Annotated in this window: 54 protein-coding genes (1 of these 54 only partly in view); 22 read left to right on the top strand and 32 right to left on the bottom strand. The window is 58.0% G+C overall.

What is annotated here, in order from left to right:
* Positions 1–897 carry the 3' portion of a parallel beta-helix domain-containing protein gene (locus GNX18_RS18660; RefSeq protein WP_205828006.1) on the top strand. 411 nt of this gene lie to the left of the window's left edge, so 897 of the gene's 1,308 nt are visible here — the last part of the coding sequence; the start codon falls outside the window, past its left edge; it ends in the stop codon at positions 895–897.
* Complete coding sequence (locus GNX18_RS18665; RefSeq protein WP_166220041.1) at positions 890–2,029, top strand: SO2930 family diheme c-type cytochrome; 1,140 nt, start codon at positions 890–892, stop codon at positions 2,027–2,029. The genes GNX18_RS18660 and GNX18_RS18665 overlap by 8 nt, the downstream gene beginning before the upstream one ends.
* 363 nt (positions 2,030–2,392) lie before the next feature.
* Here GNX18_RS18665 and GNX18_RS18670 read toward each other — a convergent pair whose 3' ends face one another.
* The 12 genes from GNX18_RS18670 to GNX18_RS18725 form a co-directional block, all read right to left on the bottom strand.
* On the bottom strand, positions 2,393–3,112 hold the full coding sequence (locus GNX18_RS18670) for a TetR/AcrR family transcriptional regulator (RefSeq protein ID WP_166220043.1): 720 nt from the start codon (positions 3,110–3,112) through the stop codon (positions 2,393–2,395).
* Positions 3,113–3,605: 493 nt separating this feature from the next.
* Positions 3,606–4,319 (bottom strand): electron transport complex subunit E, encoded by a 714-nt coding sequence (locus GNX18_RS18675; RefSeq protein ID WP_166220045.1) that lies wholly within the window; start codon positions 4,317–4,319, stop codon positions 3,606–3,608.
* The gene (gene rsxG / locus GNX18_RS18680) at positions 4,319–5,014 is read right to left on the bottom strand and encodes an electron transport complex subunit RsxG (RefSeq protein WP_166220047.1); all 696 of its coding nucleotides are present in this window, start codon (positions 5,012–5,014) and stop codon (positions 4,319–4,321) included. Before rsxG ends, GNX18_RS18675 begins: the two co-directional genes overlap by 1 nt.
* Complete coding sequence (gene rsxD, locus GNX18_RS18685; RefSeq protein WP_138236151.1) at positions 5,014–6,066, bottom strand: electron transport complex subunit RsxD; 1,053 nt, start codon at positions 6,064–6,066, stop codon at positions 5,014–5,016. Before rsxD ends, rsxG begins: the two co-directional genes overlap by 1 nt.
* Before the next feature lie 22 nt (positions 6,067–6,088).
* The gene (gene rsxC, locus GNX18_RS18690) at positions 6,089–8,251 is read right to left on the bottom strand and encodes an electron transport complex subunit RsxC (protein ID WP_166220049.1); all 2,163 of its coding nucleotides are present in this window, start codon (positions 8,249–8,251) and stop codon (positions 6,089–6,091) included.
* A complete protein-coding gene (gene rsxB / locus GNX18_RS18695) occupies positions 8,248–8,856 on the bottom strand; it encodes an electron transport complex subunit RsxB (protein WP_138236149.1) in 609 nt (202 codons plus the stop codon). Before rsxB ends, rsxC begins: the two co-directional genes overlap by 4 nt.
* Before the next feature lie 10 nt (positions 8,857–8,866).
* Positions 8,867–9,442, bottom strand: a complete 576-nt coding sequence (gene rsxA, locus GNX18_RS18700; RefSeq protein ID WP_105101852.1) for an electron transport complex subunit RsxA — start codon at positions 9,440–9,442, stop codon at positions 8,867–8,869.
* 244 nt (positions 9,443–9,686) lie between these two features.
* The gene (locus GNX18_RS18705) at positions 9,687–9,992 is read right to left on the bottom strand and encodes a hypothetical protein (protein WP_166220051.1); all 306 of its coding nucleotides are present in this window, start codon (positions 9,990–9,992) and stop codon (positions 9,687–9,689) included.
* Between the two features lie 706 nt (positions 9,993–10,698).
* Positions 10,699–11,352 carry a hypothetical protein gene (locus GNX18_RS18710; RefSeq protein ID WP_166220052.1) on the bottom strand — a complete coding sequence of 218 codons (654 nt, stop codon included), beginning with the start codon at positions 11,350–11,352 and terminating at the stop codon, positions 10,699–10,701.
* A 479-nt stretch (positions 11,353–11,831) separates the two neighbouring features.
* Positions 11,832–12,719 (bottom strand): hypothetical protein, encoded by an 888-nt coding sequence (locus tag GNX18_RS18715; protein WP_166220054.1) that lies wholly within the window; start codon positions 12,717–12,719, stop codon positions 11,832–11,834.
* A 434-nt stretch (positions 12,720–13,153) separates the two neighbouring features.
* Complete coding sequence (locus GNX18_RS18720) at positions 13,154–13,906, bottom strand: hypothetical protein (RefSeq protein ID WP_166220056.1); 753 nt, start codon at positions 13,904–13,906, stop codon at positions 13,154–13,156.
* Between the two features lie 131 nt (positions 13,907–14,037).
* Positions 14,038–15,267 carry a hypothetical protein gene (locus tag GNX18_RS18725; protein WP_166220058.1) on the bottom strand — a complete coding sequence of 410 codons (1,230 nt, stop codon included), beginning with the start codon at positions 15,265–15,267 and terminating at the stop codon, positions 14,038–14,040.
* A 183-nt stretch (positions 15,268–15,450) separates the two neighbouring features.
* On the opposite strand from GNX18_RS18725, the gene GNX18_RS18730 reads away from it, so the two are divergent.
* Positions 15,451–15,921 (top strand): GNAT family N-acetyltransferase, encoded by a 471-nt coding sequence (locus GNX18_RS18730; RefSeq protein ID WP_166220060.1) that lies wholly within the window; start codon positions 15,451–15,453, stop codon positions 15,919–15,921.
* A 103-nt stretch (positions 15,922–16,024) separates the two neighbouring features.
* On the opposite strand, the gene GNX18_RS18735 is transcribed toward GNX18_RS18730, so the two are convergent.
* Positions 16,025–16,723, bottom strand: coding sequence for a glutathione S-transferase family protein (locus GNX18_RS18735; protein WP_166220062.1), 699 nt, complete (start codon positions 16,721–16,723; stop codon positions 16,025–16,027).
* A 114-nt stretch (positions 16,724–16,837) separates the two neighbouring features.
* On the opposite strand from GNX18_RS18735, the gene GNX18_RS18740 reads away from it, so the two are divergent.
* Both GNX18_RS18740 and yghU read left to right on the top strand, forming a co-directional pair.
* On the top strand, positions 16,838–17,743 hold the full coding sequence (locus tag GNX18_RS18740) for a LysR substrate-binding domain-containing protein (RefSeq protein WP_205828007.1): 906 nt from the start codon (positions 16,838–16,840) through the stop codon (positions 17,741–17,743).
* A gap of 334 nt (positions 17,744–18,077) precedes the next feature.
* Positions 18,078–18,947, top strand: a complete 870-nt coding sequence (gene yghU / locus GNX18_RS18745; protein ID WP_166220064.1) for a glutathione-dependent disulfide-bond oxidoreductase — start codon at positions 18,078–18,080, stop codon at positions 18,945–18,947.
* Between the two features lie 206 nt (positions 18,948–19,153).
* Here the strand turns inward: yghU and GNX18_RS18750 are convergent, their stop codons facing one another.
* The 4 genes from GNX18_RS18750 to GNX18_RS18765 all read right to left on the bottom strand — a co-directional run bounded on the left by GNX18_RS18750 (position 19,154) and on the right by GNX18_RS18765 (position 23,252).
* Complete coding sequence (locus GNX18_RS18750; protein WP_166220066.1) at positions 19,154–20,041, bottom strand: NAD-dependent protein deacetylase; 888 nt, start codon at positions 20,039–20,041, stop codon at positions 19,154–19,156.
* A 110-nt stretch (positions 20,042–20,151) separates the two neighbouring features.
* Positions 20,152–20,601: a cyanase gene (gene cynS / locus GNX18_RS18755; RefSeq protein WP_138236141.1), complete on the bottom strand. Its 450-nt coding sequence runs from the start codon at positions 20,599–20,601 to the stop codon at positions 20,152–20,154.
* Between the two features lie 29 nt (positions 20,602–20,630).
* Positions 20,631–22,361, bottom strand: coding sequence for a bifunctional protein-serine/threonine kinase/phosphatase (locus GNX18_RS18760; protein WP_166220068.1), 1,731 nt, complete (start codon positions 22,359–22,361; stop codon positions 20,631–20,633).
* Between the two features lie 42 nt (positions 22,362–22,403).
* A complete protein-coding gene (locus GNX18_RS18765; RefSeq protein ID WP_138236139.1) occupies positions 22,404–23,252 on the bottom strand; it encodes a formate/nitrite transporter family protein in 849 nt (282 codons plus the stop codon).
* 1 nt (position 23,253) lies between these two features.
* Here GNX18_RS18765 and GNX18_RS18770 point away from each other — a divergent pair, with 1 nt between their 5' ends.
* Positions 23,254–23,730, top strand: a complete 477-nt coding sequence (locus tag GNX18_RS18770; protein WP_166220070.1) for a hypothetical protein — start codon at positions 23,254–23,256, stop codon at positions 23,728–23,730.
* Between the two features lie 54 nt (positions 23,731–23,784).
* Positions 23,785–25,170, top strand: coding sequence for a nitrate- and nitrite sensing domain-containing protein (locus GNX18_RS18775; protein WP_166220072.1), 1,386 nt, complete (start codon positions 23,785–23,787; stop codon positions 25,168–25,170).
* Between the two features lie 2 nt (positions 25,171–25,172).
* Here GNX18_RS18775 and GNX18_RS18780 read toward each other — a convergent pair whose 3' ends face one another.
* From GNX18_RS18780 to metG, 5 genes are all read right to left on the bottom strand, one after another.
* Positions 25,173–25,430 carry a hypothetical protein gene (locus GNX18_RS18780; protein WP_166220074.1) on the bottom strand — a complete coding sequence of 86 codons (258 nt, stop codon included), beginning with the start codon at positions 25,428–25,430 and terminating at the stop codon, positions 25,173–25,175.
* Entirely contained in the window at positions 25,399–25,902 is a 504-nt protein-coding gene (locus tag GNX18_RS18785) for a hypothetical protein (RefSeq protein ID WP_166220076.1), read from the bottom strand. The genes GNX18_RS18780 and GNX18_RS18785 overlap by 32 nt, the downstream gene beginning before the upstream one ends.
* Before the next feature lie 99 nt (positions 25,903–26,001).
* Complete coding sequence (locus tag GNX18_RS18790; protein WP_138236134.1) at positions 26,002–26,298, bottom strand: YqjD family protein; 297 nt, start codon at positions 26,296–26,298, stop codon at positions 26,002–26,004.
* Positions 26,299–26,526: 228 nt separating this feature from the next.
* Positions 26,527–27,459 carry a D-2-hydroxyacid dehydrogenase gene (locus GNX18_RS18795; protein ID WP_205828008.1) on the bottom strand — a complete coding sequence of 311 codons (933 nt, stop codon included), beginning with the start codon at positions 27,457–27,459 and terminating at the stop codon, positions 26,527–26,529.
* Positions 27,460–27,705: 246 nt separating this feature from the next.
* A complete protein-coding gene (gene metG / locus GNX18_RS18800) occupies positions 27,706–29,766 on the bottom strand; it encodes a methionine--tRNA ligase (protein ID WP_166220084.1) in 2,061 nt (686 codons plus the stop codon).
* Positions 29,767–30,028: 262 nt separating this feature from the next.
* Between metG and apbC the strand changes: the two genes are divergently transcribed.
* The 3 genes from apbC to GNX18_RS18815 all read left to right on the top strand — a co-directional run bounded on the left by apbC (position 30,029) and on the right by GNX18_RS18815 (position 32,430).
* Positions 30,029–31,228, top strand: a complete 1,200-nt coding sequence (apbC, locus tag GNX18_RS18805) for an iron-sulfur cluster carrier protein ApbC (RefSeq protein ID WP_305792225.1) — start codon at positions 30,029–30,031, stop codon at positions 31,226–31,228.
* A gap of 135 nt (positions 31,229–31,363) precedes the next feature.
* A complete protein-coding gene (locus tag GNX18_RS18810; RefSeq protein ID WP_166220086.1) occupies positions 31,364–31,753 on the top strand; it encodes a hypothetical protein in 390 nt (129 codons plus the stop codon).
* Between the two features lie 338 nt (positions 31,754–32,091).
* Complete coding sequence (locus GNX18_RS18815) at positions 32,092–32,430, top strand: hypothetical protein (protein WP_166220088.1); 339 nt, start codon at positions 32,092–32,094, stop codon at positions 32,428–32,430.
* Positions 32,431–32,470: 40 nt separating this feature from the next.
* Here GNX18_RS18815 and GNX18_RS18820 read toward each other — a convergent pair whose 3' ends face one another.
* Entirely contained in the window at positions 32,471–33,469 is a 999-nt protein-coding gene (locus tag GNX18_RS18820) for a rhodanese-related sulfurtransferase (RefSeq protein WP_166220090.1), read from the bottom strand.
* A complete protein-coding gene (locus GNX18_RS18825) occupies positions 33,466–33,642 on the bottom strand; it encodes a hypothetical protein (RefSeq protein ID WP_166220092.1) in 177 nt (58 codons plus the stop codon). Before GNX18_RS18825 ends, GNX18_RS18820 begins: the two co-directional genes overlap by 4 nt.
* 44 nt (positions 33,643–33,686) lie before the next feature.
* Here GNX18_RS18825 and GNX18_RS18830 point away from each other — a divergent pair, with 44 nt between their 5' ends.
* Both GNX18_RS18830 and GNX18_RS18835 read left to right on the top strand, forming a co-directional pair.
* Positions 33,687–33,953 carry a hypothetical protein gene (locus tag GNX18_RS18830; protein WP_138236128.1) on the top strand — a complete coding sequence of 89 codons (267 nt, stop codon included), beginning with the start codon at positions 33,687–33,689 and terminating at the stop codon, positions 33,951–33,953.
* A 250-nt stretch (positions 33,954–34,203) separates the two neighbouring features.
* The gene (locus tag GNX18_RS18835) at positions 34,204–34,872 is read left to right on the top strand and encodes a hypothetical protein (RefSeq protein WP_166220094.1); all 669 of its coding nucleotides are present in this window, start codon (positions 34,204–34,206) and stop codon (positions 34,870–34,872) included.
* A 189-nt stretch (positions 34,873–35,061) separates the two neighbouring features.
* Here GNX18_RS18835 and GNX18_RS18840 read toward each other — a convergent pair whose 3' ends face one another.
* The 3 genes from GNX18_RS18840 to GNX18_RS18850 form a co-directional block, all read right to left on the bottom strand.
* Positions 35,062–35,487 carry a 3D domain-containing protein gene (locus tag GNX18_RS18840; protein ID WP_138236202.1) on the bottom strand — a complete coding sequence of 142 codons (426 nt, stop codon included), beginning with the start codon at positions 35,485–35,487 and terminating at the stop codon, positions 35,062–35,064.
* Positions 35,488–36,136: 649 nt separating this feature from the next.
* On the bottom strand, positions 36,137–36,862 hold the full coding sequence (locus GNX18_RS18845; protein ID WP_166220095.1) for a tetratricopeptide repeat protein: 726 nt from the start codon (positions 36,860–36,862) through the stop codon (positions 36,137–36,139).
* 41 nt (positions 36,863–36,903) lie between these two features.
* Complete coding sequence (locus GNX18_RS18850) at positions 36,904–39,981, bottom strand: FAD-binding and (Fe-S)-binding domain-containing protein (RefSeq protein ID WP_138236125.1); 3,078 nt, start codon at positions 39,979–39,981, stop codon at positions 36,904–36,906.
* Positions 39,982–40,217: 236 nt separating this feature from the next.
* On the opposite strand from GNX18_RS18850, the gene GNX18_RS18855 reads away from it, so the two are divergent.
* From GNX18_RS18855 to GNX18_RS18880, 6 genes are all read left to right on the top strand, one after another.
* The gene (locus GNX18_RS18855; RefSeq protein ID WP_166220097.1) at positions 40,218–41,237 is read left to right on the top strand and encodes a DUF523 and DUF1722 domain-containing protein; all 1,020 of its coding nucleotides are present in this window, start codon (positions 40,218–40,220) and stop codon (positions 41,235–41,237) included.
* A 5-nt stretch (positions 41,238–41,242) separates the two neighbouring features.
* Complete coding sequence (locus tag GNX18_RS18860) at positions 41,243–42,745, top strand: deoxyribodipyrimidine photo-lyase (protein WP_166220099.1); 1,503 nt, start codon at positions 41,243–41,245, stop codon at positions 42,743–42,745.
* 89 nt (positions 42,746–42,834) lie between these two features.
* Entirely contained in the window at positions 42,835–43,350 is a 516-nt protein-coding gene (locus GNX18_RS18865) for a DUF2878 domain-containing protein (protein ID WP_166220101.1), read from the top strand.
* Positions 43,351–43,505: 155 nt separating this feature from the next.
* Positions 43,506–45,608, top strand: a complete 2,103-nt coding sequence (locus tag GNX18_RS18870) for an autotransporter outer membrane beta-barrel domain-containing protein (protein ID WP_166220103.1) — start codon at positions 43,506–43,508, stop codon at positions 45,606–45,608.
* 122 nt (positions 45,609–45,730) lie between these two features.
* The gene (locus GNX18_RS18875; protein ID WP_240914102.1) at positions 45,731–46,990 is read left to right on the top strand and encodes a pyridoxal phosphate-dependent aminotransferase; all 1,260 of its coding nucleotides are present in this window, start codon (positions 45,731–45,733) and stop codon (positions 46,988–46,990) included.
* Between the two features lie 102 nt (positions 46,991–47,092).
* A complete protein-coding gene (locus GNX18_RS18880; RefSeq protein ID WP_138236119.1) occupies positions 47,093–47,569 on the top strand; it encodes an Lrp/AsnC family transcriptional regulator in 477 nt (158 codons plus the stop codon).
* A gap of 2 nt (positions 47,570–47,571) precedes the next feature.
* Here GNX18_RS18880 and GNX18_RS18885 read toward each other — a convergent pair whose 3' ends face one another.
* Positions 47,572–48,381 carry a HupE/UreJ family protein gene (locus GNX18_RS18885; protein WP_166220105.1) on the bottom strand — a complete coding sequence of 270 codons (810 nt, stop codon included), beginning with the start codon at positions 48,379–48,381 and terminating at the stop codon, positions 47,572–47,574.
* 231 nt (positions 48,382–48,612) lie between these two features.
* Here GNX18_RS18885 and GNX18_RS18890 point away from each other — a divergent pair, with 231 nt between their 5' ends.
* Complete coding sequence (locus tag GNX18_RS18890) at positions 48,613–48,924, top strand: cytochrome c5 family protein (protein ID WP_166220107.1); 312 nt, start codon at positions 48,613–48,615, stop codon at positions 48,922–48,924.
* Positions 48,925–49,121: 197 nt separating this feature from the next.
* Here the strand turns inward: GNX18_RS18890 and GNX18_RS18895 are convergent, their stop codons facing one another.
* The 4 genes from GNX18_RS18895 to GNX18_RS18910 all read right to left on the bottom strand — a co-directional run bounded on the left by GNX18_RS18895 (position 49,122) and on the right by GNX18_RS18910 (position 53,502).
* A complete protein-coding gene (locus GNX18_RS18895; RefSeq protein WP_166220109.1) occupies positions 49,122–50,159 on the bottom strand; it encodes a helix-turn-helix transcriptional regulator in 1,038 nt (345 codons plus the stop codon).
* 34 nt (positions 50,160–50,193) lie between these two features.
* Positions 50,194–50,754, bottom strand: coding sequence for a lytic transglycosylase domain-containing protein (locus GNX18_RS18900; RefSeq protein ID WP_166220111.1), 561 nt, complete (start codon positions 50,752–50,754; stop codon positions 50,194–50,196).
* A gap of 419 nt (positions 50,755–51,173) precedes the next feature.
* The gene (locus GNX18_RS18905; protein ID WP_166220113.1) at positions 51,174–52,904 is read right to left on the bottom strand and encodes a proline--tRNA ligase; all 1,731 of its coding nucleotides are present in this window, start codon (positions 52,902–52,904) and stop codon (positions 51,174–51,176) included.
* Positions 52,905–53,061: 157 nt separating this feature from the next.
* On the bottom strand, positions 53,062–53,502 hold the full coding sequence (locus GNX18_RS18910; RefSeq protein WP_138236113.1) for an HU family DNA-binding protein: 441 nt from the start codon (positions 53,500–53,502) through the stop codon (positions 53,062–53,064).
* A 295-nt stretch (positions 53,503–53,797) separates the two neighbouring features.
* On the opposite strand from GNX18_RS18910, the gene GNX18_RS18915 reads away from it, so the two are divergent.
* From GNX18_RS18915 to GNX18_RS18925, 3 genes are all read left to right on the top strand, one after another.
* Positions 53,798–54,079 carry an FmdB family zinc ribbon protein gene (locus GNX18_RS18915; RefSeq protein WP_138236112.1) on the top strand — a complete coding sequence of 94 codons (282 nt, stop codon included), beginning with the start codon at positions 53,798–53,800 and terminating at the stop codon, positions 54,077–54,079.
* A 32-nt stretch (positions 54,080–54,111) separates the two neighbouring features.
* Positions 54,112–55,890 carry an aspartate--tRNA ligase gene (gene aspS / locus GNX18_RS18920; RefSeq protein ID WP_138236111.1) on the top strand — a complete coding sequence of 593 codons (1,779 nt, stop codon included), beginning with the start codon at positions 54,112–54,114 and terminating at the stop codon, positions 55,888–55,890.
* 102 nt (positions 55,891–55,992) lie between these two features.
* A complete protein-coding gene (locus tag GNX18_RS18925; RefSeq protein WP_138236110.1) occupies positions 55,993–56,736 on the top strand; it encodes a YebC/PmpR family DNA-binding transcriptional regulator in 744 nt (247 codons plus the stop codon).
* Positions 56,737–56,746 lie beyond the last annotated feature (10 nt).

Consider the following 56,746-nt stretch of genomic DNA (forward strand, 5'->3'; position numbering starts at 1 on the left):
GAGTGGACCAACGGCCCAGCGACCGAGAATGGCGCCTATGGCATCTACCCAGTACAGACAGAAAACACCCTGCTGGAAGGCAATGTCGCCATCGGCGCATCGGACGCCGGGATCTATGTGGGGCAGTCCCGCAATGTGATCGTGCGCAACAATCGCGCCGAGTTCAACGTGGCGGGTATCGAGATCGAAAATACCATCGGCGCCGACGTATACGACAATATCGCCACCAACAACACCGGCGGTATCCTGGTCTTCAACATGCCGAACCTGCCACAGCCGGGCCACAGCACTCGGGTGTACAACAACAAGATTTACAAAAACAACACCGACAACTTCGGTCATGAGGGCACACCGGTGGCCGCGGTGCCTGCGGGTTCCGGGGTGGTCATCAATTCCAATGACTATGTGGAAATCTTCAACAATGAAATTTCCGATAACGACACCGCCAACGTAATTATCAGCAGCTACTTCGCTGCCGGCTACTACAGCGACAAGTCCACTCAGCAGGACTTCGATCCCTATCCCGAAGGTATCTATATCTACAACAATGCCTTCAGCGGCGGCGGTACCTCTCCCGATCACATGGAATTGAAGGCGCTGAAAATTGCCAAGTTTGGTCTCACCGGCAGTCTGCCTGATGTGATGTGGGACGGTGCCATTGACAGTAAGAAAATGGTCGATGGAAAACTGCCTGACGAACTAAAACTGTGTATCGAAAATGAAGGCGTCGGCATTATTAATGTCGATATCCTGAACGACTACAAGAACATCACCACCGATATCACCGCGCACCAATGCCGTTTGAAAAAGCTGCCGCAGATCGTGCTCGACTTCGACAGCAAGCAGGAAAAACCTCAGGAAGAGCAACACGCTGTCACTGAGGTTACCGATGCGTAAACTGCTGTTTCCCGGATGGCTGGGGGGCGCATTGCTGGCCCTGACACTCGCGGGGTGCGATGCCCCCCGCGAGGCAGTCACCATACATGAGCACAATGCCGTTCCGGACAATCTGAGCGACTGGCACGTGGTCGAGGCCATCGACGGCAAGCTGGTACTCAACGAGCGGGTCACACCGTACGATCTCAACACCGCGTTGTTCACTGATTACGCGCACAAACTGCGGACAGTGTGGATGCCAGAGGGCGCCAGTGCAGTTTACGGAGAAGACGACTTTGACTATCCCGTAGGCACCGTCATCAGTAAAACGTTTTACTATCCACTGGCCACAGATGGTAGCGTGCTGAACACAGACGACTATTCCGCGGACTTTGCTGGCAGCGGGTTGAACCTTAACAAGGTAAAACTGATCGAAACCCGCCTGTTGGTAAAGCGCGTGGACGGTTGGCAGGCTCTGCCCTATGTATGGAACGAAGCCCAGACAGATGCAGTACTGGAAATTGCCGGAGACGCCAAGCGTTTGCAGCTGGTGAGTGCGGATGGCAGCAGTGAACGTTTTACCTATGTAGTACCAGACGCGAATCAGTGTGCCGGATGCCACGCGGACAACCACACGCAAAAGGCCATCAGGCCAATTGGCCCCCGGGCGCGGCATCTGAACAAGGACTATGCGTATCAGGAAGGCACTGAAAACCAGCTGCTGTACTGGCAGCAGATGGGATATCTGAGTGGGCTTCCGGAGCTGGCCGCGGTGCCGCGCAATGTGGATTACAAAGATGTAGCCGCCTCACTGGATGAGCGTGCGCGCTCGTATCTCGATATCAACTGCGGGCACTGCCACAACCCCAGCGGTGCAGCAGATACCTCTGGTTTGATGTTATACGGCGCCGAGCATGACATGCGTCGGCTGGGTGTGTGTAAACCGCCAGTCGCCGCAGGTACGGGGTCCGGGGACCGGCTGTTTGCAATTGTGCCAGGCAGCCCCGAGGCGTCGATACTCAACTTCCGGGTTGAATCCACGGATCCCGGAGCCATGATGCCGGAGCTGGGACGCAGTCTGGCGCATAAAGAAGGTGCGGAATTACTCAAGCAATGGATAGCGTCCATGCCAGGCAGTTGTAAAGCCGGTTAACGGCAACGTCTTTCCGGCTTTGGCGGCGGTCTTTGACCGCCGCGATTTCCCCGATCGAGGTTTCGCCAGCACTGTTATGTTGGATTCCGGACACTGCAAATCAAGAAGACGTCCGGTTTCGATTGAGTTTCTTCGTTCGTAATCTTCCAACAGCGCGACATAGGTTCGATAGCGTGCGTGGATCTTGCGCACATAATCGTAGGGTTCCTGGCCGCGCGCATAGCCAGGATCTGGCCCTCGGGTTGAACGTGCTCTCCAGGAACATCTGCGCTAACAGCAGACGCCAGTCGAAGTCATACTCTTCCGCATATTTTTAAAGGGAATGAGGTGGATGCGAATATGAGATGCGGACGTGAAGAGTGCTTAGGCTGTTTTACTTTCCAGGCGGATCGGCACAGACGCCTCTTCGCCGATGGGGATCAGGCCCCTGATCATCATGACAATGGCGCGCTCAAGCAGCGGTGATTCGATGGAGATGGCGCCGCTTAAAACCTGAAACTCAAGATTGAGAATAGTGCCGTGGACAATTTGCGCAGCGGCTACCGGATCGGCCAGCTGCAGCAGTTCGAAGAACTCTACAATCATGCCTTCCGTTGCCTGGTAGGCCATGCGCACGGCGCGGATGAGCTCGTCATTGCGCAACGCTTCATTCTTGAAGGCCAGCTCGATAATACGATGATCGCGATTGGCCGCTTGCGCGCGAATATGTGATAACACAAAACGTGTCAGCTGCTGCACCAGCTGGCGGCGGCCATTTACAGACGCCAGTTGATCAGGAGAAAGCTGACGGGCGGCGGCAAAACTTTCTTCCTGCAGGCTCCGGGTCTGGTCAATATTCAGTTCCACAAAATAGGTGAATGCATCGCTGATCAGGTCGTCCAGATCCTTGAAATAATAGGTAGTTGCGGCCAGAGGAACCGCCGCCTCTTTGGCGACCGCGCGATGGCGTATTCCACGGATCCCCTCTTTAACAATCAGGCGGAGGGTGGCTTCGAGGATGGCTTTGCGGCGTTGGCGACTATCGGCACGCTGTGCTTTGCGACCTTGATAGACCAGTTCAGGCTTTCCACTGTCCAAAGTCATGGTGACGGTAATTCCTTTTCGATGGTGAGCAATGTGCTATCGGGAATCAGGTAATACGGTATCCGGATGAAAATAGCATGATAAATATGATGTGGGCGGTGTTGCCTGCTCACAGTATTCCGCTCTCTAAACATATTGGTTTTATTTTTATCGGGCCACTCCAGCGTATGCCTCTGAGGCATGCCATGGATAAATTTGACCGGCAAGACAAACTGGAACGATCGCACTATTTTAGCGATGTACTGCGGCTAAGCTACCGATGAATTCAGGATTGTGAGGCGCATCCCATTACATCCTATTACACGGGGTTTTATGTGAAGGATGCTTCGAAAATATCAGAATGGGGATGTGTGTAAACGGAGGTTGGTCTGGTATGGATGGGTGAATTGGTCATGACAATACCGGCCAGCTGCCGGTATTGCCTGGCAGAAATGACATCAGGCTGCGACGTCTTTGGGGGAAACCCTGGGGAAGAAAGTTTTCCCCTGTGGCGTTACTGGATTTTGCCGGTCGTTCTCACACGTTTGCTTCCAGTCACTACGCTGGCCTGTGCTTTACGGCGTTTTTCCGCATTTGCGTCGATGGCATTTTTGGCTGCAATCAACAGTCCCGCCACCAAAAATGCACCGGGCGGCAGTACAGCCACCAGAAACCCGGAGTAATCCTGCCCCAAAACCGGCAGGGTCCAGTTGGCGGCCATTGGGCCAAGCAGGAGATCCATATCGCTGAACAGGGTGCCGCGGCCGATAATTTCCCGCACGGCGCCAATCACAATCAATACCGCACTGAAGCCGACACCCATCATTAATCCATCCAGCAGCGAGGGCAGTATCGGGTTCTTGCTGGCAAAGGCATCGGCGCGTCCGAGAATCGCGCAGTTGGTCACGATCAGCGGAATGAATATACCCAGCACCAGATACAGCTCGTAGGTGAATGCCTTCATCAATAATTCGGCGCAGGTCACGAAGGTAGCGATGATCATCACGGACGCTGGCAGGCGCACGGTTTCCGGCATCTGGTGGCGCACCAGAGACACTGCAAGGTTGGAGCAGGCCAGCACCGCGGTGGTGGCGAGGCCGAGGCCGATGGCGTTGACCACCGAGCCGGTCACGGCCAGCAGCGGACACAGGCCGAGCAGCTGGACCAGAGCCGGGTTATTTTTCCACAGACCGTTGTGGGTGATTTCGCTGTAGCTTGGGGTGGCCATCAGTTTTTCTCCCCGTTCCGTTGCCCTTCATTCAAGTGGGGCTGTTCCACTTCCACCGCGCGTCCGGAAACCGGCGCAGTGAAAATTTCCTGTTGATGCTCGGCGACAAAATCCAGCACTTTGCGCACCTGCTTCACCACGGCCCGCGGAGTGATGGTGGCGCCGGTGAACTGGTCGAAGGCACCGCCATCTTTCTGCACCTTCCACTGGTCTCGTTCAGGGTCCGCCAGGGACTTGCCGTTAAACGACAGAATCCAGTCGCTCTTTTTAACTTCCACCTTGTCGCCGAGACCGGGGGTTTCCGCATGGTTGGTGACGCGCACGCCGGCAATGCTGCCGTCGCGGTTGACGCCCACCAGCATCTGGATCGGCCCGGAGTAGCCATCTGGCGCCACGGTGGGAATGATCACAGCGTCGATGACGCCACTACTTTCCCGCGCCAGATTGATATTCCCGCCCTGTTTCAGTCCGAGCATGGCCCAGTACTGCTTGGGAATGGGGTAGGTGTCCACCAGCAGATCGTTGCTGTGGCGCTCGATGGGGATGATCTCCAGCAACGCCCTGGCGGAGGCCTCGCGGATGGCGCGCTCAATGGGCTCGCGGGTGGTGATCTGGGTAATGGCGAGGGTGCCCGCGGTAACCAGCGCGAACAGCGCCAGCACCGCGGCATTTTTACCGATGGAGCGCTTCAGCATCACTGTTCCTCCAGATCGGTGGCCTTGCGCGCGGCCTTGTGGCCGTATGTGCGCGGCAGGGTGTAATTGTCGATAAACGGTGCGGCGAAGTTCATCAGCAGTACCGCGAAGGCCACCGCATCCGGATAGGCGCCCCAGGCGCGGATTACGAACACCAGCAGGCCGACACCGGCACCGAAAATGAGCCGCCCCTTGTTGCTGGTACAGCCGCTCACTGGGTCGGTGACGATAAAGAAAGCGCCGAGCATGGTGGCACCGGAGAACAGGTGCAGTAGGGGTGAGCCCTCACTCAGGGAGCTGCCGCCGTCGTAGAAAGCCACGGAAAGTACTGCCAGAGTGGCGAGCATGGCTACCGGTGCGTGCCAGGTGATCAGGCGGCGGAACAGCAGGAACAGGCCACCCAGCAGGAAGCCGACATTGGCCATCTCCCAGCCGAGACCCGCCAGAGTACCTTTGTTGAACACCGGCTCCATCTCATACAACTGGGACAGGATCGTGGACTGGTTGTGGCGCACGATTTCCAGCGGCGTGGCGCGGGTAAAACCATCCACGTTCATATTGCCGAAGATCAGCGCAAAGGTTTCATCCAGCCCCGGCACGCCCTGGATCAGTTCCGCCGGCCCGGCCCAGCGGGTCATCTCCACCGGGAAGCTGATCAGCAACACCACATAGCCCACCATGGCGGGATTGAACGGGTTGTAGCCCATGCCGCCATAGAGTTGTTTTGCAAGCAGTATCGCGCTCGCACTGCCAATGACCGGAATCCACCAGGGACAGTAGGGGGGCAGGGCGATACCCAGTAGCAGGGCAGTTACCAGCGCGCTGTAGTCCTTGAGATAAAACCCTACCGGGCGATTGCGCAGTTTCATTACCGCCGCCTCACAGGCGAGCGCAGTAACGGTACACAGCGCGATATTGATCAACACACCGGGACCAAAGTAGATCACAAGCGCCAGCACACCGGGAATGGTGGCCGCGGCCACCTGCAGCATTACCTTGGCAGTGCTCTGGCCGGAGTGGGCGTGTGGGGACGTGACTCGCATCAGGGACATAATTTTCTCTCTTTCCCTCGCCTCAGTCCTGCTCGCCGGCCTGATGCTGTTTGTCCGCCAGCTTTTCCTGCAGTTTGCTGAGCGCATTTTCAAACGCGGCGGTATTGGGGTCATCTTCGCTGCGGGCTTTTTCCAGCCGCGCTGCGGCCTTGTCCACCCGCGCTTTTAGCGCTTCGATTTCCGATGCGAGTTTTTGCTCCGGGCTCATGCTGGCGCGAGCGGCGGCTGCGGCCTTGGCCTTTTCGATGGCGACGCTTGCGGCAGAAGAAGAGGCGCCGGCCACAGTGAGTTTGTCCTCGGTGGTGGAGGGGGTTGGCGGTTCCTGGGCCCCGCCCGGTGCCGGCTCGGCAGAGGCCTGTTTTTCAGCCTCGGCCAGCTTGTCGCGGGCTTCCTTCAGTTTCAGTTCTGCAGTTTTCAGCTGGGCTTCCAGCTGTGGACGCTGGGCATCGTCGGCCTCGGCCAGTTTCTGCTGCATCCGCTCCACCCGGTGTTCGGCACTGGTCAGGGTGCGCTGGGCGCGGGCCAGCACCTGTTCCGGTGCGGCCTGTTTGGCTTTTACCCGCGCGAGCGCGGCAGCCACCACATCGGCCTCCTGTCTGGCGGCCTGGGCGTCCGGCGTGTCGGTATTCTGCTCGCGCAGTTTGCGCGCCTCGTCTGCCGCCCTCTTGCGCTCAAGGCGCTTGGCCTCTTTCTCCTGCTCCGCCTTTTCCATGCGCAGCTTGCGGTATTCGAAGCGCTCGCGGGCGCGATCGGCCTTTTCCTTTTCTGCGCGCGCTTCGCGGATATCGCCCTTGGCCGCGCGGTAGTACTGCACCAGCGGAATACTGGATGGACACACGTAGGAGCAGGCGCCACACTCGATACAGTCGAACAGATTGTAGGCCTGCAGCTTCTCCCTATCTTCCGCGCGCGCATACCAGTACAGCTGCTGTGGCAGCAGGCTCGCCGGGCATACCTCCGCGCACAGGCCACAGCGTATACAGGCTTGTGCCGGTGGCGGTGGTGGCAGCTCGTTATTGGTGGGCGCGAGAATACAGTTGGTGGTCTTCACCACCGGTGCACTCTCGTCTTCGATGGTGTAACCCATCATCGGCCCGCCAATCACGATGCGCTGGAGCTTTTTGCGATCGAGCCCATGGCATTCGAGAACGTGACGAATGGGGGTGCCGAGCGGCACTTCGATGTTGCGCTGGCGGCTGAGGGACTCTCCCACCACCGTGGTCACCCGGCTGATCAGAGGCTCTCCTAGGTGAATCGCGCGGTACACCGCCCGGGCCGTGCCCACGTTCTGGCACACGATACCGATATTGGCCGGCAGACCCTCGTTGGGCACTTCGCGGCCGGTGAGAATCTCGATCAGCTGCTTTTCGCCACCGGAGGGGTACTTGGTAGGGAAGACCACTACGTGAAAGCGGGTGCCCTCGGCCGCCTGTTTCATGGCCTTGATGGCTTCCGGCTTGTTGTCCTCAATGCCGATCAGCACCCGCTCCGGCTGATCCAGCAGGTGAGCGAGTATTTCCACACCGCCGATGATTTCCTCCGCGCGCTCGCGCATCAGCATGTCGTCGGCAGTGATGTAGGGTTCGCACTCGGTGCCGTTGATGATCAGAGTGTCGATTACCGCACCGCCGCGGGGACTCAGCTTTACCGCTGTGGGGAAGCCGGCGCCGCCCATACCGGCAATACCGCAGTCGCGGATCTTCTCCAGCAGCTCATCATTGTCGCGCTCGGCGTAGTTTTCCAGCGGAGTGAGCGCACACCACTCGTCACGGCCATCGGTGCGGATCTGGATGCAGTCCGCCAGCATACCGGAGGGGTGGGGCACCGCCATCGGCTCAATAGCGACCACCTTGCCGGAGGAGGGCGCATGCACGGGGCAGCTCACCGGACCATCGGCCTCGGCGATCTTCTGGCCCTTCAATACCAGGTCACCCAGTTTCACCAGCGGGATGGCGGTGGCGCCAATGTGCTGGTTCAGCGGTACGATCAGATCCGCCGCCAGCGGAATACTGCCGATGGGCTCGCCGGTGGACTGGTGCTTGTTCTCCGGTGGGTGGATGCCGCCATGGAAGTCATTGATCTTCAGCTCGCGGGACAGGTCCCGGGCCTTTTCACTGGCAATCAGGTGCGCCTCGCGGGCGGCGCGGCGCTCGCTCGCACTCATTCTCTCTTCGGTCTGGCTCATGCTGCACTCCGGTCATTGGTGTGCAGTTCCGGGCGGTCACTGGCGATCAACTGGACTCCGTCTCTGGGTTTGTTCGGGTGCCAGCGTTGCAGTGTCACTTCCAACGGCACCATGTCTATACAGTCCACCGGGCAGGGTTCCACGCACAGGTCGCAGCCGGTGCATTCGTCCACGATCACCGTGTGCATCTGTTTGGCGGCACCGACAATAGCGTCCACCGGGCAGGCCTGGATGCACTTGGTACAGCCGATGCATTCCGCCTCGCGGATAAACGCCACTTTCTTGATGTCTTCCACCCCGTGCTCCGCGTCCAGCGGAATCGGCTCCACATCCAGCAGATTGGCCAGCTCATTGATGGTGGCTTGGCCGCCGGGCGGGCACTTGTTGATCGCCTCGCCATTGGCAATGGCTTCGGCGTAGGGGCGGCAGCCCGGGTGGCCGCACTGGCCGCACTGGGTTTGGGGGAGCAGGGCGTCGATCTGATCCACAATCGGGTCGCCTTCCACCTTGAAGCGCACCGCGGCAAAGCCCAGCAGGGCGCCGAACACCAGGGCCATGCCGCCGAGAATCAGCAGCGGCGTGGACACATCAGACAGCCAATCCATCGTCGCCTCCTTATACCAATCCGCTGAAGCCCATAAATGCCAGGGACATCAGCCCCGCCGTCATCATACCAATGGCCGCGCCCTTAAATGGCTTCGGCACATCCGCCACCGCGAGGCGCTCGCGCATCGCGGAGAACAGGATCAGCACCAGCGAAAAACCCACCGCCGCACCGAAGCCATAGAGGGTGGATTGCACAAAATTGTTCGCCTTCATGGTGTTTTGTAGTGCCACACCCAGCACTGCGCAGTTGGTGGTAATAAGAGGAAGGAAGACCCCCAGCACCCGGTACAGCAGCGGGCTGGTCTTTTCGATAAACATGCGTGCGAACTGCACCACCACCGCAATCACCAGGATGAAGGAAATGGTGCGCAGGTACTCCATCCCGAAGGGCTCGAGCAGATAGGTATTCACCAGATAGGAGCAGATGGCCGCCAGCGTCAGCACAAACGTGGTTGCACCGGCCATACCGATGGCCGTTTCCAGCTTGTTCGAAACCCCCATGAACGGGCACAGGCCGAGGAACTGCACCAGCACATAGTTGTTCACCAGGATGGTGGAAAGCAGGATGACAGTGAATTCGGTCATAGACGTTCCGTTCGGGCCGCGGCGTCGGCACTGGGTGTGAATTGACGTAGTACAAAATTTGCGCGCCCGATAGTGCAAGACTAGCAAACCGCCCCGTCGGGGCGCTTGTCCGCGACCGGCGGCGCAATACTTGAAATCGGGGCGGTATTATGGGGGAGCACCAGAGGGGCTTCAACAATGGAGGCCGGAGCCCGCCCAAATGGCATGGGCTCCATGGGAAACGACGAGAAATATTAGACGCCGCTCAATGAGTGGGTAACGCGTAGCGGCGCTTGTCGTACTCAAGGATGGTGATGCCATCCTTGTCCACGTCCGCGGGCCACTTGAGTGGCGAGCACTCGGGGCTGACGCTCAGATTTGGGCAGATTTTCCTGATCTCACCGAGTTCGGCTTCGAGCTCGGGGGAGGGGGTTAGTGTGACGCTGCGGATGATGTTGTCGATCAGGTCCTGCATGGGCTTGGGGCTAATTTTCTGGTCTTTTTCATCCTGTGAACCGGAACATTCCTGCCAATAATCGAATCTGAGACATACCAGTCGATCACGAGACACGGGAATAAATGCCAAATGATAGCGACATATCGGAGTAGCCATTTCCATATCAAACTGCACTGCTGGAACAGGAAGGTTGGGAATAGGAGACCAATTCAGTGGGGCCTTGTATTCCGGAATTTTTCTGCCTTCGTCATATAAAGCGTGCCCCTCGCTCGCCGTTAAGTAGCCAAATACCCCTGACTCAAATGCTCGGGGATGAAGGAAGTCGAGTTTGGGATTAGATATCGTGGTTTTCACCGCTACCGCTGAGAATGTCAACTGTCCCATTAGGCCGCTAAACCAAGGACCGTTAAATGCCCACTTGCGATTTGCAATGGATGAGTACTCCCAGCTCTGGCTAGGCATAATGTTGCGATTGAAGCTTCGACCCTCAAGATCATATATATCGCTGCCAATTTTTCTCTGTCCGGTGCTATCTCCACGTATGCGATTGTGTTTTGGTAATCTCAGCTCCAAAGTGCATAGAGGGAAGCGAATTTTTGATGGCTGGGCTCGTTTAAACGAGGGGCCAAAAGGTATGCAAGGACTGTTAATTTCCCGCAGCTGCAGGGATGAGTATTTGATAGCGTCGAACATCAGAATTTACTTTTCAGTCTGTCATGATGAGTGGGGCAGTAGGGCTCTGAATTCTGGCTGTCAGCGACCAGGCGCAACTCGAGTTCGAGTCTCGCCCTTCGCAGACTTTATGACATGAGAGAAATCATTAATAACCAGGCGTTGCGTAACGGCGCTTGTCGTACTCAAGGATAGTGATGCCATCCTTGTCCACATCCGCAGGCCATTTAAGTGGTGCGCACTCTGGGCTGACGCTCAGAACCGGGCAGATTTTTCTGATTTCCGTAAGTTCGGCTTCCAGCTCCGGGGAGGGGGTGAGTTGGATGCTGCGGATGATATTGTCGATCAGGTCCTGCATAGGTTTGGGATTGATTTTTTGGTCCTGTACTTCTTGTGATCCAGTGCATGCTTGCCAATAATCAAATCTGAGATGAATCAGCCGGTCACGGGATACAGGAAAGAATGCCAGTCGATGCCGACATCCCGGGGGTGCCATCAGCATATCAAACTGTACTGCCGGAACCGGAAGAAAGTTCAATGGAGTCCAATTTAGAGGAGCTCTATAACCGGGAATCATTTTTCCTTCGTCGTATAATGAATGCCCCTCACTGGCGGTCAAATACCCCAGAACGGCAATCTCGAAGGCCTTTGGGTGCAGGAAGTTGAGCGTTTGGCTTGGCTGCTTGGTATGAATGCCTTCTATGGAAAATGCTACCTGTCCCTTATAACCGGAGAACCATGGACCATTGAATGCCCATTTACGATTGGTGATCAGTTCTTGCTCCCAGCTTTGGCTAGGCATGATATTCCGGTTGTAGTTGCGGCCGTCAAGTTTGTAGACATCACTAAGGATTTGAGTCTGCTCGGTTTTGTCTCCACGCCTCGGGGAGTGTCTAGGAATTTTTAGTTCAAGAGTGCAAAGAGGTAAGTGAATTCTTGATAGGCGAGCACGTTCAAATACTGGCCCACTGGGAGTGCAAGGCCCGTCCAGGTCACGAAGTCGTAGCGATGAGTATTTAATTACGTCGAGCATCAGAATTTACTTTTCGATTTGCCACGGTGTTTAGGTTGCATGTGATTTCTAGTGTCACTATCCAAAAGTCGAAATCGCTTACCCATCAGTTCCAGTTCTGACTGCCGATATAATTGAGCATGTCCGTACAGGAGAACCTCCAGTCTAATTGAAGACTGGGTGCGGAGACATGATTTTGGCTATCAGTGACCAGACGCAACTGGAATTCGAGTCACGCCCTTCGCAGATCCATAAAATAGGAAAAATCGTTAATAATTTGGCGTTGCGTAGCGGCGCTTGTCGTACTCAAGGATGGTTATGCCGTCCTTATCCACATCCGCTGGCCACTCGAGTGGCGCGCACTCAGGGCTGATGGCCAGATCTGGGCTGGCCTTGCGGATCTCTTCGAGTTCGGCATTGAGTTCGGGGTAGGGGGTTAGTCGGATGCTGCGAATGATGTTGTTGATCAGGTCTTGCATGGGCTTAGGACTGATTTTTCGATCTTTTTCTGCTTGTGAGCCAGCGCAGGTTTGACGATAAGAAAAATGAATATGGATCAGTTTGTCACTGGATACAGGAAAAAACACTTTTCGATAGCGGGAACCTGAGGTAACTGTTTCTTGTACATCTAGTTGCACGGCCGGTACTGGTAGAAAAGACAGTGGGGTCCAGTTTATTGGGGATTGGTAGTAAGCCTTGCTTCTTGCTTCGTCATAGAGCTCGTGCCCCCAAGCCGCGGTCAGATAACCCAGAACACCACACTCAAACCCGCTTGGGTATAAAAAATTGAGTTTTTCGTTTGGCTTTGTGAGATTCAACCCTTCGATGTAGAAGTTGACATTTCCCATTAGGCCGCTAAACCATGGACCATAAAACGCCCATTTCCGGTTGCCGATAGGTGCCTGTTCCCAGGTTTGGCTGGGCATGGAAACATTACTGTGAGCACATCCGATAAGCGGTTCTACGTCTTTAACGATTTTTAGTTCTTCGATACTTTCATTCCGCATAGGGGCGTGTTTAGGCAGATGTATCTCAAGCGATCCTTGGGGAAAACGAATGATGACAGGCCGTGATTTTCCAATTGCGGGACCACGGGGAACGCAAGTACCGTTATGCTCTCTCAATCTTACGGAGGAATATTTAATAAGGTTGAGCATCAGAATTTACTTTTCAACTTGTCGTGGTGTTTTGAAAACCAGGCTTTTATTACTTGAAACCAAGAAGACCATGGTCTTCGGCCCCAATCGCAATAAGAAACACGGTGGCAGAAACCGGTGCACAGAGATAAAGCCCGTAGTAGCCCCCAGTATTTCCATAAAGGCACCGATGCCCTGCAGGTCTTGAGTGTGTTCAGCTACATGCGCTGATGCTTTAATAAGCGTGTAACCCCGTGCCACCACTCTAAAATTGTAGTCGGTTGCCAATTAGTTCCAGCTGCTCTCAATTGCCGATGTAACTGGGCATGTCCATTCGGGAGGGTTTTAGGTTGAGTTTCAGGTCGGGCTCAGGTTCAGAAGTCTGGCTATCAGGGATCAGACGCAACTGGAGTTCGAGTTGCGTCTTTCACAGATTCATGAAATGGGAGAAGTCGTTAATAATTTGGCGTTGCGTAGCGGCGCTTGTCGTACTCAAGGATGGTGATGCCATCCTTGTCCACGTCCGCTGGCCACTTGAGTTGCGAGCACTCGGGGTTGACGCTCAGATTTGGGCAGATTTTCCTGATCTCACCGAGTTCGGCTTCGAGCTCGGGGGAGGGGATTAGTCTGACGCTGCGGATGATGTTGTCGATCAGGTCCTGCATAGGCTTGGGACTAATTTTCTGGTCTTTTTCATCCTGTGAACCGGAACATTCCTGCCAATAATCGAATCTGAGACATACCAGTCGATCGCGAGACACGGGGATAAATGCCAAATGATAGCGACATATCGGAGTAGCCATCTCCATATCAAACTGCACCGCTGGTACGGGAAGGTTGGGAATAGGAGACCAATTCAGTGGGGCCTTATATTCCGGAATTTTTCTGCCTTCGTCATATAAAGCGTGCCCCTCACTTGCCGTTAAGTAGCCAAGTACTCCTGACTCAAATGCTCGGGGGTGAAGGAAGTTGAGTTTGGGATTAGATATCGTGGTTTTTACCGCTACCGCTGAGAATGTTAACTGCCCCATGAGGCCGCTAAACCAAGGACCGTTAAATGCCCACTTGCGATTTGCAATGGATGAGTACTCCCAACTCTGGCTAGGCATAATGTTGCGATTGAAGCTTCGACCCTCAAGGTCATATATATCGCTGCCAATTTTTCTCTGTTCGGTGCTATCTCCACGTATGCGATTGTGTTTTGGCAATCTCAGCTCCAAAGTGCATAGAGGAAGGCGAATTTTTGATGGCTGGGCTCGTTTAAACGAGGGGCCAAAGGGTGTGCAAGGGCTGTTAATTTCTCGCAGCCGCAGGGATGAGTATTTGATAGCGTCGAGCATCAGAATTTACTTTTCAGTTTGTCATGGTGTTTAGGTAGCCATGCTTTGACCATAGCGTTTCCCATTTTTCCTAGCCCAATAGCTGTAGCTGCTGCGGTACCCAGTGCTGTTAGAAATGCGGCTGCGGAAGCCGGCGCGCTTAGGGATAGGCCCGCAGTGGCGGCCAGTGTTCCCATAAACGCACCGGCGCCCTGCAGGCTTTTACCGTGTTCAATTACATCTGCGGATGCCTTCAGAAGAGTGTAACTCCCATCGTTACCACCCTCAAATCGCAAACGATTGCCAATCAGTTCTAACTGGTCCCGGTTGCCGATGTAATTGAGCATGTCTGTGCTGGAGAACTTTCGGTCGAATTTCAGGCCTGCCGCACTAGCAGCTTTATACGCCTCGTTGGGTGATGTGGTGGGATTGACCAGAAATACATAGTGTTCCTTAAGTTGAACTTTCTGGTCACTAAGTATCCTCATCGCTTGAGTGAGTATACCCGAGCCACCAAATTCGGATATCCACCGAACACCCTTGATATTGCGAGCGTCGTACATGGTTTTGGCTAGCAGTATAGCGGATTCATGCAATTTCTCGTTCTTCAGTGGTCGAATTGCGTTCTTATAATTGCGGAGGCCCCCCAATTTTCTTTCGCCCGGCGTATAGTGGAGATCAAAGCCATGCCTATCGATAGTAATCCCTCCACCAGAAATTGGCGAAGAGGTGATTCTGTTGGATGCAGTTTGCGCGGCAGTTCTTGGGTTTTTGTAGCCACTGTCGCAAATAGAGACCACACGATCTTCCTTGTTCTCTACTTGTGCTTTTCGCTTTGGAGTACTAACTGTCCAACCTTGATCCCGCTTGGTTGCCGCATAGAGGCTTGGCTTTTCTTCTCTATCAATCAACTCCCCATAATTCAAATCCGCCTCAAAATGCAAAATCCGGAATCCATCCCGCTCCAGCTTCTCTGCGGTCACTTTGCAGCCGGGCAGTATCATCACAAACTCTTCGGTGCCCCCTCTGTTCATGGCGCTGGGTTTGATAAAGATATTGTTCTGGTGCAGGCGGCCCGAGGCCAATTGGTTGATGGCGTTGACGGTGATCTGGGCCCAGTGGTTGCCGCGGCGGGCGAGTTTCACCAGCTCGTGGTAGATGGGTTCGGCCTGTGGGGTGATGGTGACGGGTTTACCGGAGTGAGTACCGGCAATACGCAGTTCACGTTTGGCGGGAGTGTTCGAAAACATCTGCTGTAATCCTTGCTTTTGAGTCCTTGCTGAAATCCAATTTCGAGCCTGTGCGGGAGTCTATCGAAATGAGCGTGCGCTATCCACAGAACGAGTTCACTTTTGCCGGGAAAATATACTTGGCGATAAACATAAAATTGGTACGATAGCCCCAAATATTTGGTTTTCAGGATCTGAATACATATGTCTGATGGAAATCTGAACATCGTTCTGGATGATTTGACCGGCTCTGAAATTGCGGCGTTTCTGCAGGCTCATATCGATGATATGCGCGCGACTTCTCCGCCCGAGAGCAAGCACGCACTGGACCTGAATGGGCTGCGCCAGCCGGAGATCACCTTCTGGTCTGTGTATTGTGACGATGTCCTTGTCGGCTGCGGTGCATTGAAGCAACTTTCGGAAACACACGGCGAAATCAAATCCATGCGCACTGGCGCGGATGCGCGGGGTAGGGGCGTGGGTGGTGCTGTGCTGCAGCACATCATTGAGGAAGCGAGAAAACGGGGCTATACACGCCTGAGTCTGGAAACCGGTTCGATGGAGTTTTTCAAGCCTGCACACCGTCTGTATCGGCGCTTTGGTTTTGAACCCTGCGCGCCATTTGCCGGCTATAAAGAAGACCCGAACAGCCTGTTTCTGATGCTTTCATTGTAGGAACGACACTCTCCAACCGCTGTCGAAGAGGTGCTCGCACAGTGATTTCATATTGCGAAGCGCGCTTGACCTGTAGAAGGTCAGGCGCGCTTTATTTCACGGTTTATTTAAGTCGTGCCAACACGTCGCTCAATCCGATTTCCCCCTGAAATCCACCGTTGCTTGCGCCCACCTCCTGCCGTTCAATCGCATGTGCGAAGATTACTGCCTGATCCGCTTCCAGTTTGTTATAGAGCCGCTGAAGCCCGGGATAATCGCGGCGGTCGACAACCTTGTGGTACTCGTTCCAGCGTGCAATGCCGATAAAGTAAGCGTCGGCGAGGGTCCGTTGCTTTCCGAGCAGCCACTCCTTGTTACCGAGCATGGCCTCCAGGGCAATATGGGCACGCTCCACTGCGCCGCGGCCGTAGTGGGTGAGTGCTTCCTTTTTCGCGCCTTCGGCGCTGTGTTCCAGTGCGTGCCACAGCGGTGCAAAAGCACCAAAAAAAGTGGTGTTGAGGAAGGCGAGCATCTGGTTCAGTTGATCGAATTCGCGAGTGCCTTGGGCGAATCCGAGTTTTTGCTCGATGCCTTGTGCACCTATGTGGCTGAGGATTGCGATACTCTCGCTGATGACGTCGCCGGTATTGGTAAGCAGCGATGGGGTTTCCGCGACGGGGTTAATGCGCCGAAACTCCTCCGTGGTGACCATTTCGGGCATCTCCACCCGGCACAGCTGGTAGGGTTTGCCGAGCCATTCGAGGGCGACGATGGAACCGAAGGAGCAGCCGGAAGGTACACCGTAGCAAAGGATGGGGTTCATAGTGTTCTCCAGGGGGTTGTGTTTTGAGTTGGGCCCGTTGAGTGGGTGACATCACTGTACGCACATGGACTTTGCGCGAGTAGACTGCAAAAATTGGATTTAAAGTCTACAAGTGTGTACTTTCTTTTTATGCTGAACCTCAACGACTTGTTTCTGTTTGTGCGGGCGGTAGAACACGGGGGCTTCGCCGCAGCGTCCCGCAGTTTGGGTATCCCCAAATCGACACTAAGCAAAAGGGTCGCGGAACTGGAATCGGCGCTGGATGCGCGTTTGATCCATCGCACTTCGCGCAGTTTTACGCTTACAGAGCTAGGGCAGGATTTTTACCGGCACGCCCGCGCGGCCATGATCGAAACTGAATCGGCCGAGGAGGCGGTGCGCAGCCGCGCGGCTGTACCCAGTGGCACTGTGCGCATGACCACTTCGGTGCCGGTTGCCCAGGCATATCTCGCCGAACATCTGCCGCGGTTGGCTGAGACCTTCCCGCGCTTACATCTGCAAGTGGATGTGTCGGATCGCTTTGTGGATGTGGTTCAGGAGGGCTATGACCTGGCGCTGCGCTGCCACTTTGCCCCCCTGCCTGATTCCGGGTTGGTACAGCGCCAGGTGATGGTAGAGCCGATTGTTCTGGTGGCGGCTCCCGAATACCTGGCGCGAGCCGGCAGGTTGTCGACGCCCGGGGATCTGGAGGGGCACTTTGGATTGCTCACTGGCCCACAGAATGTCCGCTGGGTATTAACCAGCGGTGACGGACAGCAGGTGGAGGTTACACCGCAGGCAAGGATGACAGCCAATGAATCAATGGTGCTGGCAAGATCCGCCTCGGCGGGGCTGGGTATCACCTGTCTGCCGGAAATGCTGTGCCGTGCCGAGCTGGAGTCGGGGCAGCTGGTTCGGGTACTGCCGGATTGGAATGCGGGTAGGGTGACCACCACAATTGTTATGCCCCACAGGCGCGGTTTGCTGCCGGGGGTGCGTGCCACAGTGGATTTTTTGGTGGAGGCGTTGCGGCAGAGGTGACATCGTAGTTATTCGTTGGGCAGATTTATCCGCCTGGCGGTTGCAGGTATTTGCGACACAGTCGGCCCCGGTGTATCGGTATTCCCGCTATCCATGGCAGACTCATGCCGGCTCCTGCAATATGTGTTTTGGGCATTTCTTCGGATTGCGACGGTGGTCCGAACACCGCTTATTCTTTGCGCGCTCTCAGATGCCCCTTAAGATGTTAATTTGCGCGGGGCAATGGGCATCACTACCCATTGCAGCTCTTCGGAACTGTTGCCGCGGCAGAGCCCACAATTTTACGCTGCAGTTGAATGTTCACATCAATCAATGCCACAAGGTGGAGTTTTTTATGACGGATAACCGCTACACACCGCCCAGGGTCTGGAGATGGGATAGCGAGAGCGGGGGAGAGTTCGCCAAGATCAACCGCCCCATCGCCGGCCCCACCCATGAAAAAGAACTGCCCGTGGGCCGGCACCCGATACAGCTCTATTCCCTGGCCACACCCAACGGTGTGAAAGCCACCATCATGCTGGAAGAGTTGCTGGCGCTGGGATACGACGGCGCCGAGTACGACGCCCATCTGATCCGCATTACGGAAGGCGATCAGTTCAGCAGCGGCTTCGTCGATATCAATCCCAACTCCAAAATTCCCGCGCTGGTTGACCACAGTACTACCCCGCCAATCCGCGTGTTCGAATCCGGTTCTATCCTGCTGTACCTGGCGGAAAAATTCGGGGCCTTCCTCCCGCACACTCCGGAGCAGCGCACCGAAACCCTCAATTGGCTCTTCTGGCAAATGGGTGCGGCTCCGTTCCTCGGGGGCGGCTTCGGTCACTTCTACGCCTACGCCCCGGAAAAATACGAATACCCCATTAACCGCTATGCCATGGAAGTCAAACGTCAGTTCGACGTCCTCGACCGCCAGCTCGCGGAGCATCAATTTGTGGCAGGGAAGGAATACACCATCGCCGACATGGCCATCTGGCCCTGGTATGGCGCGGTGGCAAAAAACCAGGCTTACGACGCGGCGGAATTTCTTGAGGCGCACACCTACAAGAACGTCAATCGCTGGGTAGAGGAGATTGCCGCAAGACCGGCGGTACAGCGCGGAAGAATGGTCAATCGCACCTGGGGTGAACCTTCTGAGCAATTGCACGAACGGCACGATGCCAGTGATTTTGAATTGCGTACGCAGGATAAAATCGGAAATGAGTAAACCATTTAATGGTTGTTAAAGACCGATGATTAGAAATGAAGGGTGAGTGCAGGCTGGTGCATTTCGAAACCGGCGGTGCCGTGGATGGCGCCGCCGGAGCGTGCAGGGAAGTGTTGAAGGGGGGAGAGCCCGATTTCGAAATGCTCCACCTGTGCGCGGCCGCTCCGCAACAAACTAACGAAGTTGGCGAAGGTCAAAATTAGTAATTAAAGCAATTGCAGAGTGCGTTCCAACGTCGCCCCAATCCCCGCGCTCAATTTCAAATCCACTAAATCATCCGCCCGCGTTGTGCCAAAATTCAGCGTGGCCATCGGCTTGCCCCACTCCTTCGCATAGCGACAAAACCGAAACCCCGAATACACCATCAACGAAGACCCCACCACTAGCAGCCCATCGCTCTCCCGCAGCGCATCCGTTGCCAACTGCACCCGATCCTTCGGCACATTGTCTCCAAAAAACACCACATCCGGTTTCAATATCCCACTGCAATCCGGGCAATCCGCCACCCGAAAACCGCTGAAATCCACCTCTAGATCCGCGTCTCCATCAGGGGCGGTCTCCGCGGTATATTGACGGAATTCCGGGTTTAGTTCGTAGTTGCGATCGTGCACCGCCTGGCGCATTGCCCGGTAATCGCAACCCATGCAGCGGATCTCGTCCGCGCGCCCGTGCAAATCAATCACCCGCTCGCTTCCCGCCCGTTGATGCAGCCGGTCCACATTCTGCGTAATCAACAGATGGATATGCCCGCGCCGCTCCAGCTCGGCGAGATGAGCATGCGCCGGGTTTGGTGCGGAATTGCGAATCACCGGCCACCCGATCAGCGCACGCCCCCAATAGCGCTGGCGGGTGGCTGCACTCGCCATGAATTCCCGGTGATCCACCGGTGGCTTGCGTTTCCACTGCCCGTTGCGGTCGCGATAATCGGGAATACCGGAATCTGTGCTCACACCGGCGCCGGTCAATACCGTCAGGCGCGGGTGACGTCGAATAAAATGCACCAGTCGCTCCGCCGCCACTTGTGCAGGCAACTCGGATTCGACAACAGCGTTTTCATCGACGCTTGATAGTGAGGAAAGCGTACTCAGATTCATGGTTTCGGCCGACTCGGCAAGGGTATCAGTGCCGGTAGTGTAGCGAGTCTGGCAGCATGGGGCAGCACCGGTGCCGGCGGCGAGATGGCCGCCGGCGCTGGAGATGGCGGTCAGTAGGTCTTGTAGGGCAGGAATTTGCCGGACATCACCATATTTACCCGGTCGCCTTTGGGGTCTTCCTCCCGCTGGATATCCATGGAGAAGTCGATGGCGCTCATGATGCCATCGCCGAATTCCTCGTGAATCAGTTCCTTGATGGTGGTGCCGTACACGCTCACCAGTTCATACAGGCGATAGATCAACGGATCCGTGGGCACCGCGGTGGGCAGAGAGCCTTTGTAGGGAACGATTTGCAGCCAGGCAATCGCCTCGTCACTCAGGTCAAACAGTTCGCCGACAATTTCGGCCTGTTGTTTGGTAAAGGTCATCTGCCCCAGACAGGCAGCGGTGGTCCACTCTTTGGACAGGCCGATGGCATCGGCCACCTGAGACCATTTCAGATCCTTCTGCACCTTGGCGACGAGGATCATGTCGGTGACTTGCTGGCGGTTGCTGATCATGGTGTTTCTCCTTGGACGATGGAATGGTGTCAGCTTGCACTGGAAATCAGGCTCAACAGGTAAAAAATGATGAGCAGTAATAGACCGCTTACCGATTGCCAGAAACGCACCGGGTAGCGCTCCATCAGCGGCGGACGGGAAGCGCTCTGGTATTCCGGGTTGGGGTGGCGCAGTTCAAAGACGAATTCCGATAGAGCCTCGTGGCGGCGCAGCGGATTCGGTTGCAGGGCTTTTTTCAGTGTGGCGTCTATCCATGCGGGAATGGCGCGGGACTCGCTCAATACACTGCGGTAGCGCAGCTTGTGTTGCGCGGCCACGGTGTGGCAGCGGGCAACCTGGGTGCCGTAGGGAAATTCCCCACACAGCAGGTGATAGGTGAGCACCGCAAGAGAAAACAGATCGGAGCGCGGCGTGCCGGTATCGCCGAGGAAATATTCCGGCGCACTGTACAGGGCTGTGCCGAGAATCAGCTGGCCGTTTTCTTCCGCGACCTCGGCAACGCCGGCCACTTTCGCGGAGCCCAGATCGATCAGGGTGACGGTGCCAGCGCGGCTGATCATGATATTTTCCGGGCGCAGATCCTGGTGCAGGATTTCCGCCCGATGCAGCGCCTGCAGGCCCCGTGCGATCTGCTCCACAATGCCGCGCACGGTTTCCAGCCCGGGATCGGGGTTGTCGGTCATCCACTGTCGCAGTGTCTGTCCTTCTACCAGTTCCATGGCGGTGTAGAGATACTGACGCGGCCGATGGGTGGCCGCGGCACGCACCACATGCGCGCTGTTTACCCGTCGCGCCAGCCACTCCTCCATCAACAGTCGTTCCAGATAACCGGGATTATCTGAGAGGTCTATGGATGGGGTTTTCAATACCACGCGGGTACCGCTGGCTTCGTCCGTGGCAAGATACACGTGGCTGCGGCTGCTCGCGTGAATCTCGCGCTCAATCACATAGCCGTCGAATACGTCACCGCCTTTGAGAATTGGCGGCAGGGGTAGCGCGCCTGCCTGCTCGACCAGTTCTGGTGCTGTCTCCGGCAAACCGTTGATACGCACCAGTTGCACCGTGAGATTGTCGTTACTGCCGTTCGCCAGAGCCGCGGCCACCAGGGTTTTGGCGGCCTTTTCGAGGCAACCCCGGTGTTGTTCCAGGTGCTCGATCAGTGTCTGCTGCGACAGGGATTCATGTACCCCGTCGGTACTCAGAATAAACAGGTCGTTGGTCTCAAGGGTTACCCGACGGTAGTCGATTTCCAGCTGGGACTGCGCGCCCAAGGCGCGACTCAGATAACTGCGCTGCTCCCCGAGCCACAGCCGGTGGTCGTGGGTGAGTTGTTCCAGTGAGCCGCGGCGCAGCCGGTAGATGCGTGAGTCACCGAGGTGGAACAGATGCGCTTCCTTATTTTTCAGGATCATCGCGCTGAACGTGCAGACATAACCCTTGTCTTTCTCGAAGCGGTAGGGGCTTTGTCGGGTTTGCCCGTAAAGCCAGGCGTTGGTGGCCTTGAGCACTTGTTCCGCGGCGTTCTTTACACTCCAACCGTCGGAGGTGCAGTAGTAATCGTCGAGAAAGCTGGTTACCGCGGTTTCACTGGCAATGGCGCTGACCGGGCTTGAGCTGATGCCGTCGGCAATCGCAAAGGCGGCGCCCTTCACGCGAAGTTGTGGCTCCGCCGGCAGGCGTGCGCCACAGCAGTCCTGGTTTTCTGCTTTGAGGCCCGCGCTGCTGTGCTGGCCGACATCCAGTGAAAGTGTGCTATTCATAGAAAAAATCAGCCCCGCAAGGTGCGGGGCTTGGGTAGGTTATCAGGCAAGTGCTTCTTTGCCGGGTTTGCTGCTTTCGGCAGTCAGCTGACGCTTCGGCGCAGTTTTGTAGTGGGTGCTATAAAGCGTGAGGCCGGTGAAGGCGAGGCCACCCACCAGGTTGCCCAGCGCGGTGGGAATTTCGTTCCAGACCAGGTAATCCATCACCGAGAAGTCACCGCCCATCATGATGGCGAATGGGAACAGGAACATGTTCACTACGGAGTGCTCGAAGGCCATAAAGAAGAACAACATGATCGGCATCCACATGGCCAGCACCTTGCCGCTGACATGGGTCGAAATCATCGCGCCAACGACGCCCATGGACACCATCCAGTTACACAACATGCCGCGCAGGAAAATCGTGAACCAGCCGGCGGCGCCGTACTCGGCGTAACCCAGGGTACGAGCTTCACCAACGGACGCGAGCTTTTCGCCCACAGCGCCGGCCTCGGTGTTGAATCCCATAGTGAAAACGAATGCCATCATAGTGGCGACGGTCAGTGCGCCGGCAAAGTTGCCGACAAATACCAGCCCCCAATTGCGCAATACACCCTGCACGGTAACGCCCGGGCGTTTGTCCAGCAGCGCCAGCGGCGTGAGCACGAACACACCGGTCAGCAGGTCAAATCCCATCAGGTAGAGCATGCAGAAACCCACGGGAAACAGGATGGAGCCGATCAGGTGTGAACCGGTGGCCACGGCTACGGTCACCGCAAATACCGCAGCCAATGCCAGAATGGCGCCGGCCATGTAGGCGCGCACCAGGGTGTCGCGGGTGGACATGTAAATCTTGGATTCCCCCGCGTCGACCATTTTGGTCACGAATTCCGTTGGGATGAGATAAGCCATAGTGATCACCTTTTTGTGTTCGAGATCGGGTGTTCTGCTGTGCTGGACCGACGACTGTGCACCTTGCTGCTTTCAACGCGCGCTGGACGGCACCCAAGCACAAAAAAAGGCGGCCACACAGACCGGCTTCTGCCGGAAAGTGATGGACGCCTTTATCCAGAGTGCTCTGATTGTATTGGGCAGGTTGCCGGTGTGGCTCGCGTCAGCTCCTGTGGAGATGGCGCGAAACCTGTACATGCGTTTGTACTTGCAAAGTCAAAGCAATCTCGATGCCAACTTTTTAATTCCGCTGCGGGCCGGTGCTATGGAAAGGGGGTATCAGTGGGTGGGTATGGAAAATTGTTTACCCTCGCGCCAGATACAGGCGTGCTGCGAAATATACGCACCCGGAAAGTTCCATTTTGGTGCAAGCCTGTTGTTGCGCTCCAGTCTGGTGCTTTTGGCGTCGAGTGGAGAAATTTCCGGTGATGCGGCGTGAGTGGAATATTTATTGCTGGAATGGAATTGTGACCTTGCATAGGGGAGCGCAGCCATGCCCACAGACATGTCCTTAACGAGCGACGACGCGGAAAAATTTCTGTTGGCCGCCAAGCGCGCAGAAATCCAGGCGCTGGAGCGACTGGTCGGCAGCTGCGAATTGGTGACCACGGTCTCTGACCTGGTACATCAGCTGCAGCGGGAGCGGGGTATCAGCAATATCTACCTGGTTTCCGCCGGGTTCCGTTTCTCCGGGCAGCGCCAGCAACAAGTCCGGAACTGCGCGGCTAGCGAGGCAGCGTTTCGGCGTTTGCTGCACCATCGCTACCTGCAGTCTACCCGCAGCGACAGTCCGCAGAATATGCGTCTGCTGAACAGCATCGCCTACTCCTTACACGGACTGGATGAACTCGCCAATCTGCGCCGCCATGTCGACGCCTTTGAGGTAAGCGCGCTTGAGTCTACCGATGCCTTCTGCCGGTTGATCGCGGGGTTGTTGTCGGTGGTGTTCGAGGCCGCCGATGTGGCGGACGACCCGGAGGTAACACGTCTCCTCGTGGCGCTGTTCAACTTTATGCAGGCCAAGGAATTTTCCGGACAGGAACGCGCGTGGGGGGCGATTGGCTTTGCCGGGAGCCGCTTCGACGAAAAGCTGCACGGGCGTCTCGCACAACTACAGGATTGCCAGCGCCGCAGTCTGGAACTGTTTGCGGAATTTGCCGGCGAGACGGAGCTTGCGCGTTGGCGAGCCGTTGAAGACTGCCAGGAATCCCGGGATTTACAGCGTTTACGGGGGGTGATTGCCGGGCTGAAAGACGACGAACCCATTGCCGCGGAAATCAGCGAGGTATGGTATGAGCTGGCGACCGCGCGTATCGACGCGATGCACCGGCTTGAAGATGCGATGGCGGCGCGCCTGCTGCAGGTGAGCCGCCAGCGGGTGGCGGAGTCGCAGTCCGAACTGGGGCACCACTATGCACAACTGCAGCGAATGAAATCCACCGGCTGGACGCGCCCACCGGCGCTCGCGGTGCTGTTTGACCCGGAGGTCCCGGGTCTTTACGGCAGTACACCGGACACTATGGTGACGCCGCTGCCAGGTCAGCATCTGGCGCACTCTCTGTACGACCTGATCCGTTCCCAGGTGGCGCACATCCACCGGGTAAGTGAAGAGCTGGAGCAGACCCGCCGCGCACTTACCGAGCGAAAGCGGGTGGAGAGAGCCAAGGGGATTCTGATGCGGCGCCTGCGGCTGACCGAAGAGGATGCGTACCGCACCATGCAGACCCGAGCGATGGAGATGAACCTGAAACTAGCCGACGTTGCGGAGAAAATCCTGCAGATCGGCAGTGGCGAGCGCAGTGCAAGTGACGGGGTTAGCGATAGCGCGAGTTCCACGTCAGAAAAGCAGACTGTGGAAGCCGGCAAAGCGGGCGCATGAAATCAATTGGATCCTTTGCTGAAGGCCTGGTACGTGAGGTACCAGTTCATCAGTGTTGCCGGCGTGGGGCTATTCAGGAATTTCTGCAGAATAAACCCTCCGGCGAAGGCCGCCCCCATTGCCAGTGGCAGGGGAATTTTTTCCGCCTGGGTGGCCACCAGCGCTTTCTGCTGCCGAATCAGCGCAAGGGCGCAGTGGCGCTGCCGCGTCATTTCCCGCCCATGGCGCTCAATCTCTCTGTTTAAAGAGCGCAGTGACATCGTCGATCGCCTCCTTTGCCTGTTTGCGTGTTTCATCGAAGCCCAACAGCTTGCGCAGTCGGCTGGCAGACAACAGGAGGACCGCGACTGTCAGCAGCTGCGCCAACAAAAAAATGCCGAAGCCGATATACACGGACTGGAAGAAGTAGTACCCGAGCAGGCCCAGCCCGGCGCACAGACTCACTACCAGTGCAATGGCCAGAAAAAACGCCAGTAGTAACAGGGCGACAATGCGTTTGCCGGCCGTCACAGTGCGCTGAAACTCCAGGTGGGCGAGGCGGGTAAGATTTTCCGTCCAGGCGGTAGCCAGTGTGAGGGTGGCTTCTGCCCGATCCATCAGTGCAGCCATATCGGCGCGCAACGAGTCTTCTGTTGGCGGGGGGGCAGCATTGTCAATGTCTGCATATTCCTCGGCATACTGGGGGTGGGATTTTTCCGGAGTGGCCATCAACAGCACCCCATCAAGTGTCATTCTGGCTGTTTAAACAGGCAGACCCGGCCCTAAGGCCCTAAGCCACGACCGCGTCCATAAAACCGTTCTGCGGGGCATATCAGACTGCCCCGCGGTTCTTCACTTGAAGATTTTTGCGATGAGCCATCCCGCAGCAAAGGCGCACCCGACGCTGACAAGAGGGTGGGCCTTAATAGACGATTCCGCGCGCTCGGCCACATCGTGTGCTCTCTGCTTACCCTTTTCCATGGATTCGCGGGTTCGGGTCTTCATATGACCCGCAGTTTCGCGGGCACGGGTTTTCATATGCTCAGCAGTATCCTGAGCGGCTTCGCCGGCCAGGTGGTAGGCCTGCTGCAACTTTTCCCGGCCTGAATGGAGACCGGTACCACCGTTGGGAGATTTTGCGCTTGCCATAATATTGGTCCTCGGGGATTCAAGGTGAAATAGAAGGATAGGGTCGAGGGCCAGGGAAACTGAACATTTTTACGCGTTTGCACAGATTGGTATCAGCTGCATCGCGGATAGAATTTTCTGGAATTTAGCAGGCTTTGGAAAAACGGCATGTTAAACCGGGCGGGGACAGACCGCCCGCAACCCTGGTTGAACAGGCCGTGGATGACCTTTCGGTAAGCTGTTAGAACGTCAGGTATCCAGCCATTGGCGAACATTGTTGACCACGCCGTCGAGAAGGCGCTGGCGGCTCTCGCGGCTGATCCATGCGTTGTGGGGGGTGATAATGAGATTGGGAATATCCTGCGCGAGCAGCGGGTGATCCGCCGGCGGTGGCTCCACCGCAAGCACATCCAGGGCCGCGCCGGCAATGACTCCGCGCTTCAGAGCGTCCGCAAGGGCGGTTTCATCCACCAGGCCGCCGCGGGCGGTATTAATCAGAAAGGCGGACTGTTTCATCGCCGAGAGAAACTCGCGGTTCACCATTTTGCTGTTCTGCGCGGTGAGCGGGCAGTGCAGGCTGATGACATCGGAGTCAGAGACCAGCTTTTCCAGCGCTACCCTTCCTGGTTTTTCTTCACCGGTCGATGATTGCGCGATCAGGATGTTCATCCCCAGCGCCTCCCCAAGCCCCGCCACCTTCCGGCCGAGATCGCCGTAGCCGATGATGCCGAGATTTTTTCCCGCCAGTTCCATCACCGGGTAATCCAGGCGGCAGAAAATTGGCGACTGGCTCCACTTTCCTTTTTTTACATCCTCTGCGTATTGGTACCAGCGGGTGGCGAGTGCCAGTAGCAGGGCAATGGTGTGCTGGGCGAGGGAAGTGCCGGTGTAGCCCGCAACATTCTTGACCGGGATATTTTTTTCGGCTGCGGCAGCGAGATCGATATTGTTGGTGCCCGTGGCACAGACGCAGATGAGTTTGAGGCTGGGGGCGTTTTCGATCAGCGCGCGGTCGAGCACCACTTTGTTGGTGATGACCACATCGGCGTTCTGGATGCGCTCGGCGGTTTGATCAGGCGTTGTGGATTCGAACAAGTCCCAGTGGTCGAGAACCTTTTCCAGTGCGGAAGTATCCAGCTCTTCCAGTTTCATGGTGAGGGTATCGAGAAAAACACCGCGCATGGATATGTCCTTTTTTCAGGCCACAGAAATTTCCGATAAGGCCCTCAGGGGCTGTTTTCTGCGGAACGATTGCCGATGAGGTTGTGGAGCAGAAAATGGCCCCTGAGGGCCGCCTGGGGGGTGCTACTTAGCGAGTATCGTGGCGGCGCCGCCACCGGTAATCGATGACTTGTAGGAGCCTGCCTGCAGGCGAATGACTCGTGCCATGAACCATTCGCCTGCAGGCAGGCTCCTACAACGCGTGGTTTACATCACCCGCATGCCCGGCTGGGCGCCATTGTGGGGTTCAAGAATCCACAGATCCTTGCCACCGGGGCCGGCGGCCAGCACCATGCCTTCGCTCACACCGAAGCGCATTTTGCGCGGCGCCAGGTTGGCCACCATCACCGTGTGCTTGCCGATCAGGTCTTCCGGTTTGTAAGCGCTCTTGATGCCGGAGAACACCTGGCGGGTCTCGCCGCCGAGATCCAGGGTCAGCTTCAGCAGCTTGCCGGCGCCTTCCACATGCTCGGCGTTGGCGATCAGCGCAATGCGCAGGTCGATCTTGGCGAAATCATCGAACTGGATTTCCGGGGCGATGGGATCGTCCGCCAGCGGGCCGCTTTTATTTTCGCTGGCGGCGCCTGCCGGCTTCGCTTCTGCCTGCAATTGCGCCAGTGACTCTTTCGCTGCTTCCTGCATTGCTTCCACCTGTGCCTTTTCCACCCGCTGCATCAGCGGCTTGAACTCGTTGATGCCGTGGCCTGCGAGCGGGGTGGTAGCGGTGTTCCAGTCGAGTTGTACACCGAGGAACTCTTCGGCTTTTTTCGCGGTTTCCGGCAGCACCGGCGCCAGCCAGGTGATCAGCGCGCGGAACATGTTCACGCCCTGGGAGCACACCGCCAGTACTTCCGCTTCCTTGCCTTCCTGCTTCGCCAGCGACCAGGGCGCCTTGTCGGCGATCCAGGCGTTGGCGGCGTCGGCCAAGGCCATGATCTCGCGCACGGCGCGGCTGTATTCGCGGGTTTCAAAAAACTCAGTGATGCGCGGGGCCGCTTCCACAAACTGGTTCCACAGCGCTTCGTCGGCAATCTCTGCAGCCAGAGCGCCCCCCGATTTGCTCACGAACTTGGCGGTGCGCGAGGCGATGTTCACCACCTTGCCCACCAGATCCGAATTCACCTTGGCGATAAAGTCCTCGAGGTTGAGGTCGAGGTCGTCCACGCCGGCTGTGAGCTTGGCGGCGAAGTAATAGCGCAGGTACTCGGGGTTCAGGTGGTCGAGATAGTTGCGCGCGTTGATGAAGGTGCCGCGGGACTTGGACATCTTCTTGCCGTTCACGGTGAGGAAACCGTGCACGCACACCTTGGTGGGGGTGCGGAACTGCGCGGAGTGCAGCATGGCCGGCCAGAACAGCGCATGGAAGTTGACGATGTCCTTGCCGATGAAATGGTACACCTCGGCGCTGCTGTCTTTTTTCCAGAAATCGAGCCAGTCAAGGCCTTCCCGGTCGCAGTAGTTTTTCAGGCTGGCCATGTAGCCGATGGGCGCGTCCAGCCACACGTAGAAATACTTGCCCGGCGCGTCGGGAATTTCGAAGCCGAAATAGGGGGCATCGCGGGAGATATCCCACTCCTGCAGGCCCTCGTCCAGCCACTCCGCCAGCTTGTTGGCCATCTCGCTCTGCAGGTGGCCGGCGCGGGTCCACTCGCGCAGGAACTCGTTGAACGCCGGCAGGGTGAAGAAGAAGTGCTCGGACTCCTTTTCCACCGGGGTGGCGCCGGAGATGGCAGACACCGGGTTGATCAGCTCGGTGGGGCTGTAAGTGGCACCACAGGCTTCGCAGTTGTCGCCGTACTGGTCTTCGGTCTTGCATTTTGGGCAGGTGCCCTTGATGTAGCGGTCCGCCAGGAACAGTTCTTTTTCCGGGTCGTAGGCCTGGGTGATGGTGCGCGAGGCGATGTGGCCGTTTTCTCTGAGGCGCTTGTAGATCATCGCCGACAGTTCGCGGTTCTCTTCCGAGTGGGTCGAGTGGTAGTTGTCCACGCTGATCAGGAAGCCGCCGAAGTCGCGCTCGTGCTCCGCCTGCATATTGGCGATGTGCTGCTCGGGCGTCAGGCCCAGCTGTTCCGCCTTCAGCATAATGGCGGTGCCGTGGGCGTCGTCGGCGCACATATACAGGCACTGGTTGCCGCGGGCGCGCTGGAAGCGGGCCCAGATATCCGTCTGGATGTACTCGAGTATGTGACCCAGGTGCAGGGAGCCATTGGCGTAGGGCAGGGCACTGGTGACGAGGATGTTTCTGGGCTGATGGTCGGTGTGAGACATCTTGGCTTCCAAAGGCTGCGAGGCTGTTTGTAATGGTCGTCAGTGATAATGGTGGGCGGAATGGATTCGCCCGGCGGCTGCGAACAACAGGAACAGGAATCGCGCCGCCGAAAAAGAGCGCGGAATATAGCAGAAACGGGCCCTGCACGGCACCCGCACGGCTGTGGACTACCCTTGGGGTGGCTTCCGGCGTTGACCTTGTATTCACAGCGGGGCCTGTCCAAAATGCCGGCCCGAACACAGCGCCAGTGAGGAAAACAGCGTGACCGATCATCACCACCATTGCGACGGCCATCACCGCGATTGCGGGCATGAGCACGACCATGACCACGAAGACATCCCCGCAGAGGTGCAGGAGCAGCTCGAACGAGTGGCGGAAGTCATCGGTGCGCTGCAAGACCCGGCCACCGACCTGCCGCTGGATGCACTGGATGCGGACATCGAAGTGGGGATCGAAGACGGCACCGTCTATACAAGTGTGATTCTCGGCTACCCCTGCGACAGCCAGCAGGATGACTGGGCCCGGCGCGTGCGCGCTGCCTGCGCACCGCTGCTGGCCGACGGCCCCCTTGCGGGAGCCGAACTCAAGTTTGATCTGTTTTTCGATGTGCCGCGCACAGAATCCGGCGATGTGCCTGAGTCACTGCGGGCGGTGAAGAACATCATTGCGGTGGCATCCGGCAAGGGCGGCGTGGGCAAGTCCACTACCGCCGTGAACCTGGCACTGGCGCTGGCTGCCGAAGGTGCCTCCGTGGGGCTGCTGGACGCGGATATCTACGGTCCCAGCCTGCCCACCATGCTCGGCACCGAGGGTGTGCGCCCGCAAGTGAAGGGCGGCAAGTTCTTCGTGCCGGTGGCGGCGCAGGGGCTCAAGACCATGTCCCTCGGTTACCTGCTCACGGAAGACACCCCCGCAGTATGGCGCGGCCCGATGGCGAGCGGTGCCCTGAATCAGATGCTCACCCAGACCCTGTGGGCGGAGGACGATGAAGAAGCGTTGGACTACCTGGTGGTGGATATGCCTCCGGGGACCGGCGATATCCAGCTCACCCTGGCGCAGAAGGTGACACTCGCGGGGGCGGTGATCGTTACCACGCCGCAGGACCTGGCGCTGGTGGATGCCATCAAGGGTGTGGAAATGTTTCGCAAGGTATCGGTACCGGTATTGGGCATCGTTGAGAATATGGCGTTGCACACCTGTTCCGCCTGCGGACATCAGGAGCCGATCTTTGGGGCCGGTGGCGGTGAAAAAATCGCGGCCGACTACGATACCCGGTTGCTGGGTCGTTTGCCCCTGGCGATGTCTATACGTCAGCAGACCGATAGCGGCGAGCCAACAGTGGCGGCGGAGCCCGCCGGAGAGGTGGCAGGACTCTACCGGGAAATTGCCCGCAAGGCGGCCGCGCAGGTGTGGATGGCTCAGGGCGATGGCGGTGTATTGCCGGAGATAGAGCAAGGCTGAATGTTTGCGCAGCCGACAACTGGACGCTGATTGCCGGTTGCGGTGATCCGGATGGGGCAGCAGGGCGTACAAGAAGTCATTCAGTCAGGGCAATGGCGCCCTGGCCGGTTTTCTGGGCAGTTCAGGAGATGGATGTTGAGTTTCCATATTCGACTTAATCCCACCAACCGTATCGTTAATGTCGTTTTTTTTGAACGTGTGGAGCTCGTGGAGAAGCTGGCAGCGGCGAGGCAGGTGGCGGAAAAATTCGGCCACCTCAACCCGTTGTTACTGCTGGTCGATGTCCGCCGTGCAGACATCGTTCTCTCAGCCTCTGAGCGCCGTCAGTTCGGTCGCTTTGCGGCGCATCTGCAGGGACTTAGCCACGGCCGCGCCGCGGTCCTGCATTCGGTTGATCACAACGCCAATGTCATCATCAACAGCACCGCGCAGGCGGAGGGCATGGAAGTGGTTGAGTTCGTCACTGAGCACGCCGCGGTTGAGTGGTTGACCGGCAGTGCGGAAGGCGGGCGCAACCGCGCCTGAACCTCGCCACCTCGCGGACCCACTCCAAAAACACTTTCCGGCGGACTCGCGCTCAAATTGCTGTGCGCGAATCTGCCGGGAATGTCGCGCAAGGCTCCATTGTGAGTGATTTCTCATTTTTTGTCTGTTTTGAGAAAAAAATTCCAGAATTGAAATTTTCAGTAGTCTTTTGCGTCACTCGTTGACGGAAGCTTCTAAACTGCTCCGACTTCGCGGAATCGCCGATCTGCCGGGCGGCGGGTGCGGGATACGCCACAGGAATTGTCAGTGAGCGGATTGGAGTAGTAGCAGTAATGAGTTTTCGGATCCGATACGACAGTCAGCGTCGAGTGGTCTGTATGCTTTTATACGGCGAAGCGACCTTCGAAAATCGTCTGGAAGCGTTACACCAGCTGGTGGCGAAATATGGCCACCTGAAACCCCTGCGGGTGCTGGCGGATGTGCGCCGGGTGACGAAAATGTCCATGAGTCTTGAGGAACAGCAGCGCTACGGTGTGTATCTGGCGCAGCTGCCGGCAATGTCCGGTGCGCGTATCGCGATGCTGAATCGGGTGGAGCTCAATACCACCGCGGTGATGCGTGCCAAGGCGAAGGAAAACGGCCTGGAGCTTTTTTCATTTTTTACCGAAGCGGCAGCCATGAAGTGGCTTGTCAGCACGGCGGAGGTGCCCGGTTAGGGGCACCCCAACCCGCGCCGTATCCGCCGCTGCGGCGATATCATCCGGCGCCGCGCGTCTGCTCCGCCTGCTGCTGACGCAGTGCCTGTTTTTGCTGGCGCCGGGTCTGGGTGGTGGCCTTGGCATCGTGCCCCAGGTGCTCTTCACCGCGGGACTTGGCCAGCTGTATCTGCTTTTCCCGCTCGCGGAAACGCGCTTTGTCGGCTTCTGAGACCGCGTCAAAACAGTGAGGACAGCTGACGCCCTGCTCGAACAGCGGCGACTGCATTTCCTCGTCGGTAACCGGCATACGGCAGGCGTTGCACTGCTGGTAGCTGCCGCGTTCCAGATCGTGGTTCACCGTCACGCGGTCGTCGAATACAAAGCACTCGCCTTTCCACAGGGTCTCTTCCTTCGGCACCTCTTCCAGGTATTTCAGGATGCCGCCCTGCAGGTGATACACCTCGTCGAAACCCTGTTCCTTCAGGTAGGCGGTGGACTTCTCACAGCGGATACCGCCGGTACAGAACATCGCCACCTTGCGGTGTTTCTGCGGATCCAGATGATCTTTCACATACTGCGGGAACTCGCGAAAGCTGGTGGTGTTGGGGTTGACTGCGCGCTCGAAGGTGCCCACCTGATATTCGTAGTCATTGCGGGTGTCGACGAGTAGTACCTCGGGGGCGGAGATGAGGGCATTCCAGTCGCGGGGTTTGACATACGTGCCCACAGTGCGGCGGGGGTCGATGCCCTCGACGCCCATGGTGACGATCTCGCGCTTCAGTTTGACCTTGCTGCGCAGGAACGGCATTTCTGCAGTGAACGATTCCTTGTAGTCCAGCTCGGCGAGGCGTGGGTCGGACTTGAGGTGGGCGAGCAGGGTATCGATGGCGGCGCGGTGGCCGGCCACGGTACCGTTGATGCCTTCGCGCGCCAGCAACAGGGTACCGCGCACCTCTTTGTCGAGCATCACCTTGAGCAGCGGTTCGCGCAGGGATTCGAAATTGTCCAGGCTGACAAACTTGTACAGCGCACAGACCACGATAGTTGGTTCGGTCATTGTTGGGGGTCCTTTTGCAGGCCGGAGCGTAAATCCGGGGCAAGGGTAAAAATCGCCGCGTATTTTAACAAAACTTCGCCGATGCCGTCGTACACTTTTTCGACAGTGACGGACGGGCCTTGACCGATGATCCATAAGTTGTCAGATTGGCCGCCGTTTCCGCTTCTCTCCATGCAAACGTGCTATTCCAGCGAGCAATGCCAGCGAGGTTTTTCCCATGGCCGATGACTTCATTCCCCAGGACTCTCCGCTCTGCCGCGCCTACAGCGATGGCAATCACACCGTCAACATCGACATCTACGAGGATGGCGAGGGGGGCTGGCTGCTGGAAATTGTGGATGAACACAACAACTCCACCGTGTGGGAAGACACGTTTGATACTGATGCCGAGGCGCTACAGGAGGCGCTGGACGCTCTGAAGGAAGAGGGGTTGGGGGCCTTTATCGGTCCCGCGGAGTCCAGTGGCAGCTGGGAGGCGCCCTGACTCCGGTGTCCCGCATAGGCGACTTTTCAGTCATGCGCTGGCGAGTGACTGCGAGCCACAAGTGCGCTTACAAATAAATAGCGCCATACACCGCAGGTTTTTTCTGGGCTGCTAAGGTTATACATAGAAGGGAATCGCGACAGTGTAACAGCACTACCCAATCGCGGTGCCGCCACGGGCAGCAAGGAAAGTTGCCCTGGCGGCGCCAACTGATCGCGGTCTGCAGATGTATGATGTGTGGTTGCTCTGCATGAAAAAATTCCTTCCCCGCCTTGTGCTCCCCCTGATCTGTTATACCAGCGCTGTGCCGGCGATTTCCGATATTGAACTCAAACTGTCGGACGATCGCGTGCTCAGTGTAGATCTGGCTGAGGCGCGCCTTATTTCCGAACTGAGCGGATACGCCATTATCGCCGGCCGGACCTGTATCGACTGCGACGAAAACACGGCGATCTTTTTGCAGAAAATCGACGGAGAAGCCTTTCCCGCCCGGGATGCGGATGAGCCGCCGGAGCCGGAGAGATTTGCCGAGCAGAATCGGGAGCCGCGCGATGAGACCACGGCCATGCAACGGGATCAGTCCCAGGCCGAGATGGATGGCGACGCTGACGGTGTGACGGAAATCAATCTTTCCGGTGAGCGCTTTAGCTACCCGGGGCGGTATCGCGATTACCTGACGAAAAAGTTGGTGGAAAAAACCCGGATGTTTTACGGCAACTGCCACGAGAGCTCTCCCGCGCTGCTGTGGCTGACGGAATATCGCACCGACAAAGGCTGGGTGAAGGAGGAATACCTGTTGGTATTCCGCGATGAGGGTGTTGAACACCGTTACAGTGAAACGCAGCAGCCGAGTATTTATTACATCGAGAACGAGGGCTGTCGCGAACTGCCCGGAATTGAAACCACCACCGAGCCCTGACCCGCGGAGAATCCCAGAAATTCCCCGCCCAAAAAACAAAACCCCGTAATTGCGGGGTTTTGTTTTGAAAGCAGTGCTTGGCAAAGCCCTGTGTACTTTCTGTGGTCCGGTTCCGTTCCGGGACCTGAGTTCCAGGCAAGGTTCTGGCAGGCAACGTTTTCTTAGCGACGTTTTCCTCTGACCGGCGTGTTATTTTTTCTCCGGGTGCCAGATGATCTTCAGTTTTTTCTTGCCCCAGGCGCGCGCTTTTTTCAGGTCCTTTTCCATCCACACGTCGATGCGGTTGGTGTAGCGCTTGTTCATACGGTCGCGCACGGTGTAGGTGCCGGGCAGGCCCTCGATCCTTACTTTGGCGCCGTTGGTCAGGCCGTGTTTTTCCAGATCGCGGGATACCGCGATGATCTTGTCTCCCGGGCGCAGGCGGTTGTTCCAGGCTGCGGTCCAGGGGTCGTCATCGGTCTGGCCTTCAATGGAGTTGTAGGCCGTCGCGGTGACGGTCATGGATTTCTTCTTTCCGTCAGGTTCCTTCTTGATCGTGGCGAACGCATCGCCACCGGCGAGTGCTGCAAGTGAAGCGGCGATTACGATGATGTACTTTTTAAGGCTCTGTCGCATAAGTCTCATTACCTCTGGAAGCTTCTTGGTCACAGACGGTTCCTGTCTGCCCGGCCTCCAAGTTGATTTCGTAATAAGTGATCAATCTTTGATCAGGGAAGGCCATATTAAACGTCACTTGATCTGAATCAATCTTTTGCGCGACAGCGGCGATTTCCCCCACAGAGTGATCGGTTATTTTTTGTTCGTAGCCGGATTTGCTATCAGACTGCACTGGTATAGGAATATGTATTCAATTGTTACGTTTTAATGACGGAACCAGTGGCGAAAAACTGGTCTCGATGAGTCTCCCGTTTCCAGCCGGGAATACTCTCTGACAGCGATGTCATTTCGGTTTGGTTGAAATTTGTGCGATTCGGGTGGTGAGAGGTATGGGTTTGTGGAACAAAATTTTTTTCGGATTATTTGCGACTGGTTGTTCAAAACGGCGAAATACTGTCGATGACAGCGGTGTAGGAGGGATGAGTGAGCGGTTTTTCTTATGTTTGACGCAAGACTCCGCCTATTGGGGCGATAGAAAACCGCTGCTGTTAGGCGCGATATTTCCGCTTGAAATGCCAACGGGAACGCATCGTTTTCCTCCGGGATACGGGGCCGTGGGGGAATGGCTGTCTCGATGCGGGCAGTCAGGGACTGTGGCTGTAGTGAGTCAGATGGCGCTATCACCCGCGGGTTGCCGCGGGTTAACCATCTCTCTCAATGAAGTCAGATAGGCCATGTCCTCTTCCAGATCCTCAAAGCCGTGGCGGCGGTCCAGGTCTACTGCCTGTTCCAGCCACTGAATGGCCTCTTCCAGATTGCCCTGCCACTCGCACACTTGGCCGATGTTGAAGGCCGTGATGGCGAGGTTCTGCCAGTCGCGCTCCTGGCGCAGATCGCCGATGGCGCTGGCGTAGAGCTGGTAGGCGTTGCGCAACATGGCGGCGCGCTTGTTGGGGTTTTCCTGCAGCGCCGAGTGCTGATGGTAGGTATGGGCAATGGCGGAGCGCACCCGTGCGGCCGAGTGCTCAAAGGGAAGCCCCGGAGAGGATTCGATATAGGTAAGAACCGCTTCGAACTGGCTGCGGGCCAGCGGATAGAGGTCGGGGCGTTCGCCGCCGAGGGCATTCAGGACGATGCCGTAGCGGTAACGCAGCAGGTTTTGATGGCGCGGATCGTTGGCGAGCCCGGCAATGGCGCGCTCATACAGTGGCAGGGCGGCATCGTAGTCGCCCGACAGGGCCGTTTCTTCGGCCTGCGCGATCAGCCTCGCCACGGGGCCGGATTCCGCCGGCGCCGCCAGTGCCGGTGCGGCCGCGATAAGCTGCGCCGCCAGCAGGGCGGCGCCAAGGGCTTTGTACCGATAAGGGGCCGGTTTCTTCCGCGGACTCAACATTACCAGATGTTCCCGAGGCTCGCCGGTGCGCCGGCGAGAAGTTAGTGCGTACTGACAGTAAACCCTGAATCCTCGATTTGCGCCAGTAGCGCCTGCAGTGGATGGCGCAGACTGGTATCGGCAAAGCGCTTGCTCTGGCAGCGGCAGGAGTAACCGGTGGCGAGAATGGCGCTGGTATCGCCGTTCAATTTCGGCGCCCAGGATTGCTGGAAAATTACCCGTGAGGTCTCCCGGTTGGCCACTTCATGACCGTAGGTGCCGGCCATGCCACAGCAGCCCGCGGCCTGGGTATTAAGCTCCATACCCAGCGCGGCGAACACCTCCTGCCACTGTTTACCGGAACCGGCGGCGTTGGACTGCTCGGTGCAGTGGGGCAGCAGGGTGAAACGGCCGGCCTGCAGACGGTTGCGGTTGGTGGCGAGGTGATCGGTGTGCCCGGCCAGCCACTCCTGCAGCAGTAATACCTTGGGCGCCTTGTCTCCCAGCAGCTTCTGGTATTCGCCGCGATAGGTGAGTGTCATGGACGGGTCTATGCCCACCAGTGGCACGCCGTATTCGGCGAGGCTGTTGAGCATGGCGCTGTTGCCGGCGGCGGTTTGTGCGAACTGGCGCAGGAAGCCGTGCACGTGCAGGGGTTTGCCGTTGGCGCGAAACGGCGCCACCAGCGGGTTGAAGTCGAGCAGTTTGAGCAGGCGCAGTGTGTCTGCCACCACGTCCGCGTCGAAGTAACTGGTAAAGGCATCCTGCACAATCACGACGGCCTTGGCGCGCTGCGTCGGGCCCATGGCGCACAGGCTTTCGCGGCTGGCGTAAGGCACGCCCAGTTCACGCATGGCCCTGTCGAGGCTGGTGGCGGAGAGACTGGGAGAGTCCGCGAGGCCGAGGCCGCGTTCCAGCAGCCAGCGCACCGGCTTCAGTTTCAGCGGCAGGTTGTACAACTGGGGCACCCGCGCCAGATGTGGCATCACGAATTCCAGACTGCCGACGAAGTAATCCTTCAGCGGGCGCAGGTAGCGGCTGTAGTAGAGTTCAAGGAATTTGGCGCGGAACGTGGGGACATCCACCTTGATCGGACACTGGCCGGCGCAGGACTTGCACGCCAGGCACGCCTGCATGGACTCGTTCACCTCGTGGCTGAAGTCGTACTCGCCGCGGGCTTTGGCCAGACTGTTCTTGATGCGCCCGGGCAGGCCGATGATGAAGGATTGCTCGCGGCTCTTGCGCGCCACCGCTTCCGGGTCGACGGATCTGTCCGCCAGCAGGCGCAACCACTCGCGGATCAGCGAGGCGCGGCCTTTGGGTGAGTGGATGCGGTTGCGGGTGCCTTTGTAGGAGGGGCACATGGCATCGTCCGGGTTCCAGTTGAAACAGGCCCCGTTGCCGTTGCAGTAAACTCCCTCCGAGTAACCCTCCCATACCTGTACCGGAATCCGCCGGTCGTGCTCGCCGCGGGTCGGCACCTCATCGATCTTGAGCAGGCTGGAGGCGGCGCTGGGGGTGGCGATTTTGCCCGGATTCAGCTGATTGCGCGGGTCGAAGGCGGCCTTGATCTTCTGCAGCTCCAGATACAGCTCGCCGAAGAATGCCGGCGCGAACTCCGAGCGCACGCCCTTGCCGTGTTCGCCCCACAACAGGCCGTTGTACTTTTGCGCCAGTTCCACCACTTTTTCTGTGATGACCCGGACCTGCCTGGCCTGCTCCGGATCTTTCATGTCGATGGCCGGGCGCACGTGCAGCACACCGGCGTCCACATGCCCAAACATGCCATAGGCGAAGCCGGCTTCATCCAGCGCGGCGCGGAACTCGGCGATAAAGTCGGCGAGGTTTTCCGGTGGTACCGCGCAGTCTTCCACAAACGGGATCGGACGCTGTTCACCCTTGGCGTTGCCGAGCAGGCCCACGGCGCGCTTGCGCATCCCCCAGATCCGGTTTACCTGGGCGTGGCCGCGGGCGATGGTGTAACCGAAGCTCTTGCCGGGCTGGCCGATCAGACTGTCGATGTGAGCGGTGAATCCGGCCAGCGCTGCGTCCAGCTCTTCCTCGGAATCGGCGGTGTATTCCACCAGGTTGATGCCGTTCACCGGCCTTTCGTTCTGCGGGAAAAACTCGCTCACGCTGTCCCACACGATGTCTCCCATGGCCAGCTGCAGCACCTTGCTGTCCACGGTCTCGATGGACGTGGGGCCGGCCTTCATCAGGTCGCTGGCATCCTTGAGCGCATCCTGGAAATGGTCGTAATTCAGGTTTACCAGTGCCGCGCACTTGGGGATCTTCAGCAGGTTTAGCTTGGCCTCGGCGATAAAGCCCAGGGTGCCCTCGGAGCCGCACAGGATATTGTTGAGATTGAAACGGCCGTCTTTGCCCTTCTCGCTATCCCGGATATGCGCGAGGTCGTAGCCTGTAAGGCAGCGGTTCAGCTTGGGGAACCGGGCGTCGATCAACTCGCGTTTTTCCCGATGGATGCCTTCCACGGTGCGGTGGATCTTGCCGACGCGGCTGTCCTGCTCGCTGATTGCAGCGAGGTCGGCGTCGTCGATAACGTGCGACTGCCACAGTGTGCCGCCCATCACCACGGTGCTGAGTTCCAGCACATGGTCGCGGGTCTTGCCGTAGACACAGGAGCCCTGGCCGGAGGCGTCGGTATTGATCATGCCGCCGATGGTGGCGCGGTTGCTGGTGGAAAGCTCCGGGGCAAAGAACAGCCCGTGGGGCTTCAGTGCCGCGTTCAGCTGGTCCTTCACTACCCCGGCCTGCACCCGCACCCATCCCTCCTCGGGATTGATTTCAAGGATGCGGTTCATATGCCGGGAGATGTCCACCACCAGGCCGTCGGTGAGGGACTGGCCGTTGGTGCCAGTGCCGCCGCCGCGGGGAGACAGCACTACCTTGTGGAACTCCTCGCGCTCCGCCAGTTCCATCAGCAGCTGCAGGTCGTGCACGTCCCGCGGGTAGACCACCGCCTGGGGCAGCACCTGGTAGATGGAGTTGTCGGTGGCAAGCACCGTGCGACTGGCGTAGCTGGGGCTGGTGTCGCCGCGGAAGCCCGCCTGCTTGAGTGCGTTGAGAAACTGCAGGTAGAGCGCCTGTACAGCGTTGATTTCGCGCAGTGCTGGAATCATTCCGGGCCCCGGGGATCAGGTGAATCTTGGTCGTGTATCAAAGAAGGACTGGCATTTTAGCGGTGGCAGCCGGCTGCGCAACAAATACCGGAAAACCACCGCTGGGAAGCGCGGATATTGCGCAGACTGTCCCCACGCCCCGTTTGATCTGTATTTCCAATCCGGACGTATAAGCCGGAAGAGACTCTTCGTTCAGAGTACACTTGCAACAAAGGATATTCCCGGAGCGGCAGATCATGCGGATAACGCCTCGCCAGTCAAAGATCCCGGTAGGCATCAGCCAGTGCGCGATGGGCGATCCTGTGCGCTACAACGGCGGCCACAAGCACAGCAAGGTGTGCACCCAGCTGTTGAGCCAGTGCTTTGAGTATGTACCGCTGTGCCCTGAAGTGGCGATAGGGCTCGGGATACCGCGCAAGCCCATTCATTTACTGGTCGACAAGGCCGGTGAGCCGGTGGACGCGGTGCGCGTGGTGGGGGTGGAAGACGCCAGCGTGGACGTGACCGCCCCCCTGCGTGACTACGCGGACTCCGTGGTGCCGCAACTGGAGCGGGTGCGCGGCTACATCCTTATGCAGAACTCCCCGAGCTGTGGTCTGCGCGGAGTGCGGCGTTACCTCGACAACGGCCACGGCATCGACAGCGAGGGGGTCGGGCTGTTCGCCCTGCGCCTCCGGCAACACTTTCCCGATCTGCCGATGGAGGAGGTGGGGCGGCTGAACAACAGCGAACTGCGCGAAAACTTCCTTACCCGGGTATTTGCCTACGATGCCTGGTTTCGCTACGTGGAAGGTGAAGAAGGAGACGTCATCTGGAGCGAGGGTGAGCGGATGCCTTCGCGTATCGCCCGTATTATCGACTTCTACACCGCCTATAAATATCTGCTGCTGGCGCACAACCAGGAGGCGACCCGCGAGCTTGGCCGGGTACTGGCGGATAGCAAGTCCATGTCGGAGGACGCACTGGCGCTGGCGGTGCGCGGCCGGATCATGCAGATCCTGTCGCGCCCGGCCAGTCGCAAGGACCGCACCAATGCGCTGATGCACAGCCAGGGGCATCTCAAGGCGTTTCTCGACCGGCGGGAAAAGGCCGAGTTACAGCAGCTGATCGAAGAATATCGCCTCGGGCGCAAGCCGCTCTCGGCCGTCCTCACGCTATTGCGCCACTACCTCCCTCGCAGCCCAAACGGTTTTATCCACAGCCAGGTCCTGCTCGCCGCGGAGCCGGCGGAGTTGGGGCTCTGCGACTTTCACTGAGAAATATGTCTGAGAACAACTTCGCGCGCGGCCTGGTCTGGCTGCGCAACGACCTGCGCACGGAAGACAACACTGCGCTTTATCGCGCGGCCAGGGCTTGCGATGCCCTTGCCGCCGTGTTCATTGCCTGCCCCGAAACCTGGCGCAGCCACGGCGACGGCGACAATGTGGTGGCGATGCGCCTGCGCACGCTGAAGTCGCTGCAGGCATCCCTCGCGAAAAAGCACATTCCGCTGTATTTCCTTGAACTGTCGCGCTTCGCGCAGGTGCCCGCCGCACTGCAGCAGATCTGCGGCAAGCTCGAAGTGGATGCGCTTTTCGCCAATGCGGAGTACCCGCTCAATGAACAGCGCCGCGATGCGGCGGTACGCGATACGCTGAAGCAGATCCGGGTGCCGGTGGAATACTGCACCGATCGCACCCTGGTTCCGCCCGGCAGCCTGACCACGAACAGCGGTGACGGTTTCAAAGTCTTTACGCCCTTTAAACGCGCTTTTATCGCTCAGCACGACAATAGCGAGCGCGGTTTCGATCCGTTGCCGGCGCCTCGTTCACTGGGGCCCGATCACGGAAAACGATGGCCCGAGTGGATAGCGCTTGCCGGTGAAAACAATCTGGTGCGCTCGATCCCCGATAGTGTCGGCGACTACGGTGTGGCGCCCGGGGGAGAGCGCAAGGTACTGGACTGGGCAGTGGGCGAGGGCGCGGCGAAAAAGCGCCTGGAGGCGTTTTCCGCAGTAATTCCGGACTACCACAAGCAGCGGGATTTTCCGGCGCTTGAGGGGACCTCCCGGCTGTCGCCCTATTTGAACTGCGGCGCTATTTCCGTACGCCAATGTGCCCGCATGGCGCTGGAAGAAAATGGCGGTCGCTGGGCGGGGAGCTGCGAGGGCGCAAGCAGTTGGCTGAACGAGATTCTGTGGCGGGAATTCTACCAACACCTGGTGGTGCATTTTCCGCGGGTGTGCCGCAACTTGCCATTCAAGCCTGAAACCGAAGGTGTCCCCTGGGCGAACCGTCCCTCGGATTTTGAGCGTTGGAGCGAAGGGCAAACCGGTGTGCCCATTGTGGATGCAGCCATGCGCCAGTTGAACCAGACTGGATGGATGCACAACCGCCTGCGTATGGTGGTGGCGTCGTTCCTTACTAAAAACCTTCTGACGGACTGGCGCATCGGGGAGCGCTATTTCATGCAGCAACTGGTGGATGCGGACTTCGCCGCCAACAACGGAGGTTGGCAGTGGGCCGCGTCCACCGGTACCGACGCCGCGCCTTATTTCCGCGTGTTCAATCCCTACAGCCAATCCAAGCGATTTGATCCCGATGGGGATTTCATCCGCAGGTTTGTCCCGGAGCTTGAAGACTACCCTAACAAAGACCTTCACTGCCCACCGAGGGATCTGTTCCGCGGCGGAAGCTACCCTGTCCCCATCTGCGATGTGACCCAATCGCGCAAACACGCAATTGAGGTATTTGCTAACTTGAAGTCTCAGGGATCCTCTGATTAATTCTGCAGGGCCTGTTTTTTGCCGGGTCCCGTGCATAGGTCGGGGCATGCGCTCGCGGTACAGAAATCCTTCTGATGAATGAGTCGCCCATGAGTTATAGAAAGCTGGTTAACTTCACGCTGTTTGTCGCCGGATGGTGGACGGCTCTATTGTTCGGGAATGCTCTGGCGCTGATTGCACTATTTCTGGTGCTTATGGTGCATTTCATCCTGTGGCGGGACGTGCGGGATATTTTTCTGATACTCGGTTTCATTTTCGGCGGCTTCGGGGTCGAATGGGCCTTTATTGCCAATGGCGTCCAGGATTACCACTCCAACCTGCCGCCCGCCTGGACCATCTGCATCTGGGCCATGCTCGCAACCACCGTACGCTACTCCCTGTCGTGGCTGGTCAGTAAACCCCGCTGGGCGGCACTGGCCGGATTGTTGTTTGCCCCTGCGTTTTATTTCAACAGCGTGCAGTTCGGCCCTGCCGGCTGGGGGCGTCCTATGTGGGAATGTCTGCTGGCAATCGCCCTGGTATGGAGTGCGCTCGCTGCACTGATCAGCGGCGTGCTGGTGCCCGCGATCGAGCAGATGGAAGCGGCCGAGAGTCCGATGTCTTGATGCGGCCATTGCTATCGTGAAGCTGACCTATACTTGCCACGAATTTCTGCCGTGGCAAGGAGGCTGCAGTGTTCCCGAACGGAAATCCATTCGCCAGAGTCCCGTCCCTGTTTTTTGTCTGCCTTCTTGCAAACTTCCTTGCACTAAATGGCGCTGTGGCACAGGCAGAAGAACCGCTGTACCGCTCGTTGGTCGTTTTCGGCGATAGCCTTTCCGACAATGGCAATGCCGGCGTTTTTACCTCCGATGACCCCGCGGGAATCTATCCGCGCCAGCCGGCGGTGTCCTTCCTCGCCGACATGCTCGGGGTGTCCAAACAAAATTCCTGTTTTGGACTGGGGCCGGCATTTGGCGGCGCCATTCCCTGCGCGCCTGCGGCGGGTTCAATGGAGCAGCAGTTGCAGCAGATTACCGGCTCGGTACTCACCAATGGTCCCAACTGGGCGGTGGGTGGCAACCGTACCGCGGATGTTTTACTGGATCTGGTGGGGCCGCAGCGCTTCCGCCAGCTGTTCCCGAATACCACGGTGGCGGATCACAACACCCTGACGACTATTTTGCCGGACTCCAGCCGCTGTGGCGCCGACGGTGTGTGCGACCCTGCAGCGGGCGAGAGTCCCTACCTCAGTGTTGAGGAGGTTCAGGCGGCGACTGCGGCATTCAATGATCCCGCGGCGCTGCAGGCACTGGTGGACGACCCCAGCAATAACATCACGCTGACCGGCGTGCCCTTTGCCACAGGGCAGGGATACCTGCAGGGCAATACACCATCGCGCAGCGATCTCTATTTCCTCAACGGTGGCGGTAACAATATTCTCGATGGTGTGCGCAGCGGCAGTCTGTCGCCGATGTCAATGGCGCGTGCCGCGACCTTCCTCTCCACCGCCGGCCATGAGCTGAAAGCGGCCGGGGCGAAATATATCGTCATGACCAACGCCCCGCGTATCGGCCGCACGCCCGCGATCTACGCCCAAGGGCAGGCGGCCATCGAGTATGCCAACTACGGTACCGAGCTGTTCAATGAAACGCTGCGCCGGCAGGCCAACCAGATCGGCAATATCCTGTTGCTGGATATGGCGGGGTTGCTCGAACTGATTGTGCAGCGACCGGGAAACTACGGATTTGCGCCGATCAACCAGAGCGCCACCTGTTATATCGATTGCGCCAACCCGAATGCCACCTACGGCGCGGCGGGTACCAGCCCCAACGCCGATATGCTGGTGTTCTACGACAGTATCCACCCCACGCTGGCCGCCCAGCGCATACTCGCGGACTATTATTACGAAACGCTCACCGCCGCCGTGGAATTTGGCGTGCTGCCGGACCTCGGGTATCAGAACACCCGTCAGCATCGCATCAACATCGACCACCACTTGCTCTCTCAGCGCTTCCGCCCTCCCTATACCACCGTATTTTTTGGCGCCAGCGTAGGCCACGCGGAGTTGGGTACCGGCCCCGCGGTAAACGACGAATTCCCGGCGTGGGACGGATTTTTCGGCATGAGTTTCGCGGGCTTTGAACATCTCGAATGGGGGCTCGGCATGTCGTATGGCGGCAGTGAATACGAGCCGTCAGACTTTTTCGCCAAGTCCCGCAACTTCAACGTCAGTGCCTTCGCCCGCTGGGACAACGGTTTTTGGTTTGCCGATGGTGGGCTTGGTTTCTCCGACATCCAGTACGACAACATCCACCGTACCATCCGTCTTGGCGAAACGTTTCGCCACCGCCTTGATGGCGATACCGATGGTGAGGGTTACAACGTCTTCCTTCGCGCCGGCTACAACGCCACGCGCAATCTCACCAGCAAGATGGGCCCCTTTGTCGCCGTCGACTGGACCGAGATCGACGTCAACGGCTTCAGTGAGAATACCGAAGCGGCCTACACCTATACCGGCCGATTCGGCGCGGGCCAGGATCCCCTTGGTCTGTGGGTACACGGACAGGACCGCGAGTACCTGCGCTACCGCGCCGGCCTTTTCTTTAACTGTCCGGATACCGCCAAATATCAGTGGTTTGGGGAGTTCTGGCTGGAACATGTCAGTGGCGATGACTTTGCCGACCTCGGCATCGGCGTCAAATCCATATTCAACAACTATGCGCGCCTGCCGTCTTATCGCAGTAAAAACGCCGGTTACTTCCAGAATGGCGTCGGCGCCATGGTGGGTGTGAACATGACGGAAAAATTGCGCCTGGCGGCGGACCTACTGGTGCGGCCGGAAGACACGGTGGGCGGATTGAGCCTGAACTACCGGTTTTAGGGGGATACGCCCAGTGCTTTCCCACCTCTCGTCCAGCTTAAAACTCCGGCCGCTTCCGCATTTTCTGCGGCGATCAATGCAAAATGACCCGCCTGCTGCGAAAACAGCTACCGCGAAGCGGCATGGATTACCCCGTCGGTTGTTACCTTAGAACCATTGATAACAACCGCGAAAGATGGATTCCGACGATGTACACCCCGCGCTTTAGCAAACAGAGCCAGGCCCTTCACTCCGCCGACGCGGACGTATGGGCGGTCAGTGATCGCGCCCACGCGCTCGCCAACAAAGGCGAAGACGTCATTTTCCTGTGTGTCGGTGATCCCAACTTCGACACCCCCGAACCCATCCTCGACTTCGCCCGCGCCCGCCTCGGCGTCGGCCGCACCCACTATTCCCCGGCGGCTGGCGAGCTCATGCTGCGCCGTGCGATTGCCGACATCGAAAGCCGCGTCAGCCCACACCCCTGCAGCCCGGAGGATGTCGTCGTCTTCCCCGGCGGCACCAACGCCATCTACGCCGTCCTGTCCTGCCTGCTCAATCCCGGTGAACAGATCGTTATCCCCGAACCCATGTACATCGGCTATGTACCGATCACCGACGCACTGCAACTGGATGTCAGAAAAGTTGCCTGTCCGCCCGAACGGGGCTTCGCCTTTGATATCGAATCCATCAAGCAAGCCATCGGTGCAGACACCCGCGCCGTCATGATCAACACCCCGGTCAATCCCACCGGCGCCATGGCGACACCCGAGCAGCTGCGGGAGCTCGCCACCTACTGCCGTGCGCGCAATATCTGGCTCATCTCCGACGAGATGTACTCGATGATCACATTTGCCCGCCGCCATACCTCGCTGCGCACCGCCGCGGAGCATCTGGATAACGTGATCGTGATCGACGGCCTGTCCAAATCCCACGCCATGAGCGGCTGGCGTCTCGGCTGGGCTGTGGCTCAGGGGGAGCTGGTGGAGCGCCTGATCGAATACGCCGGTGCCACCATCTTCGGCGTGCCTCAATTTATCCAGGAGGCTGCCGCTTTTGCGCTGGAATTTGATACCTATTTCGTCAAGCAGATGCGCGATGCCTACGAAAAGCGCCGCGACCTGATTGTCGAGCGTATCGACCGGATTCCCGGGATCAGTTGCTATTCACCGGATGCGGGTATGTTCGTGATGGTGGATGTTTCCGCGGTGGCGGAAAGTGGCGAGGCGTTTGCCGAGGCGCTGCTGGACGCGGAGCGGGTCTCGGTGTTGCCGGGCAAGCCTTTTGGTTCCAGTGCCATCAACCATGTGCGCCTCACTCTGGCGGCGGATGAGGCAGAGATTTCGCGGGCTCTGGACAGGATTGAGCGGTTTGTAACAAGTGGTTGCCTGAAGGCTGGATAAGTGCATCGCCACTGCCGGTTTCCGCTCGGGGCGTTTGCCGCTATCCTAAGTCGCCAACTGTTCCCGACAACTCCTTCAGCTGTATAAAAGCGTAAAAATCACGTGAAAATAGATCGTCACAACCTCAAGATTCTCGAAGTCCTGCAGACCAACGCCCGCATCAGCAATCTCAATCTCGCGGATGAAATCGGACTGTCTGAGAGCGCCTGTCTGGCGCGGGTTAAAAAACTCACCAGTGAAAAGTTTATCCGCGAGTTTCAGGCGGAGGTCAATCTCGACAAGGTGCGCCATGCGGAGTTCTACGTGAACGTGGCGCTGAAGCGTCAGGATTCCAAAACCAGTGAAAGCTTCCGCCGCGCCATCAACAAGATTGAGCAGATCGTCTCCTGCGTCAAAATGTCGGGAGAATTCGATTACATGCTGCGTTTTGTATGTCCGGATGCGGGCGACTTCAACCGTGTGTCTGAGCAGCTGCTGGCGGACGAGGATGCGGCGATCACCCGTATGACATCACACCTGGTGATCGAAAAGACCAAACCTTTTACCGGCTATCCGCTGGAGCTTTTGTTTCAGGAGTAATCTCATATCACGAGCGCAATCGTGCGCCCCATCAACCACCAGACTGAAAGCCCTCCCACAAGGTAAGCCACCGGTAACGCGGAAGCCACTGTGGCGGAGTGGCCGGTGCGGACTTCCCACTGGTGTACCGACGGCATGCGCCGCAACACCAGGCCCAGCGCACCGATCGCCAGGATAAACGCTAGCTGTCCTACTTCTATCCCCAGATTGAACACCGCCAGCGACAGTGGGATTGCATGATCGGGTAGGCCGATATCCGAAAGCGCGCCGGCAAATCCGAACCCGTGCAATAGCCCAAAGCCAAACGCCACCAGCCACGGTTTGCGAATGGTCAGGGTTTTGCGTCCCTCCAGCTTGTGCAGGATCTCCACCGCCACAAATGCGACACTGAGCGCAATGACCACCTCCACCGGCTCCTGCGGAAGCCCGGCCATTCCCAGTACCGCCAGCGACAGGGTAACGCTGTGGGCGAGAGTAAACGCCGTAATGGTGGTAATCAGCTGCCGCCAGCCACTCACTAGTACTACCAGCGCGAGCACGAACAGCAAATGGTCCATCCCTAGCAGCATGTGCGTGAATCCCAGAGCGAAGTACATACCCGCGTTTTTTCCGGAAACCGGCCACTGCGCTATCTCGTCGCGGCTGTAGATGGAATCTGTAGAGGGGACGTCGAAGTTGGGCACGGTACTCTGGAAGGGACTGAGCAGGGGCGGGCGCAGTTCATGTGCCTGGGTCAGGAAGCTGATACCAAACAACAGGGTGCCGACAAGGGCAATACGGATACTGCGGTTTTTGATCCAATGCAGAGTCATGGGAGAACTCCGGCGTACGGCTGTTGTATCGGGAAAATTTCTCGTGCCAATGAGAATAGACCACGAATGGCAACGCGTCGGGGTTGGAAAAGCGGGTTTGCGGCCGATAGGCAGAGATAAGGGCAAGAAAATTGTGGTTTTTGGCGCTGAAAGGAATCTACACTCTGTGCTGGATTGATAAGGTTGATCGGGTAACCACGAATACATTCAGTGAAACAAGGGAGCAATGCGATGAAAACTCTGATGCGCTCAGCGGCTATTTTTCTATTTGGCAGCCTGGCTGGGAGCGGCCTGGCCGTGGCGGATGCGGTGGAAGACAAGTACAACCAGTACTGCCATATCTGTCACGCCACTGGTGTGGCCAATGCACCGAAAGTACACGACGTGGAAGCCTGGAAGCCGCGCATGGACAAGGGTATGGACGCCCTGCTGAACTCCGTCAAGAACGGGCTCAACGCTATGCCTCCCGGCGGTATGTGTCCTGACTGCAGTGACGACGAATACAAGGCGCTGATCAAGTTCATGTCGTCGCCCAAACCCTGATGAGATCGCAGGAACCTGATCTGCGGGCGAGATGGTGACTGGGCTAATTGCCTGCAGAACAGGTCCTGCAAGTTTCAGTGTGGCCGACGGGGCGTATTCCGGCTCGTGGCCATAGAAAAAATATGGCGGATATTTCCTCTTAAAGGCCCTGAACGGGTTTTATCGCCAGTGGATTACGTCTGCAGATTCAGTAATTGTTACGCCGGTATCCGTTCCCGCCGGTACTCTGTCGGCGTCATGTCGTGTCGGCGCCTGAATGCCGCGTTGAATGGGCTGAGGGAGCGATAACCAATATCCAGCGCAATGCTGAGCACCGGCAGGTGTATCTCGTTGGGGTCTGCCAGACGCCGGCTCGCCTCATCTATACGGTACTGGTTCAGGTATTCGTTGAAATTGCGATAACCGAGATGCCGGTTGATCAGCGCCCGCAACACATACTCCCGCGCACCCAGTTTCTCTGCCAGCTCGCGAATGGTTAATCCGGTATGCCGGTAGCCGCCGTTCTGCATGTGTTGCTGCAGCTGCTCCAGCAGCTGGCGCTGATGCTCTTCCAGCGGTTCCGGCGCGGATAGGAGCGCCTTCCCCTGGTTGTCCGGGGCTGCCGACGGTGGTGGCAGGGACTCATCCAGTGCGCCCGGGGAAAGCGCCAGTAACCACAGGCATGCACTGAATGCCAGGATACTGGCCATCAGCGCGTGCAGGGTCGGAATACCACTGGGGACGGGCAGATAGGAGAACAGAAATTCCGCGCATACCACGATCACCATATAGCTGCCGATGGCAATCAGCAGGGCGATGCGAAGCATGCGCCGCTCGGCGACCAGGTCGCAATGCAGTTGCCGCAACAGCGTCACCAGTCCGGCGCCGATCAAGCCCAGCTTGAAGGGTTGTGCGAGCAGGTAAAAAAATGTGTGGATATGCAGCTGGCTGGCCAAATCTACGAGCAACTCGGCACCGATCACTCCCCATCCCCAGGGCGGAAACGGTTCGCGCTCGCTGCAGAGCTGATGAGTGAACAGCCAGAAGGCGCCGGGAATCAGTGTGGTCGGGAGATCAATCAGCAGGTCGAGTAGAGAGTTCAGGTCGTTCAGCAGGGGGCGCAGAAGATACAAGAAAGCCCCTAAAATCACGATCAACAACCAGCGGTTGTCCCGCTGCCGCTGCCCGATGGCAAGCCTCGCCGCCGCCAGGAGCAGCAGTCCACAGGCGGCGCCGGCAAAGAAACTGTGGGTCATCTGGTACCTCGCAACATCGGTTTTTCGCGGCCGCTCAGCGCCAGCGATCAGCCCAGGCGTCGAGCACTTTGCTGCTGTAAGTGTGCCGGCCGTAGCTACCGTTGTAATAGGCGAGGGCGTTGGCCATATTGCCTTTGGCTTTCTGGATATAGTGTTTGAGGATGGTACAGCCGTAGCGGAGGTTGGTATCCATATTGATGAGATTGTCGTCCGGGCGACCGATCTCGTTTTTCCAGAACGGCATCACCTGCATCATACCCTGGGCGCCTACGCGGGAGACCGCGTAGGGGTCAAACGCGCTTTCGATCTGGATCACCGCCAGTACAATTTCCGGCTGCAGCCCCGCGCGCGTCGCCTCGCGGTGGATCGCCTTGAGCACGTGCATACGCCGCTGGGGATCCTTGATATAGCGCGCCAGCGGCTGGGACTTGGCCATCAACCACACCTCCGCATCGAAGCGGTCGACGAAGGAGTCGGCTTCTGTCACGGCTTCCTTAAGTGCCACCAAGAGCTGAGGATCCACCTCTTTGACCTGGGCAGATGCGGCAGTGCTGAACAGGCACAGCAGAAGTGTGGTGAGGATTGCTCTTATCATGGGGTGGGATTTTACGGGAAGGTTGGGGGGAAGGGCAGAGGTTCTGCTTTTCCGAAACTTCGTAGTTCCCTCCGGTGGCGGTCGCGCTACCGGGTGTTCCCTTGCGAGACACGCCGTGAACCCATCCATGGGGGCTCTTCCGCGAGGTCCCTCTCGCGGAAGGTCTCGCAAGGGAACACCCGGTATCACGCCCTTCGCATCGAAGATTTGTACTCCGATGTCGGCAGTATGAACAGAGCGCTGAACTATTCGCGAAGGGCTAGCGCTAGGGGGAGGGTTTCAGGATCGTCGCAAACAGGGACGTTTGCGACGAAGCGTACAGGGATGTATTCACAGCGGTCCTGAAACCCTCCCCCTAGTGCTCGACCGCCACCGAAACTTCTTACGAAGCTCAAATTAATAAGGGGGGGAGGGAAGATTCAGTGCGCAATTTTCTCGAGCAGGATGTCCACGATCTGATCCGCAGAAAACTCTGAATTCTCAGAATCGCGACGGCCCTTGTATTCAATCTTGCCGCTCTCCAGACCGCGGTCACCGACCACGATGCGGTGCGGAATACCCATCAGCTCAGTATCCGCCAGCATCGCACCCAAGCGCGCCTTCGGCTCATCCATCAGCAGCACATCGATACCTTTCGCAGTGAGCGCCTCATAGATGTGCTCACACTTCCAGGTAACCGCCTCGCTCTTCTGCATATTGATCGGCACAATCGCCAGCTGGAACGGCGCAATCGCCTCCGGCCAAATGATGCCCGCATCATCGTGGTTCTGCTCAATGGCCGCAGCCACAACACGGGAAACCCCGATGCCGTAACAGCCCATCACCATCACCTGCTCCTTGCCGTTCTCGTCCAGCACCTTGGCATTCATCGCCTTGCTGTACTTATTCCCCAACTGGAAAATGTGCCCCACCTCGATACCGCGCTTGATCTCGATCACACCCTCGCCATCCGGACTCGCATCGCCCGCCACCACATTGCGCAAGTCCTCCACGCGGGCAATCGCCACATCGCGCTCCCAGTTCACCCCGGTAAGGTGGTAATCGTCCTTATTGGCGCCGCACACGAAGTCCGCCAGATGCGCCGCAGCGCGATCCACAATCACATCAATCTTCAGGCCGACCGGGCCCAATGAACCGATACCGCAGCCCAGCTCCGCGGCGATACGTGCTTCTGGAGCGAACTGCAGCGGGCTGGCAACTCCCGGCAGTTTCTCTGCCTTCAGCTCATTCAGCTCGTGATCACCGCGCAGCACCAGCGCCACCAGCGGCGCTTCCGCGCCTTCTTCCTCGGTTTCGCCCAGCACAATCAGGGTTTTTACCGAAGTGTTCGCCGCGATACCGAAGGCCTCCTCCAGGGCTGCAATGGTTTTCTGGCCCGGAGTGTGCAGCTCCTCCATGTCTTTCGATGGCGCCGGGCGCTCGCCGGCCGGTGCCACCGCTTCCGCGAGCTCCACGTTCGCCGCATAACGGCTCACGCTGGAAAACGCGATATCGTCCTCGCCGCTCTGGGCCAGCACGTGGAATTCATGGGAGTGGGATCCGCCGATGGAGCCCGTGTCCGCCAACACCGGGCGGTAATCCAGACCGATGCGGTCGAAGATGCGACAGTAGGCATCGTGCATCACATCGTAGGTTTCCTGCAGGGAATCTGCGCTCAGGTGGAAAGAATAAGCGTCTTTCATGGTGAACTCGCGCGCGCGCATTACGCCGAAACGCGGGCGGATCTCGTCGCGGAACTTGGTCTGGATCTGGTAGAAATTCGCCGGCAGCTGCTTGTAGCTGCTGATCTCGGTACGGATCAGATCGGTGATCACTTCCTCGTGGGTTGGGCCCAGGCAGAAAGGGTTGTCGTGGCGATCCTGGATACGCAGCAGTTCCGGCCCGTATTGCTGCCAGCGGCCGGATTCTTCCCACAGCTCCGCCGGCTGCACTACCGGCATCAGCACCTCCAGCGCACCCGCCCGATCCATTTCCTCGCGCACGATACGCTCCACCTTGCGCAGAACACGCAGGCCGGTGGGCAGCCAGGTATAGAGACCGGAGGACAGGCGGCGGATCATGCCGGCGCGGAGCATCAACTGGTGGCTGATGACCACGGCGTCATTGGGGGTTTCTTTCTGGGTAGCAATCAGATAGCGGGAGGCGCGCATAGGGCTTTCTTTTTGGTCGTTGAATTTCAGGGGGCGGCCATTTTACGCCGTAGCAACGGCGTTTTGGTAGGGTTACCCGGTTGGAAGCTGGGGCATCGTTGCCCCAAAAACGGAAAACCCCGCAAAAGCGGGGTTTCTTGGCTGAAGGCGGCGAGAATCAGGACTCGGCCATTTCCTTCAGCTTCTTCAGCGGGCGGATTTTTACCTGGATGCTCGCGGGCTTGGCCTTGAACATGGTCTCTTCGCCAGTGAAGGGGTTGATGCCCTTGCGCGCTTTCTTGGCCGGCTTCTTCACGGTGGTGATTTTCAGCAGACCCGGCAGGGCGAATTCGCCCACGGCCTTCTTCTTCACATGGCTTTCGATCACGTTGGTCAGCTCGTCCAGTACCGCCTGAACCTGCTTGCGGGACAGCTCGGTGGCTTCGGCAATGTGGTTCAGTACCTGGGTTTTTGTGAATTTTTCTTTTGCTACAGCCATTTTCTTGGCCGGAGCGGCCTTGGCTGCGGCCTTCTTGGCTGGAGCCTTCTTCGCTGCGGTTTTGGCTGCGGCTTTCTTGGCGGGGGCTTTCTTAGCTGCGGCGGTCTTGCGTGCGGCCATCGTTAGCTTCCTTTTGTATCAGTGTTTTTCCAATAAAAGTGGTTCGGGAGCTCCGGAAATCGGTCGGATTCTCCAGTACGACAGGGTGTTCCCAAGTACTGGACTGAGTATATCCAGTTTTTATCCGCGCGCATCGGGAAAAATTGGAAAAAAAGTGCATTTTTACAGGGTTTTGGCCGGAATTTAGCCTTCTGATGCCTGGGCGGGGTTCCCATACACCGGTAACTTCTTCCCTCCGGGGGGCTCATGTATAATCTGCGCCCCTTTGAATGCCGTGAGATTTCGGGTAAAAGCCATGCCTATCTACGAATACCAGTGCAAGGCCTGTGGCCACCAGATGGAAGCCCTGCAGCGCATGAGCGATGCGCCACTGACCGATTGCCCCGCCTGCAACCAGGCGGAGTTGAGCAAGAAAATTTCCGCAGCCGGATTCCGGCTCAAGGGCGGTGGCTGGTACGAGACCGATTTCAAGACCGGCAGCAAGAAGAACCTGGCGGGCGACGCCGCCAAGCCGAATAAGGACAAGCCGGCAGCCAACACAGGCAGCAGCGCCTCCGGCTCCGCCAAAGCAAGCTGATTCAACATTACTGACTAAGGGAATAAGACTCCATGCGCACCGATTACTGTGGCGCCCTGCGATCCGCCGATATTGACCGCGAAGTAACCCTGTGTGGCTGGGTAGACCGCCGCCGCGATCACGGCGGGGTGATCTTCATCGACCTGCGCGACCGCGATGGTATTGCCCAGGTGGTGTTTGATCCGGATGCCGCCGAACACTTCAAACTGGCGGACCGCGTGCGCAGCGAGTTCGTGCTCAAGGTCACCGGGCGAGTGCGCGCGCGCGCCCCGGAAGCGGTCAACCCGAACATGGCCACCGGCGAGATCGAGATTTACGGCCAGCAGCTGGAAATTCTCAACTCCGCCGAAACCCCGCCGTTCCAGTTGGACGAGCACACGGCCGTTGGCGAGGATGTGCGCCTCAAATACCGTTATCTGGATCTGCGCCGCGGTGAGATGCAGCGCAACCTGCGGTTCCGCTCCAAGATCACCAATGCCATCCGCAACTACCTGGATGGTGAGGGCTTCCTGGATATCGAGACCCCGATCCTCACCCGCGCCACGCCGGAAGGGGCCCGCGACTATCTGGTGCCAAGCCGCACCCACGCCGGCAAATTCTTTGCGCTGCCGCAATCTCCCCAGCTGTTCAAGCAGCTGCTGATGGTGTCCGGTTACGACCGCTACTACCAGATCGCCAAGTGCTTCCGCGACGAAGATCTGCGCGCAGACCGCCAGCCGGAATTCACCCAGATCGATATCGAGACCAGTTTCCTCGATGAAAACGCCATCATGTCCATCACCGAGGGCATGATCCGCAAGCTGTTCAAGGAGCTGAAAGGCGTTGAGCTGGGGGAATTCCCGCGTATGCCGTTCAGCGAGGCGATGGAAAAGTTTGGCTCCGACAAGCCTGACCTGCGCATTCCGCTGGAACTGGTGGACATCAAGGATCTGATGACCGATGTGGACTTCAAAGTGTTCTCCGGCCCCGCGAACGACCCGAAAGGCCGTGTCACTGCGCTGAAAGTGCCCGGTGGCAACGACAAACTGACGCGCAAGCAGATCGACGATTACACCAAATTTGTGGGTATCTACGGTGCCAAGGGCCTCGCCTATATCAAGGTCAACGACAAGTCCGACCTGGAAAACGGCCTGCAGTCCCCCATCGTCAAGTTCCTGCCAAACGATGTGCGCGCAGCTATTCTCGACCGTCTGCGGGCGGAGAACGGCGATTTGATCTTCTTCGGCGCCGACAAGGGCAAAATTGTATCCGAAGCTCTCGGCGCCCTGCGCTGCAAGCTGGGAGAAGACCTCAACCTGTACGTCGCCGAATGGGCCCCGTTGTGGGTGGTGGACTTCCCGATGTTCGAAGAGAACGACGACGGCAGTATTACCGCGCTGCACCACCCGTTCACTTCACCCTCCTGCGCACCGGAGGAGCTGGAGAAGAACCCGCTGGAGGCCCTGTCGCGCGCTTACGATATGGTGCTGAACGGCACTGAGCTGGGTGGAGGATCCATCCGTATCCACAATCAGGAAATGCAGCAGACCGTATTCCGCGCCCTGGGCATCAGCGCCGAAGAGCAGCGCGAAAAATTCGGCTTCCTGCTGGATGCACTGAAATACGGTGCGCCGCCCCACGGTGGCCTTGCCTTCGGCCTCGACCGCCTGGTGATGCTGATGACCAACAGCGACTCCATCCGCGACGTCATCGCCTTCCCGAAAACCCAGAGTGCTGCCTGTGTGATGACCGACGCCCCCGGCGCGGTAGATGCCAAACAGCTGCGCGAGCTGAGCATTCGCCTGCGCAGTAAAGAAGAGCAGGTAGGTTAAGTTGTAGAAAACCGCTGTAGGAGCCTGCTTGCAGGCGAATTTCGCACTGCGAATGTTCGCCTGCAAGCAGGCTCCTACAGGGAGACGACGGAGGAAAAATTGATGGCTGGACACAGTAAATGGGCCAACATCAAGCACCGCAAGGCTGCCCAGGATGCCAAGCGGGGCAAGATTTTCACCAAGATCATTCGCGAACTGACCGTCGCCGCCAAGGCCGGTGCCAATCCGGATGACAACCCCACCCTGCGTGCCACCATCGATAAGGCCCTCGGCGCGAACATGAAGCGCGACACCATCGACAAAGCGATTGCCCGCGGTGCTGGCGCCAATGACGGCGATAACTACGAGGCGGTCATCTACGAAGGCTATGGCGTTGGCGGTGTCGCGGTGCTGGTGGAATGCCTGACCGACAACCGCAACCGCACCGTAAGTGAAGTGCGCCACGCCTTCAGCAAGCGTGGCGGCAATCTGGGTACCGACGGCTCCGTGGCCTATCTGTTCTCGCGCAAGGGGCAGATGTTCTACGACGCGGGTGTGGATGAAGATGCACTGATGGAAGCGGCGCTGGAAGCCGGTGCGGAAGATATCGTCACCAATGACGACGGCAGCATCGAGGTAACCACCGAGTTTACCGATTACATGCCGGTAAAGGAGGCGCTGACCGCAGCGGGCTTCGCTCCAGCGAGCGCGGAAATCGCCATGATCCCCTCCACCACCATCGCGCTGGATAAAGAGGGTGCGGAGAAGGTATTGGCACTGGTGGATATGCTGGAAGACCTGGACGATGTGCAGAACGTCTACACCAATGCGGATATCCCGGAAGAGGTAATGGCCGAACTCGGGTAATCCTGCTTCG

The sequence above is a fragment of the Microbulbifer sp. SH-1 genome (genome assembly GCF_011326135.1).
In the GTDB taxonomy this organism is placed as follows: domain Bacteria; phylum Pseudomonadota; class Gammaproteobacteria; order Pseudomonadales; family Cellvibrionaceae; genus Microbulbifer; species Microbulbifer harenosus.

What these genes read in the sequence shown, in the direction of transcription:
- GNX18_RS18825 (WP_166220092.1), bottom strand. Translation starts at nt 33,642, where the DNA reads ATGGAGAGAAGCGGAAACGGCGGCCAATCTGACAACTTATGGATCATC.
- rsxD (WP_138236151.1), bottom strand. Translation starts at nt 6,066, where the DNA reads ATGTCCCTGATGCGAGTCACGTCCCCACACGCCCACTCCGGCCAGAGC.
- GNX18_RS18845 (WP_166220095.1), bottom strand. Translation starts at nt 36,862, where the DNA reads ATGTTGAGTCCGCGGAAGAAACCGGCCCCTTATCGGTACAAAGCCCTT.
- GNX18_RS18905 (WP_166220113.1), bottom strand. Translation starts at nt 52,904, where the DNA reads ATGCGCGCCTCCCGCTATCTGATTGCTACCCAGAAAGAAACCCCCAAT.
- GNX18_RS18715 (WP_166220054.1), bottom strand. Translation starts at nt 12,719, where the DNA reads ATGCTCAACCTTATTAAATATTCCTCCGTAAGATTGAGAGAGCATAAC.
- rsxG (WP_166220047.1), bottom strand. Translation starts at nt 5,014, where the DNA reads ATGCTGAAGCGCTCCATCGGTAAAAATGCCGCGGTGCTGGCGCTGTTC.
- GNX18_RS18910 (WP_138236113.1), bottom strand. Translation starts at nt 53,502, where the DNA reads ATGGCCGCACGCAAGACCGCCGCAGCTAAGAAAGCCCCCGCCAAGAAA.
- GNX18_RS18890 (WP_166220107.1), top strand. Translation starts at nt 48,613, where the DNA reads ATGAAAACTCTGATGCGCTCAGCGGCTATTTTTCTATTTGGCAGCCTG.
- GNX18_RS18780 (WP_166220074.1), bottom strand. Translation starts at nt 25,430, where the DNA reads ATGTCACTGCGCTCTTTAAACAGAGAGATTGAGCGCCATGGGCGGGAA.
- GNX18_RS18725 (WP_166220058.1), bottom strand. Translation starts at nt 15,267, where the DNA reads ATGTTTTCGAACACTCCCGCCAAACGTGAACTGCGTATTGCCGGTACT.
- rsxC (WP_166220049.1), bottom strand. Translation starts at nt 8,251, where the DNA reads ATGAGCCAGACCGAAGAGAGAATGAGTGCGAGCGAGCGCCGCGCCGCC.
- GNX18_RS18915 (WP_138236112.1), top strand. Translation starts at nt 53,798, where the DNA reads ATGCCTATCTACGAATACCAGTGCAAGGCCTGTGGCCACCAGATGGAA.
- GNX18_RS18790 (WP_138236134.1), bottom strand. Translation starts at nt 26,298, where the DNA reads ATGGCAAGCGCAAAATCTCCCAACGGTGGTACCGGTCTCCATTCAGGC.
- rsxB (WP_138236149.1), bottom strand. Translation starts at nt 8,856, where the DNA reads ATGGATTGGCTGTCTGATGTGTCCACGCCGCTGCTGATTCTCGGCGGC.
- GNX18_RS18855 (WP_166220097.1), top strand. Translation starts at nt 40,218, where the DNA reads ATGCGGATAACGCCTCGCCAGTCAAAGATCCCGGTAGGCATCAGCCAG.
- GNX18_RS18820 (WP_166220090.1), bottom strand. Translation starts at nt 33,469, where the DNA reads ATGACCGAACCAACTATCGTGGTCTGTGCGCTGTACAAGTTTGTCAGC.
- GNX18_RS18835 (WP_166220094.1), top strand. Translation starts at nt 34,204, where the DNA reads ATGAAAAAATTCCTTCCCCGCCTTGTGCTCCCCCTGATCTGTTATACC.
- GNX18_RS18885 (WP_166220105.1), bottom strand. Translation starts at nt 48,381, where the DNA reads ATGACTCTGCATTGGATCAAAAACCGCAGTATCCGTATTGCCCTTGTC.
- GNX18_RS18760 (WP_166220068.1), bottom strand. Translation starts at nt 22,361, where the DNA reads ATGAATAGCACACTTTCACTGGATGTCGGCCAGCACAGCAGCGCGGGC.
- GNX18_RS18840 (WP_138236202.1), bottom strand. Translation starts at nt 35,487, where the DNA reads ATGCGACAGAGCCTTAAAAAGTACATCATCGTAATCGCCGCTTCACTT.
- GNX18_RS18895 (WP_166220109.1), bottom strand. Translation starts at nt 50,159, where the DNA reads ATGACCCACAGTTTCTTTGCCGGCGCCGCCTGTGGACTGCTGCTCCTG.
- cynS (WP_138236141.1), bottom strand. Translation starts at nt 20,601, where the DNA reads ATGATCAGCAACCGCCAGCAAGTCACCGACATGATCCTCGTCGCCAAG.
- GNX18_RS18830 (WP_138236128.1), top strand. Translation starts at nt 33,687, where the DNA reads ATGGCCGATGACTTCATTCCCCAGGACTCTCCGCTCTGCCGCGCCTAC.
- GNX18_RS18900 (WP_166220111.1), bottom strand. Translation starts at nt 50,754, where the DNA reads ATGATAAGAGCAATCCTCACCACACTTCTGCTGTGCCTGTTCAGCACT.
- GNX18_RS18750 (WP_166220066.1), bottom strand. Translation starts at nt 20,041, where the DNA reads ATGAATCTGAGTACGCTTTCCTCACTATCAAGCGTCGATGAAAACGCT.
- GNX18_RS18710 (WP_166220052.1), bottom strand. Translation starts at nt 11,352, where the DNA reads ATGCCTAGCCAAAGCTGGGAGCAAGAACTGATCACCAATCGTAAATGG.
- GNX18_RS18925 (WP_138236110.1), top strand. Translation starts at nt 55,993, where the DNA reads ATGGCTGGACACAGTAAATGGGCCAACATCAAGCACCGCAAGGCTGCC.
- GNX18_RS18765 (WP_138236139.1), bottom strand. Translation starts at nt 23,252, where the DNA reads ATGGCTTATCTCATCCCAACGGAATTCGTGACCAAAATGGTCGACGCG.
- yghU (WP_166220064.1), top strand. Translation starts at nt 18,078, where the DNA reads ATGACGGATAACCGCTACACACCGCCCAGGGTCTGGAGATGGGATAGC.
- GNX18_RS18860 (WP_166220099.1), top strand. Translation starts at nt 41,243, where the DNA reads ATGTCTGAGAACAACTTCGCGCGCGGCCTGGTCTGGCTGCGCAACGAC.
- rsxA (WP_105101852.1), bottom strand. Translation starts at nt 9,442, where the DNA reads ATGACCGAATTCACTGTCATCCTGCTTTCCACCATCCTGGTGAACAAC.
- GNX18_RS18665 (WP_166220041.1), top strand. Translation starts at nt 890, where the DNA reads ATGCGTAAACTGCTGTTTCCCGGATGGCTGGGGGGCGCATTGCTGGCC.
- GNX18_RS18875 (WP_240914102.1), top strand. Translation starts at nt 45,731, where the DNA reads ATGGATTACCCCGTCGGTTGTTACCTTAGAACCATTGATAACAACCGC.
- GNX18_RS18775 (WP_166220072.1), top strand. Translation starts at nt 23,785, where the DNA reads ATGCCCACAGACATGTCCTTAACGAGCGACGACGCGGAAAAATTTCTG.
- GNX18_RS18795 (WP_205828008.1), bottom strand. Translation starts at nt 27,459, where the DNA reads ATGCGCGGTGTTTTTCTCGATACCCTCACCATGAAACTGGAAGAGCTG.
- metG (WP_166220084.1), bottom strand. Translation starts at nt 29,766, where the DNA reads ATGTCTCACACCGACCATCAGCCCAGAAACATCCTCGTCACCAGTGCC.
- GNX18_RS18730 (WP_166220060.1), top strand. Translation starts at nt 15,451, where the DNA reads ATGTCTGATGGAAATCTGAACATCGTTCTGGATGATTTGACCGGCTCT.
- aspS (WP_138236111.1), top strand. Translation starts at nt 54,112, where the DNA reads ATGCGCACCGATTACTGTGGCGCCCTGCGATCCGCCGATATTGACCGC.
- GNX18_RS18675 (WP_166220045.1), bottom strand. Translation starts at nt 4,319, where the DNA reads ATGGCCACCCCAAGCTACAGCGAAATCACCCACAACGGTCTGTGGAAA.
- GNX18_RS18850 (WP_138236125.1), bottom strand. Translation starts at nt 39,981, where the DNA reads ATGATTCCAGCACTGCGCGAAATCAACGCTGTACAGGCGCTCTACCTG.
- GNX18_RS18735 (WP_166220062.1), bottom strand. Translation starts at nt 16,723, where the DNA reads ATGAACCCCATCCTTTGCTACGGTGTACCTTCCGGCTGCTCCTTCGGT.
- GNX18_RS18670 (WP_166220043.1), bottom strand. Translation starts at nt 3,112, where the DNA reads ATGACTTTGGACAGTGGAAAGCCTGAACTGGTCTATCAAGGTCGCAAA.
- GNX18_RS18815 (WP_166220088.1), top strand. Translation starts at nt 32,092, where the DNA reads ATGCTTTTATACGGCGAAGCGACCTTCGAAAATCGTCTGGAAGCGTTA.
- GNX18_RS18865 (WP_166220101.1), top strand. Translation starts at nt 42,835, where the DNA reads ATGAGTTATAGAAAGCTGGTTAACTTCACGCTGTTTGTCGCCGGATGG.
- GNX18_RS18785 (WP_166220076.1), bottom strand. Translation starts at nt 25,902, where the DNA reads ATGACACTTGATGGGGTGCTGTTGATGGCCACTCCGGAAAAATCCCAC.